The organism is Mesorhizobium sp. WSM3860, assembly GCF_002294995.1.
Classification (GTDB): Bacteria; Pseudomonadota; Alphaproteobacteria; order Rhizobiales; family Rhizobiaceae; genus Mesorhizobium.
On record NZ_NSGF01000009.1, the window covers coordinates 1 to 57671 of the forward strand.

A 57671-nucleotide genomic window follows, 5' to 3' on the forward strand; every position below is an offset into this window, starting at 1 on the left:
CCGGTCCTCCCGGCTGGCGAGAAAACTGTCACCCATCTAATCGGTCCATTCTGTTACCTATCTATCCGGTTCGGACACGGGCATTTCTCCCCGTATAGAGACGGGGAGAAAGGGGCCTGCGCAGAGGCTTTCGCCAATTTCCAACGCTGCAGAAAAGGCGCCGACGATCGCGATAGTCCCCTTCTCCCCGTCTCTAGACGGGGAGAAGGTGCCGGCAGGCGGATGAGGGGCAGCGCTATCGCCATTTTTGTGATCGCCAGCGTCGGAATACTTACTCCGCCTTGACCTCCATCATGCCGGAGGCGGTGCGGGCCGAATATTGCGGGCGATACATGTCCTCCACCGTCGCCGCCGGATGGGCATAGGTGCCCGGCGTCACGGCGCGCACGACATAGGCCAGCGCGATGTTGCGGTCGCCGTCGCCTTCATTCGGATTGAAGGCGGCGACGAAGCGGTCGTCGCGGAACTCCAGATGCGCGGCGTCGGTCTGCGCCAACCAGGAGAAGTTCGACAGCTGAGCGCTGGACACCAGGCTCGGATTGTCGATCTCGAAGCCGGCCGGCAACAGATCCGTGATCAGCAGGCGCGAGGGCCATTTGTTCTGCTCATAGACCTTGAGCACGACCACATAGCGTTCGTTCTGCCTGGCCTCGGTGATGTTGGCCTCGGTGCCGTCGAGCCTGTAGTAGGTGCGATCGATGGTGAAGCCGTCGCCGCCGGCCGGCAGCGGCTCGACGGGTGCGGCCACCGCCGTGACCACCGCCTGCAGCGGCGTCGTGCCGGTGTTGGCGATGGTGAGCGGGCTATCGACAAGGTCGCTGCCGGCGACCCGATCGGAATAGCCGCCGGCATGCGGCGCGCCGTTGACGGAAAGCGCGATTGAATTATTGCCTTCCTTCAACGCCCTTGCCGCAAGAAGCATCCAGGATTCATCCTGCGTGCTCGTCCAGCGGGCGTCGGCGCGTTCCCGCGCCACCAGCCTGATCAGTTGCGGCACGATGCTCGGTACTGGCTTCGATTCCGCGGCCAGCGCCAGCATCGCGGCGCCATCACGCAGCGGCGAGCCGTAGTCGGAGCGATAATAGTCGTACTCGGTGCTTGCCTGCGCCAGCCGCAAGGCCGTCTGGAAAGTGGCTTCGGAACGCTGCGTATCGCCGTAAAGTGCGAGGCTTGCCGCCAGTTGCGCGACTGCCATCGGGCTCGAGAAGGACTCGAGCTGCGTATCTGCATAGTAGCGCAGATCGCCGATCGAGGCCTTCTTGTTGCGGGCGAGCACATAGAGCGCGTAGGCGATCTCGCTGCCGCGATCCTGGACGTCCTGGTCATAACCCAGCGAGTTCTGCAGGTTGTTCAGCGCCTGGTTCATCGCCTGCGCCGGCACGTCGTATTTCTGCTCGCGCGCCCGGGTCAGGAACTCCGTGACATAGGCATCGAGCCAGAGGTCGCCGGATCCCGGACCCCAGAGGCCGAAGCTGCCGCTTGATGCCTGGTAGCTCAGCACCTTGTAGACGGCATCTTGGATGCGACCATGCAGGTCCGGATCGCTCTCCATGCCGATGCTTTTGGCCATGTCGTTGACATAGAGCAGCGGCAAGGCGCGGCTGGTTGTCTGCTCGGCGCAGCCATAGGGGTAGCGATCGAGCGTCATCAAGAGGGAAGGCACGTCGAAGGCGGCTGCCTGCGAGACGCCGACGCTGACCGAAGCACCGTCGAGCACGCTTGCGGCGAGCAGCTGCTTGTCGACGCGCAAGGCGCCGCCATTGGGTTTCAGGTCGACCACCATGCGGTTGGTGACCGGGAGCTGCGCCGGGCGCACCGGCAGGTAGAGCGTCTGCTCGACCTCGGTTCCGCTGTCATGCGCGAGCTTGACGGTGATCGAAGCGTCGCCCGCCGTCTGCGCGATCAGCGGGAACGAGAGCGATTGCCGATTGCCCTGGCTAAGCGTCAGCTTCTCGGGCAGGGGCTTGTCGCCGGTCGAGAGATCGCCGGTCGTGGTGACCGACAGCTTGTAGTCGCCGGCAGGGCCGTCGGTGTCAGCGATGTCGAGACGCATGGTCGCGGCATCGCCAGGCGCCAGGAAGCGCGGCAAGCCGGCGGTGATCACCACCGGATCGCGCACGATGACGTCGGTTTGAGCATGGCCGACGGCCTCTTTGGTCCAGGCGACGGCCATGACGCGCACGGTGCCGTTGAACTGCGGGATATCGAAATCCACCCGCGCCTTGCCATTGGCATCGAGCTCGACCGGGCCGGAGAAGAAGGCGACCAGCTTCTCGGTCGGCGGACTGCCTTGCGACTGCATGTTGGCGCCGTCGCCGCCGGTCCGCAATTTGCCGGTGGTGCCGAGCGAACCGTCGATCAGGCGGCCATAAAGGTCGCGGATTTCAAGACCCAGCATGCGCTGGCCGAAGAACCAGTCCTCCGGATCGGGCGCCTTGTAGTTGGTGAGGTTGAGGATGCCGACATCGACGGCCGCGACCACCACATAGGCGTTGCTGCCGGCTTGCGCGCCGTTGACGGCGACCGGGATCGACAGCTGCTGGCGCGGGGCCGTCTTTTCAGGCGGCGTAAGCGCAACAGTTAGCTTCTTCGAACCCGGATCCACGGTCAGCCATTTGACGCCGATGGCGCGGGCCGGCATGCGCGATTCTTGCGCATCGCCCGGCCGGAACAAAGTCGCCGTGACGTAGGCGCCGGCGCCCCAGTCGTCGCCGACGGGGATGTCGACGGTGTTGCCGCCGGCCGGCACCGAAGCGGTGACGGTCTTCAAGAGCTTCTCGGCGCCGATGGTGACCAGAAGCTCGCCGGCAAAATGCGGTGAGACCTTGAGCTTGGCCACCTCGCCGGCGGCGTAAGTGTCCTTGTCGAGCGCGATCTCCAGGCCGTCCGGTGTTTCGGTGGTTGTCGAGGCGACGTACCAGCCGGCGTCGAACTCATAGCTGGTCGCCGGGCCATCGGGGTCGGCACTCTCGACCTCAAGCCGGTAGCGGCCCCAGTCGACAGGAAGCGACACGGTCGCCTCGCCGTCGGGGTTCAGGTCGATCTGGCCGTTGGCGACGGCCTTGGTGAGGTTCACCGCTTCATAGTTCCAGGAATTGTTCGAACGGTACCATTGGTAGTTGCGCTCGACCTTGAACAGCGACCACTGCGCGCCTTTCAGCTCCTCGCGTTTGCCGTTCGGATCGACGGCGATGATGCTGAATTTCGCTGTTCCGCCTTGCGGCACCTCACCGCCTTCGAAATCCGGGCGGATGCCGATCATCTCCTTTTCCGGATGGATGGCGATGTCGAGCGAGCGCTCGACGGCACGGCCGCCGGCTTCACGCATGCGGACTGTGACCTTGGCGTTGATCAGCTTGGTGGTGGAGGGCAGCTGGTCGATCGAGACCGGGAAGGTCGCCTTGCCGTCATCGCCGACGACAGGAAGGTTGGCCAAAGGCGTCACCGAAGGCTCGGCCGACTGCTCGTCGGCGAGGCCGAAGGTGAAGTCCTTGAACCGATCCCAGCTGTCCGTGGTCGAGAGCGTCATCTCGCCTTCGAGCGCGAGGCCGGCGGCTGGCGCGCCATAGAGGAAGCGGCCGTCAACGCTGACATTGGCTGTCTCACCCTGTGCGATCTCCTTCTTGTCGGCGGTCAGATCGAACTCGATGCGATCCGGCACGAAGTCTTCAACGAGGAACATCTGGCTGGCGACCGGCGCCTGCTTGGGATCGGTGTAGATCGACACCGACCAGGTGCCGCGCATGGCGTTAGGCTCGAGCGGCAGATCGACGGCATGGCCGCCAGCGGAAGCACCGTCGCTGACGATGCGGCGGTTCTCGACGCCGTCGGGCCGGGTGAAGATGAAGGTCAGCGGCAGGTTCTCGACCGCCTTGGCGGCGCCGTCGCGCGCAAGGGCGGCGACATGGACGTCTTCGCCGGCGCGGTAGATGCCGCGCTCGGTCCAGGCATAGACATCGAGCGCGCCGGGCGCGGCGCGCCCGGCAACGCCGCGGTCCGACAGATCGAAGCCGGCGCGGCCCATGTCGAGGAAGACGAAGTCGTTGTCGCCCTGCTTGGCCATCAGCACCGCCGGCACCATGCCGCCTTCGCCGCGCGTCAGGCCAGGGTTGAACACGGCATGGCCCTCGGCGTCGGATGTCGCCATGCCGAGGATTTCATTGTTCTTGGCAAGCAGCGTCAGTTCAGCGCCCGCAATCGGCTTGGCAGAGCCCAGCGAACGGGCAAAGACGTTGAGACCGTCCTGGCCGGTATAGGTGGAGAGGCCGATGTCGGAAACGACGAACCATTGGGTGGCGCGCGAACCATACTCGTCGCTCTTGTCGTCGACCGGCTGCGCGGTCAACACATAGACCCCGGGCTTGCGCTGCGGGATCGCCTCGTCGACCGGAAAGGAGGTGGTGACCTCCTTGTTGAGGTCGTTGGCGATGTCGAGCGTGCCTTCCCAGACCGGCGCGCCCATCTGGTCGGAAATGGTGGAAATGTCGTAGCCGTCGAGCTGATGCAGAAACTGGTAGCCGGACAGAAGCTGCGCCAGCGAACGGTCGCCGATGCGGTAGAGCTTCATCTTGGCGGCGCTCATGTTGACGGTGACGACCGGAATGCCGCGGCGGGCGCCGGCCGGCAGCACGAAGCTGTCGCCGGTGAAGCGGGCCGATGGGGCGCGATCCTGGACATAGATCGACAGCACGACCGGAGCGGCAATCGTCTCGCCGATCGCGGCCGGCAGGCCGGCGCGGAAGGTCACGTCATAGTGTTGGCCATGTTCAAGCCCTTCGACGCAGATCTGCTTGTCCTTGGCTTCGACAGCCTTGGGAGCGGCATTGTCGACGGTGACGAACTGCGAATAGTCGACGCCGGTCTTCACCAAGTCCTCGGAAAACTGGGCGCAGATGCGCGGCGAAGAGGAATCGGCATCGACGGAATGGTCGATGACCCGGAAACCCTTGCGTGCCTTGAGGTCGGCGTAATCGGCCTGTACGGCGGGCGAGTTCACCAGCGCAAGGCTCGCCTCATAGGCCTGAATGGCCGGCCGGAAAAGGTCGCGCTTGTCGAGGCCGGCGGCAAGCAGCGCCAGAGCCTCGGCGCGGGTCTTTGCCGTCCGCACCAGCTTATAAGCGTTGAAGGCCGCCGAGGTGACGTTTGCCGGCAGGGTCGAGGGTTCGGAGGTGTTGGAGGCCGGCTGCACGCCGAGCGTCTCGCGCGCCAGCGCCAGCCAGAGCGCGCCGTCGTCGGGCAGGACGGATAGCGCCGCCTGGTATTTCTGCATGGCCAGGCGATGGTCGCCGGTCAGCGCTGCCTGCTCGGCCGTGGCCTGAATTGCTGCCAGTCCCTCGGTCGGCTTGTCATAGGCCGGATCGGTCAGCTTGTTGCGGAACTGCTGGGCCTGATCGGCCATCCAGTTGGGGAAGAAGGCAAGTGGAGGCGGCGCGCCGATATCGGGGTCGCCATCGACGTTTGCGACTTTGCCGGCGACGGCGCCGCTGAAGGGTTTCAGCTGATTGTAGTCGGATTTGAGAAAGCACCATTTGGCCTTCGTGTTGTAGGTGAAGGCGCGGCAGGCGGCGTCGCCGAGGCATGTGGTCTTGCATTGCTCGATGCTGACATTCTGGTCGGACCTGAGGTCGAAACCGAAATAGTCGGAATTGTCAGTCGTCACGATTCGCCGGGCTTCGGCCGCCTGCGCGGCTCCGCTCAAGGCAAAGAACAGAAGAACGAGGAAAGAGAGACCACGAGCCGCGCGCATTGCCATATCACCCTCCCGACATTGCAGCGTCCGGGCATGATCAAGCATCAAGCAGGCTTGTCAACGCCGAACGCGGCAGGTTTTCAACCCGCCAACGGTTTCCATGCCGGCCATAGGCCGGTATTTCGACAGAACCTCCACGGGACAAGGGTTCACGCTTTCTTGCGAAGGCGCAAAAGGTGTGAATTCCAAGCCCGGTCTATTTCAGACAATTGGATTGTGGCCCCTTTACGAGCGTTTCAGAACTTCATTCCAATTTTAGTTTTGTCGTCTAGGTTAGCGTAATGTCGGCGTATGAAACGCAGATGTCGGGAGGGATCGCGCCAGGGCGCGGGCTTCCGCGCGCCCTATTTTTGGCGCTTGTCTGCGCGGCCATGCTCGCCGGCGAAGCGCGGCCGGCGGCCGCTTTCGAGATTTTCGGCATCAAGCTTTGGGGCTCGTCCAAGGACGAGGATGCCGACATCGTCGATCCGCTGCGCTATTCCGTGACCATCGACGCGCCGGATGCCGACAAGGATCTGGTCAAGAAGCTGGAAGATGCCTCGGCGCTCAAAAATGACGAGGAGCATCCGGTATCGGGGTCGCTCGGCCTGATGGCCAAGGCGCGCAGCGATCGCGAGCAACTCGTTGCCGCTCTTTATGCCGACGCCCGCTACGAAGGCGTGGTCACCATCACCATAGAGGGCGAGTCCCTTGACGAACTGCCGCCGGACGCCGAATTCAAGGGGCCACAGCCCATTCCGGTGGTCGTCAGCATTGCCGCCGGGCCGAAATTCACCCTCGGCGACATCAGGCTGAAAGGCGACGCGGCGGGCCTGTCGAGCGCCGATTTCGGCCTGATCGCGGGCGGCGACGCCAGTTCGGGTGCCGTGCTCAAGGCCGAAGCGGCGATCGTGCGAGCGCTCAAGGAAGAGGGTAGGCCGCTTGCCAAGGTGACGGATCGCTCGATCGTCGCAGACCATGACACTTCGACGCTCGACGTGACACTGACGGTCGCGGCCGGCCCGGTCGCCGGCTATGGCGACACCACCGTCGAGGGTACCGAAAAGGTTGATCGCGACTTCACCGAATACATGACGGGCTTAAAGCGGGGCCAGCAATTTTCGCCGCAAGAGATTGACGATGCCCGCGATCGCTTGCTCGGGCTCGAAGTCTTCAACAGCGTGACCCTCAAGGAGGGCGAGAGCCTCGACGCCCAAGGCAACATTCCGATCGACGTCCAGGTGAGCGAGCGCAAGCCGCGCTTTTTCGGCGTCGGCGGCACGTTTTCGAACACGGAAGGACTGGGGCTCGAAGGTTATTGGGGCCACCGCAATCTGTTCGGCCAGGCAGAGAAGCTGCGCATCGACGGCTCCATCAGCGGCATCGGCAGCAACAGCATTTCCGCGCTCAACTACAATGCCGGCATTATGTTCGAGAAGCCGGGCGTGCTCGGGCCGACATCGAAGTTCTTCACCGGCATCAAGACCGTGTTGGAGCACCCCGACGCCTACGACCATTTCTCGGTCAAGGGCGACGTGGGAGTCTCCTACGACCTCGACAAGAGGCAGCGGGTCTCGGCCGAATTCGACCTCGATTACTCGAAGATCACCGACGCCTTCGGCAAGCACACCTATCTGATCGCCAGCGTCCCGCTGCAATATGTCTATGACAGCCGCGACAACAAGCTCAACCCGACCAGGGGTTTCCGGGCGCTTGCTTATGCCGAGCCGAGCTACGACATTCTGAACGGCGCGACTTTCCTCAAGCTGAAGGGCGAAGGCTCCGCCTATCAGTCGCTCGATACGGCGAGCAAATTCGTCCTCGCCGAACGCGCCACGCTCGGCTCGATCGTTGGCACCGGGCTGCAGAATGTTCCGGCCGATCGGCGCTTCTATTCCGGCGGCGGCGGCTCGGTGCGCGGCTATGCCTACCAGGGTATCGGCCCGAAGGATATCGACGGCCAGCCGATCGGCGGCCTGTCCCTGTTCGAGACGTCGATCGAGATGCGCATTGCCGTCACCGACACGATCGGCATCGTGCCTTTCGTGGATGCCGGCACGGTCTCGACCAAATCCTTCCCCGATTTCTCCGACGTCAAGGTCGGCGCCGGCGTCGGTCTGCGCTATCTTACGCCATTCGGGCCGCTGCGAGTCGACGCCGCCGTGCCGCTCAACCGCGATCCGGGCGATCCGCATTTCGGCCTCTATGCCGGCATCGGTCAGGCGTTCTGATGATGAGGATATTCTGGCGCATCCTTCGTATCTGCCTTTACACGCTGCTCCTGCTGCTGGTGGTGGCGATCGGCGCGCTCGCCGTGCTGACCGGCACCGAAGGCGGCCGCCAGAATCTCGCCGGCCTGATCTCGAAGCTGGCCTCGACCGAGGACCGCAAGGTCACCGTCAGCGGTATCGAAGGCATCTGGTCCGGTCAGCTCAGGCTCGATCATGTCGTGCTGGAGGATCGCACCGGACCCTGGCTGGTGGCGCGCAAGGTGGCGCTCGACTGGTCGCCGACGGCGCTCTTGTCGCGCAATTTCAACGCCGACCGCATCGGAGCCGAGCGCATCGAGCTGGCGCGGCTGCCACAAGCGGGCCAACAGCCGTCGCAAGGCGCATCGACCAGCCTGCCAGTTTCGATCGACGTCAAAGAGATCGAGCTGCCGGAGATCGCGCTCGGGCAAGAGCTCGCCGGCAGCGGCATTGCCGAACTTGCCGCCAAGGGTTCGCTCAAGGCTGATCCATCGCCGCTGGCGATCGACACGGTGCTCAAAGTCGCCCGCCACGACGGCAAGCAAGGCAATGTCGACGCCAAGGTCCATTTCGCGCCGGCCGACAACAAGCTCGACCTCGATCTCAAGGCATCGGAGCCGGCCGGCGGCATCATCGCCAATTTGCTCAAGCTCCCCGATGCGCCGCCCGTCGATATAGTCGTCTCCGGCACGGGGCCGCTCGCCAACTGGAACGGCATCGGCACCTTCGTCGTCGACCGTCAGATCGTCGCTCAGCTCACCGGCCGCCATCAGTTGAGCGACAGGGGCCACTATATCGAGGCCAAAGGCGACGGCGAATTCGAGCGCTTCCTGCCGGAGAAGTTCAAGTCGCTGTTTGCCGGCAAGACGGATTTCGACGTGGCCGGGACGGCGACCACGACAGGCGGGATCGATATCGAGCGCGCGATCGTAGAGAGCGGTGCCGTGCATGGCACGGCCACCGGCAATGTCGACCCGAAGGGCGCCAGCGACCTTGCCGTCGAGCTCTCCGCCAAGGACAAGCCCGTGACCATCGACGTCGGCACCAGCGCGGTGCCAATCCTGGTCGCGGTTGAGAAGGCGACCGCACGCGCCTTTGGCGACGGCAAGGCGCCAATAGTCGACATCGGCACCTCGTTGGCCTCGATCGCTGTCGGCGGCACGCAGCTCAACAATGTGACGGGACAGGTCCATTCCGACGGCTTCGACGTCGCGACCCGCACCGGGCCCGTCAATGTCAAGCTCGCCGCCGCCGGCCTGAAGACCGACGTGGCGACCCTGGCGCCGCTGGTGACGGGCAAGCTCGCCGCCGATCTCGCCGGTTCGATCAGCCGTGACGCCGTCACGGTCGACCAGGGCACTCTGCGCAGCGATGCGCTCAACGCCGCGCTGACCGCCGGCGTCTCGCTCGCCGATCTGTCGATGACGCTGAAGATGAACGCCGACGCCGTATCGAAGGCGCTGCCGCCGCAGATCAGCTCGCTGCTTGGCGAACGGGTGAAATTCTCGGCTACCGCGACCCGCGATCCGGAAGGCGCTTTCGCGGCCAACGAGCTGGAGCTCACCTCCGGCTCGCTCAGCGCCAGCGGCACCGCCAGCGCGCAAGGCTCGGACATCCAGGCCAACGTCAAGGGAACGCTGGGCGATGTATCGGCGCTGTCGTCGCTGGCGGGCACGCCGCTTGCCGGCGGGGTCAATTTCGCGCTAACCGCCAGCGGTCCGCGCTGGGCGCCGGATTTCTCGGTGTCGGCCGACAGCGCCAGCCTGACGGCGGCCGGCCGCACGGTGAAGGACATCAAGCTCTCGGCGAAGGGCAAGGCCGACATCGCCAACCCCTCGGCCGATATTTCGCTGACCGGCAACGTCGAGAAGCAGCCGCTCGACATCGAGGCGTCGCTGGTGACCGCGGCCGGCAAGCGGGCGATCAGGGGGCTCAGCCTTGCACTCGGCGACAACAAGGTTTCGGGCGACCTCGCGCTCGACGATCAGTTCCTGCCGCTCGGCACGCTGACGCTGGCCGTTCCCGATGTCGGGCCGCTGGCGGCGCTTGGCGGCCAGACGGCGAGCGGCGATATCAACGGCACGATCGCCTTCGCCAAGGATGGCGCGACTCCCAACGTCACCATCAATGCGGCCAGCACATCGATCGCGCGCGGCGAACTGGCGGCGAAGGCGATTACCGTCGATGCGCTGATCGCCAACTATCTCAAGGGACCGGCCATCTCGGGCACGATCAAGGCCGACAGCGTCACTTCCGGCAAGACGGTGGTCAGCGGTATCGGCATCGACCTGAAGCGCGACGGCGACTGGACCAATTTTTCCGGCGGCGCGACGGCATCCGGCATTCCGGCCACCGCGACCGGGCGCGTGAAGATCGCCGACGGCAAGACCAGCGTCGAGATCGCGTCCGGCGAAGCAACCCTGCGCGGCATCAAGGCGGCGATCGCCGAGCCGTCGCGCCTCGCAATCGCGAACGGTGTCGCCAGCGTCGAGAAGCTTGCGCTCAATCTCGGCGGCGGCTCGGCGACCGTTTCCGGCAGCGCCGGCCAGAGCCTCGATCTGACGGCCGATTTCGCCGGCCTGCCTGCGGCGCTCGCCAATGATTTCGTGCCGGGCCTCGACGCTGCCGGAACGCTGGAAGGCACGGCACATCTCACGGGTCCGTCGGCCAGTCCCGATATTCAGTTCGACGCCAAGCTCGCCGGCGCCGAGACCAGCCAGACCCGCCAGGCGGGACTTGGGCCGCTCAATCTAGATGCCGCCGGCAGCTATGGTCTGGCGAGCGGCCTGGCCCTCGACCATGCAACGCTTTCGGGCGACAGGATTTCCGGCAACGCCGCCGGCACATTAAACCCGAACGGCGACAGCGATTTTTCGCTCGATCTCACATCATCCGGACCCAGCCTGCCGTTGACGATCGGCAGCGCCGCGAGCCCGGTCAAGATCGAGGTCCAGTCGTTGTCGGCAAAGATAGCCGGCGAAAGCACGCAAGCCCGTCTCGAGGCTTCCGCGATCCTGCCCTCGGTTGCCGCCAGCCAGGTGAATGTGGACGGTCTTGCCGTTGCGCTGCATTCGGATGCGTTCGATCTCAAGGGGCGGGCAGGCCCGGTCTCCGGGACGGTGTCGATCGACAGGATCGGCCTGGACAATCCCATGATCGCGCCGTTGGTTGCCGGCAAGGTCACGGCCGAGGTCAATGGCCGTTTGACGAGCGAGGCCGTTGCCGTCAACAGCGGCTCGCTCAAGAGCGATGCGCTCAACAGCCAGGTCGCCGGCCGCATATCGCTGCGCGACGGCGCCGTCGACCTCAATGTGAACGCCAATGTCGCTTCTTCCGCCTTGCCGGCGGCGGTGCGCGGCATGCTGGGCGAGAGCGCGCAATTGAGCGCCGCCCTGAAACGCGACGCCAACGGCAACGTCAATGTCGCCGGCTTGAAGCTCAACTCGGGCGCGCTGAGCGCCGACGGGCAGGCGAGCCTTGCCGACAACAAGCTTGCCGCCGACATCAGGGGGGCGTTGAGCGACGTTTCGCTGCTCTCGAAAGACGCCAAGGGCGCCATCGCTTTTGGCCTGAATGCGCAAGGTCCGATTATGGGCCCCGACCTCTCGCTGACGGTGAACAGCGACAGGCTGTCCGTGGCGGCGCGCGAGATCACCGGACTGAAGCTCACCGCGACAGGCAAGGCCGATGCCGCCAATCCGGCGGCCGATGTGCAACTGACCGGCAATGTCGCCAGACAGGCGCTGCAAGGCAGCGCCGTGCTGGCCACCGCCAACGGCAAGCGCGCGATCAACGGGCTTCTGCTGTCGCTGGGTCCGAACAAGATCTCCGGCGACCTCGCGCTCGACGAAGCCTTCGTGCCGGTGGGCACCGTGTCGCTCGATCTGCCTGACATCGGTCCGCTGGCGGCGCTTGCACTGGAAAAGGCGGAAGGCGATGTTCGCGGCACTATCGCCTTCTCGAAGGCCGGCAACGGGCCGAACGTCGCCGTCAAGGCGACCACGGCGGCGATCAGGCGCGGCGACATCTCGGCCAAAAAAGTCGCCATCGACGCACAGATCGCCAACTACCTTGCAGCACCTGTCATCTCCGGCAAGATCCGCGCCGACAGCGTGACCTCCAGCGGCACTGCCGTTACCGGCATCGATGTCGACCTGAAGCGCGACGGCGACTGGACCGGCTTTTCCGGCGGCGCCACGGTCAAGAACATTCCGGCGAAGGCGGCCGGCCGGGTGAAAGTGGCCAACGGCACGACGACCGTCGAGCTCGCGTCAGGCCAGGCGACGGTGCAAGGCATCAAGGCGGCGATCGCGCAGGCCTCGACCGTGACCATCGCCAACGGCGCGACGACGCTCGACCGGCTGGTGCTCAATCTCGGCGGCGGTACGGCGACGGTGACGGGCAAGGTCGCGCAGACGCTCGACATCAACGCCAATCTGGCCAGGGTGCCGGTCTCGCTCGCAAACAGTTTCTCGCCCGGCCTCGATGCGGCAGGCTCGATCTCGGGCACGGTCAAGGTCTCCGGCGCGCCGGCCACTCCGACGGTCGCCTTCAATGTAGCTGCTTCCGGCGTGCAGACTTCGCAGACGCGGGGCGCAGGGCTCGGCGGCATGAACGTATCCTCGTCGGGAACCTTTGCCGGCAACAAGCTTGCCTTCGACGCCGACATCAGCGACGGCGCCGGCCTTGGTCTCAAGGGCGGCGGCACGGTGACGACGGCAGGCGGGCCGACCTTGGCGCTCGATTTCAAAGGCAAGGTGCCGTTTTCCTTCCTTGCCTCGAAACTCGCCGCGCAAGGCCTGGCGCTCAACGGAAGCGCCGATGTCGACTTGCAGGTGCGCGGTCCGGTGTCCGCGCCGGTGATCAGCGGCAAAGTCACGACGTCGGGCGCGCGTCTCATCGACGCGCGGTCCGGGCTGGCGGTCAACGACATCGGGGCCGACGTCTCGATCGGCGGCGGCGTCGCCAGGATCAATCGCCTGACGGGCACGTTGTCGACGCGCGGCAGCCTTTCGGCGAGCGGCACCGTCGGCATCACGCCGGCGCAAGGTTTTCCGGCCGACCTGTCGATAAAACTCACCGACGGCCGCTACACCGACGGCAGGGTGGTGACCGCCAATCTCGGCGGCGACCTGACCATCAAGGGGCCGCTCGTGTCGGCGCCGGTGATCGCCGGCACCATAAACCTGGCGCGGACGGTCATCACCGTGCCGGACAAGCTGCCGGGTTCGCTCTCGGAGTTGGATGTGAAGCATAAGAACCCGCCGCGCGCAGTGCGCGCGCAGGACAGGGCGCTGAACCCGCCGACATCGAGCAGCGGAGGCAGCAGCGGCAGCGGCCTTGTCCTCGACGTGACGGTCAACGCACCGAATCAGATCTTCATCCAGGGCAGGGGCGTCGACGCCGAGCTCGGCGGCTCGCTGAAGCTGACCGGCCCGGCATCCTCGCCGCAGGCCGTCGGAACCTTCACCTTGCAGCGCGGCCGGCTGACGATCCTCGCCAAGCGGCTGACCTTCACCGAGGGCACGGTCGGGTTCCAGGGTTCGCTTGTGCCTTACCTCAACCTGACCGCGACCACCACGACCAGCAGCGCCACCGTCACCATCGTCGTTTCGGGCGAGGCGACCAACCCGAAGTTCAACTTCTCCTCCGCACCGGCGCTGCCTGAGGACGAGGTGCTGGCGCAACTGATCTTCGGCCGCTCGATGTCCAATCTCTCGCCGCTGCAGATCGCCCAGCTTGCCGACGCGGCCGCGCAATTGGCCGGCGCCGGCGGCACGACCTCGCTGCTCGACAATCTACGCAGCGCGATCGGCATCGACGATCTCGATGTGACGACCGACGAGAAGGGCGGCACCGCGGTTTCGGCCGGCAAGTACCTCAACGACCGTACCTACGTGACAATCCAGAAGGGCGACAAACCGGGCTCCGGCAAGGCGACGATCGATCTCAATGTCGGGAGGGGCGTGAAGCTGCGCGGCGAGGCCAACGACGCGGGCGAAGCCAAGGGCGGCGTCTTTTACGAACGCGAATATTGACGGTGTTGCTCGCCCCGACGGGCTGACGAGGACTTTTAGCGCGCACGAGGCCCTGTCCGCCGACAATGTCTTGATTTGATTGCCGTGTTAATTTTTCGGGAAATGTGCGGTGGACTAACAAATTTGCGTCAAGGCTGTCGCTATCACGCCAACCGGCCCCATTCCAAAGTTGCACATTCCCCACCATGTTCCAATTCCACACCGGCTTTTGACATCACGGTCTGGATGCGGAATGTTAAAAGGCAGAAAGCCAAACAATGGGAGTCAGTCATGGCAATCTACAAAAGTAACGGTGACCGCGTTCCGGACCACATCCTGGCAATGGCCGAAGCGGCCAAGTCGGGCACGGTGGACCGCCGTGAATTCCTGGCTTTGGCCAGCGTTTTCGGTGCATCGACGGCAATGGCTTACGGCATGCTCGGCCTGGCCGCGCCGACGCCAGCCAGGGCCGAGGACGTGCAGGGCAAGAAGGGCGGCGTGCTGAAGGTCGCCATGTCGATCAAGGATCCCAAGGATCCACGCACCGCCGACTGGTCGGAGATTGCCAACGCCGAGCGCCAGGCGCTCGAGCCGATGGTGAAGTACACGAAGGAGTACACCTTCTCGCCTTACCTGCTGGCAAGCTGGGACATCAACGACGACGCTACCGAATACACGCTGCATGTGCGGCCGGGCGTCGAATGGAATAACGGCGACAAGTTCACCGCCGACGACGTGATCTACAATTTCACCCGCTGGGCCGACAAGGCAGCGGAAGGCAACTCGATGCCTGGCCGCCTCGGCAGCCTGGTCGACGACAGCACCAAGAAGCTGCGCGAAGGCTCCGTCGTCAAGGTCGACGACATGACGGTCAAGCTCAAGCTCAGCAAGCCCGACATCGCAATCATCCCGAACCTGTGCGATTATCCGGCGCTCGTCGTGCACAAGACCTTCGACGAGAAGGGCGCCAACTTCAAGAACTGCCCGATCGGCACCGGACCGTTCGAGCTTGTCTCCTACGATGTCGGCCAGAAGGTGGTCTACAAGCGCCGCGAGACCGGCAAGTGGTGGCAGGGCGAAGCTTTCCTCGACGGTGTCGAGTTCATCGATTACGGCACCGATCCGGCGGCGACGGTTTCGGCTTTCGAATCCGGCGAAGTCCAGACCAACCACGAAACGACCGCCGACTACATCAAGATCATCGCTGATGTCGGCGCTCCGGTTTCGGAGGTCGTCACGGCCGCCACCGTGGTGTCGCGCTTCAACATCACCCACAAGCCCTATGACAACCAGAAGGTTCGTCAGGCGATGTTGCTTGCCGTCGACAACGCTACCGTGCTGCAGCTCGGCTACGGCAACGCCGGCACCCCGGCTGAAAACCACCATGTTGCGCCGATCCATCCGGAATATGTCAAGCTGCCGGAGGTCAAGCGCGACATGGCCAAGGCCAAGCAGATGCTGACGGAAGCCGGCGTGATGGATTTCGAGCACGAACTGATCAGCAACGACGAGGACTATCACAAGAACACCACGGACGCGATCGCGGCCCAGCTGCGCGAAGCAGGCATCAAGGTGAAGCGCACCGTGCTGCCGAGCTCGACTTTCTGGAACGACTGGACGAAGTATCCGTTCTCGCAAACCAACTGGAACATGCGCCCTCTGGGCATCCAGGTCATCGCCATCGCCTATCGCTCCGGCGAAGCGTGGAACGAGACGGCCTACGCCAATCCCGACTTCGACAAGAAGGTCAACGAGGCGCTCGGCATCGCCGATGCGGAGAAGCGCAAGGTTGTGATGAAGGACATCGAGCAGACCCTGCAGGATTCCGGCATCATCATCCAGCCTTACTGGCGCAAGCTCTACATCAACATCAAGCCCGAGGTGAAGAACCACTCGATGCACCCGACCTATGAGCACGACTTCGGCAAGGTCTGGCTCGATCAGGCGTGATCCTTTTGCGATAAATACGAGGGGCGTCAGCCCCTCCTATTTGCAGCTTCGTCGCCGTTGCGTATTGTGCAGCGGTGGCGGAGCCTCACAAGGTATCCGACACAGGGTTGAACGTATCTGACCCCAACCCGGCCGGCAGGGGAGCGCGCATGTTCTCATTCATTGCCAGACGCATCGGCACGATTCTGCTCACGATGCTATGCCTGACGCTGGTCGTCTTCTTTCTCGTCAATCTCGAGCCCAACCTGAAGAAGCTGGCGATCAGCCAGACCGAGATGCACACGTCGGCCGAGCAGCTCGAAAGCTGGCTGGTCAATCACGGCTACCGGCAGAATTTCTTTGCGCGCTACGGCCAGTGGCTGGGCGTGCTGCCCAAGCAGCCGATCACCGATCCGGCCACCGGCAAGGTGACGCAGCGCTTCTCCTTCTGCAACGACCCGGTCGAGCCGAAATTCTCCGGCGTGCTGCAGGGCGATTTCGGCTGTTCGACCAAGTTCAAGACGACGGTCGCGGCCAAGCTGTTTCCGGCGCTCGGCGCCACCGGCATATTGATGTTCTGGGTGCTGGCGGTCATGGTGCCGATCTCGCTGCTCGTCGGCATCCTTGCCGGCATGCGCGAAGGCTCGCGAACGGACCGGACCCTGTCGGTGGCCTCGATCGCCTCGACGGCGACGCCCGAATATGTGTCGGGCGTCATCTTCACCGTCATCTTCGCCTCGTGGCTCGGCTGGCTGAACGGCTCGGCGGCATCCGCCAGCCAGGGCATCACCTTCTACAATTTCACCCTGCCGGTGATCACGCTGGCGATCTACGGCACCGGCTATATCGCGCGCATGACACGCGCCTCGATGGTCGAGGTGATGACGCAGCAATATATCCGCACCGCCCGCCTCAAGGGCCTCTCCTTCAGCAGTGTGGTGATCAAGCATGCGCTGCGCAACGCGCTGATCGCGCCTTTCACCGTCATCATGCTGCAGTTCCCGTGGCTGCTCACCGGCGTCGTCATCGTCGAGGTGATGTTCCGCTACCAGGGCTTCGGCTACACGCTGGTCGAGGCCGCCGGCAACAACGACATCGACCTTCTGCTCGGCTGCTCGCTGGTCTCGGTGTTCATCGTGCTGATCACCCAGCTCATCTCGGATGTCGGCTACGCGTTTCTCAATCCGCGCATCAGAGTTCAATAGGGGGCAGGGCGGATGCAGATCGAATATATCGGTGCCTTCGATGTCGTGGTCGGCGTGCTTTGGCGCTTCTGGCCGGTATGGGTCGCGCTTGTCCTGGTGATGGGCCTTAGCTTTGCCTACAAGAAGAAGCTCGGGCTCTACGGCCAGCTCTTTGACAGCGGCGTCGGCATTGCCGGCGTCGGCATCTGCCTGTTCTGGCTGTTCACGGCGATCTTCGCCTCGACCATCTCGCCTTTCGATCCGCTGGCGCAGGTGTCGATCATGAAGGATACGCTGCCCGGCGCGATCGAGCCGACATCGAAGCTCGTCTACTATTTCGGCGGCGACAAGCTCGCCCGCGACGTGTTCTCGCGCATGGTCTATGGCAGCCAGATCGTGCTGATCATCGCTCCGGCGGCGACCGGTTTTGCGCTGATGGTCGGCATCACGCTCGGCCTGCCGGCCGGTTACTACGGCGGCAAGATCGACACGGTGCTGTCCTTCCTCGCCAATCTGGTGCTGGCCTTCCCGGTGATCCTTTTGTTCTACCTGCTGGTGACGCCAGGCATCATGGATACGCCTATCCCGTACGCCCTGGCGGGGCTGTTCTTCCTGTTCCCGATCATCTTCTTCTGCGTGCTGTTCTGGACCCGCTACAAGAACCGGCCGGACCGGCTCTATATCCTGCTCGGCCTGACGCTCGTCATCGGCGGCTGGATCTATACGGGCCTCGTCTTCGACAAGGATCCGCTGAGGATCGTCCACATCGATCCCAACCAGCTCAACATCTTCGTGGCGGTGGTGTTCGCTTCCAGCCCCGGCGTGTTCCGCATCGTGCGCGGGCTGACCATGGATATCAAGACGCGCGACTACGTGGCGGCGGCGCAGACACGCGGTGAATCGCCCTGGTACATCATGCTGTGGGAAATCCTGCCCAATGCACGCGGACCGCTGATCGTCGACGCCTGCCTCCGCATCGGCTATACGACGATCCTGCTCGGCACGCTCGGCTATTTCGGCCTGGGGCTGGCGCCGGAAAGTCCGGACTGGGGCACCGCGATCAAGGATGCCAGCCGGCTCTTGCGCTCCTTCATCCACCCGGCGCTGCCGCCGACGATCGCGCTGATGTCGTTCGTGCTGGGCCTGAACCTTTTGGCGGATTCGCTGCGCGAACAGTCGATGAAGGATTGATGGCGGGCTTCGGGCCCCATGTTCCAGGAATCAAGGATTGGAGCGACCCATGAACGAGGCAGTTCGAGATCCAGCCAAGGCGAGCAATGGGCCGATCATCGAGATCGAGAACCTCTCGATCTCCTTCTTCACGCGCAAGGGCGAGATCCCGGCGGTGATGGACTTTTCCTGCACGGTCATGCCCGGCGAGGCGATGGGCATCGTCGGCGAATCCGGCTGCGGCAAGTCGACCGTGTCGCTCGGCATCATGCGCGACCTCTCAAACATCGGAAAGATCGTCGGCGGCCGCATCAAGTTCCAGGGAAGGGACATGGGCGAGATGTCCGAGGAGGAGCTTCGGGCGATCCGCGGCAACAAGATCGCCATGATCTACCAGGAGCCGATGGCGAGCCTCAATCCGGCGATGAAGGTCGGCCAGCAATTGATGGAAGTGCCGCTGATCCACGACAAGGTCTCCAAGGAAGAGGCCCATAACCGTGCACTGGAGATGGTGCGCGCGGTCAAGCTGCCCGATCCGGAGCGCATGATGCGCTCCTATCCGCACCAGCTTTCCGGCGGCCAGCAGCAGCGCATCGTCATCGCCATGGCGCTGCTGTCGAAACCGGCGCTGCTGCTCCTCGACGAGCCGACGACGGCGCTCGACGTCACCGTCGAGGCCGGCATCGTCGAACTGGTCAAGGGGCTGGGCCAGAAGTTCGGCACCTCGATGATCTTCGTGTCGCACAATCTCGGCCTCATTCTGGAGACCTGCGACAAGATCACGGTGATGTATTCCGGCGAGGCGGTCGAGACCGGCAAGATCGAGGACGTGTTCGACCGGATGCGGCACCCCTACACGCAAGGGCTGTTCCGCTCGATTCCGCTGCCCGGCGCCGACAAGAATTCGCGGCCGTTGATCTCCATTCCCGGCCAATTGCCGCTGCCGCATGAGCGGCCGAAGGGATGCAATTTCGGACCCCGCTGTCACCATTTCGTCGAGGGCGTCTGCAATGCCGCCGAAATTCCGATGGTTGCCGTCGAGGGGCACGAGGGCCATTTCTCGCGCTGCGTACGCTTCAACGAGATCGACTGGGAAGCGCTGCCCCCCGGTGCCAAGAAGGTCAACGAAAAGGTCGAGCCCGGCGCGCCGGTGCTCAAGATCGACAATCTCAAGAAGTACTACAAGGTCGGCGGCAGCGAGGTGTTCGGCTCCAGCGAGGGCCGCGTGGTCAAGGCCAATGAGACGATTTCGTTCACCGCGCGCGAGTCCGAAACGGTGGCGATCGTCGGCGAGTCCGGCTGCGGGAAATCGACGCTCGCCAAGGTGCTTCTGGGGCTTGAGACCGCAAGCTCGGGGACCGTCACGCTGGGCAACAAGGAGATCCAGTCGACCGGCATCGAAAGCCGCAATGTCGAGACGGTGTCGTCGATCCAGATGGTGTTCCAGAACCCGTTCGACACGCTGAACCCCAGCCATTCGGTCGGCTCGCAGATCATCCGGACGCTGGAGAAGTTCAATGTCGGCAAGACGGTCGCCGAGCGGCGCAAGCGCATGCTGGAGCTGCTCGACCTGGTTAAGCTGCCGCGGGCCTTCGAAGCCCGCAAGCCGCGCCAGCTCTCAGGCGGCCAGAAGCAGCGCATCGGCGTGGCGCGCGCCTTTGCCGGCGACGCCAAGGTGGTGGTGGCCGACGAGCCGGTCTCGGCGCTCGACGTCTCGGTGCAGGCGGCGGTGACCGAGCTCTTGATGGACATCCAGCGCAAGAACAAGACGACCATGCTGTTCATCAGCCACGATCTGTCGGTGGTGCGCTACATCGCCGACCGCGTCGTCGTCATGTATCTCGGCTATATCGTCGAGCAGGGCACGACGGACCAGATCTTTTCGCCGCCTTACCATCCCTACACCGAGGCGCTGCTCTCGGCGATCCCGATCGCCGACACCAGCGTGGTCAAGAAGCACATCGTGCTCGAAGGCGACATCCCGTCGGCAATGAACCCGCCGACCGGCTGTCCCTTCCAGACGCGCTGCGGCTACAAGAGGCTGGTGCCGGACAATCTGTGCGAGACGACGGTGCCGCCGGTGAAGAATCTCGGCAACGGCCATATGAGCCTGTGCTGGCTGTCGGACGAGGTGCTGGCCAAGATGGAGCCGGTCATCAAGTTCGACAAGGAGCATGCGGCACATGAAGGCGTGCCGGACGACGCGCCGCACGGCACGGGGCCGGGCTTTGCCGGCACCCCGCCCAAGCGCCCGAGGGGCAAGAGGCCGAAGCCGAACTAAGGATCCGCGCGTTCCCGGCGTCAGCTACCACATTGCTGCAGCTGGGCGGCGTAGTCGCGGGCCATCTGATCGGTGGCGCGGGCGTAGTTCTGGACGCCGGCATCACCGCGATTGCCGCGGCCGTAGGCCGACCAGCCGAGATAGTAGGCGAGATAGAGATTGTAGGTGTCGTTGCGGGCGACGCCCAAGGTGTCGACGGTCTTGGAATGATACCAGCCGACGAAGTCGATGGCGTCGGCGAAACGGCTGCGGCGCGCCGCCCAGTTGCCGGTCTCCATCTGATATTGCGACCAGGTGCCGTCTAACGCCTGCGAATAGCCCGCGGCAGTCGAGACATGTTTCCAGGGAATGAAGCCGAGCAGCTTGGTGCGCGGTGGCCGGGCGTTGCTCTTGAAGCCGGATTCCTTGCGCACCGTCGCCATCAGCACCGGAACGGGAATGCCGTATTTTTGTTCGGTGCGCTCGGCGGCGGACTGCCAGTTGTCGAACCAGCCGTCATTCTGGTCGAAGACGGCGCAGACATTGTTGATGTGGCTGGGCGCCGTCGCGCAGGCCGCAAGCGCCAGCAGCAGAGAGACAGCGACAATTTTACTAAAACTCGACCTACGCATCGGAAGACGAATAGGCCGAAATCATAAAAGGAATCTTTCGAGCTTCCTTAACGTCGGCCGAGGCGCGTCGACCTTGACTCTATCGATATTTCGACTTCGCTCGTCGTATTTGTCTTCATCAGAATGAAAAAATGCCGCCTTGGCTAAAATCACGCCGGCAAATGGCGTATTCCTGACAGCTCGCGCCTCAGGTCGGCGCTCTGATAAGCGCATGACCGAACCAAGACGAAAACGCGGCGCCGAACGGACCAGCAATCGCGGGCCCGCCGCCATTCCCCAGCTGCCGCCGCGGCGCGTGGCAAACCCTTACCCGCCGATGGCGGTGCTTTCGGCCGACCAGATCGAGGCCATTCATCAGGCCTCGATGCATATTCTCGAAAATTTTGGCATCGAGGTGATGAGCCCGCGAGCGCTCGCGCTGTTCGAGGGCGCCGGCGCCAAGGTCGATCACGGCTCGATGAATGTGCGCCTCGATCGCGGCATGGTCGACGAAGCGCTGAAGACGACACAGGCCAGCTACACACTCACGCCGCGCAACCCGGCTCGCGCCATTCATCTCGGCGGCAATACGATCAACTTCACGCTGGTGGCTGGGCCGCCCAACGTGCACGACATGGAGCGCGGCCGCCGCGCCGGCAATCTCGCCGACTATTGGGATCTTGTCCGGCTGGCGCAGCATTTCAACTGCATCCACATGCTGGGCAACCAGGTCTGCGCGCCGATCGAGCTGCCGGCGAATTCGCGGCACCTCGACACCTACTTCGCCAATCTGACGCTGACCGACAAATGCTTCCATGTCTCGGCGATCGGCCGGGGCAGGGCGCTGGACGGCATCGAGATGATGGCGATTGCGCGTGGTCTGACTCTCGACCAGATCGTCCAGGATCCCGGCGTCAGCACCATCATTTCCGTCAATTCGCCGCGCCGCTTCGACGAGATGATGGCCGAAGGGCTGATGACCATGGCCGAGTTCGGACAGTCGGTGGCGGTGACGCCGTTCACGCTGATGGGCGCGATGAGCCCGGTGACGCTTGCCGGCGCGCTGGCGCAGCAGAATGCCGAGGCACTGTTCGGCATCGTGCTGACCCAATTGGTGCGGCCCGGGGCGCCGGTGATGTATGGCGCCTTCACCTCCAATGTCGACATGAAGTCCGGCGCGCCGGCCTTCGGCACGCCGGAAAACACCAAGGCCAACATCGCCTCCGGGCAATTGGCGCGGCGCTACAATCTGCCGTACCGCACGACGCCGGGCTCGGCGTCCAATGCCGCCGATGCGCAAGGCGCCTACGAGACGCTGATGGCGCTGTGGGGCGCCGTGCTTGGCCACGGCAACCTCGTCTATCATGCCGCCGGCTGGCAGGAGGGCGGACTGACGGCGTCATTCGAAAAACTCATCATCGATGTCGAGATGATGCAGCACATGATGGAATTCCTGCGGCCGATCGTGGTCGACGAGGGCGAATTGGCGGTGGAGGCATTGGGAGCCGTGCCGACCGGCGGCCATTTCTTCGGCGAGCCGCATACGCTTGAGCGCTATGCCACCGCCTTCTATCAGCCGATGCTCTCCAACTGGCAGAATTACGAGGCCTGGCAGGAGGCCGGCGCGCTCGACACGACGGCGCGCGCGACGCGTCTGTGGAAAAAGGCGCTGGAGGAGTACATTCAGCCGGCAATGGACCCAGCCGTGCGCGAGGCGCTTGAAGCCTATATGGCGCGCCGCAAGGAAGCGATCGGGCAGGGCGAGCCGTGATTTCCTTGGCGTCGGCGTGTGGCACCTCGCTCTGTCCTGCCGGACATCGTCCCCTCAAGGCGGGAGATTGGCTGTCATCTCTTTCGCCGGTCGCCAACGCTGAAAGATGGGCGGCAAGGCCGCCGTTGCTGATCTCCCCCAGCGGGAGATGGCCGGCAGGCCAGAGGAGGGCTGGCTTGGCACTTCCTTTTCCGATTCATCCTACGGCCCCAACTCACCGGAAGAACCCATGAAGTCGCATGCAAAGGTCGTGGTCATCGGCGGCGGTGTCGTCGGATGCTCCGTGCTGTTCCATCTTGCCCGCCACGGCTGGACCGACGTCGTGCTTCTGGAGCGCGATGAGCTGACCTCGGGCTCGACCTGGCATGCGGCCGGCGGCATGCACACCATCAACGGCGATCCCAACGTCGCCAAGCTGCAGAAATACACGATCTCGCTCTACAAGGAGATCGAGGAGCTTTCCGGTCAGGCGACGGGCGTGCATCTGACCGGCGGCGTTCTTCTGGCGGCGACCGAGGCGCGGCTCGACTGGCTGCGTGGCGTCGTCTCCAAGGGCCGCTATCTCGGCATCGACCTCGAAGAGATCTCGCCGAAGGAGGCGGCAGAGTTGATGCCGCTGCTCGACCCGAAGCAATTCGTCGGCGCGGTGCGCAACAAGGAGGACGGCCATCTCGATCCCTCCGGCGTCACCCATGCCTATGCCAAGGCCGCGCGGAAGCTGGGCGCGGAAGTGGAGCGCTTCACCAAGGTCGAGGACATCGTGCGCCGCCCCGACGGCCTGTGGCGCGTCATCACCAACAAGGGCGATGTGATCACCGAGCATGTCGTCAACGCCGGCGGGCTCTGGGCGCGCGAGGTCGGCCGCATGGTCGGGCTGGAGCTGCCGGTCCTCGCCATGGAGCACATGTACCTGATCACCGAGGACATGCCGGAGGTCGCCGACTGGAACAAGAAGACCGGCACGGAAATCATCCATGCGGTCGACTTCGACGGCGAGCTCTATCTGCGCCAGGAGCGCGGCGGCATGCTGATGGGCACCTACGAGAAAGCCAACAAGGTCTGGTCCGAATTCTCCACACCGTGGAATTTCGGCCACGAGCTCTTGGAGCCGGATATCGATCGCATCGCGCCCTCGCTCGAAGTCGGCTTCCGTCACTTCCCCGCCTTCCAGAACACCGGCATCAAGCAGATCATCAACGGCCCCTTCACCTTCGCGCCGGACGGCAACCCGCTGGTCGGTCCGGTGCGCGGCCTGCCGGGCTTCTGGGTCGCCTGCGGTGTCATGGCGGGTTTTTCTCAAGGCGGCGGTGTTGGCCTCGCGCTCTCAAACTGGATGATCGAGGGCGACCCCGGCGCCGACATCTGGGCGATGGACGTCGCGCGCTACGGCGACTGGGCGACGATGGCCTACACCAATGCCAAGGTGCGCGAGAACTATTCGCGCCGCTTCTCGATCCGCTTCCCGAACGAGGAACTGCCGGCCGGGCGTCCGCTGAAGACAACGCCGGTCTACGACATGTTGTCGGCCAAGGGTGCGCAATGGGGCGTCGCCTTTGGGCTGGAAGTGCCGCTCTGGTATGCGCCCGAAGGCGTCAAGGACGAGTTCTCCTGGCGGCGCTCGACTGATTTCGACCATGTCGCAAATGAAGTGGCCGCCGTTCGCAACGGCGTCGGCCTCTCGGAGATCTCGAGCTTCGCCAAGTACAAGGCGACGGGCGAGGGGGCGGCAGCCTGGCTCGACCGTCTGCTTGCCTGCAGGCTGCCGAAACCCGGCCGCATGACGCTGGCGCCGATGCTGAAGGAAGACGGCAAGCTGATAGGCGATTTCACACTCGCCAATATTGACGACAGCGAATGGTTCATCGCCGGCTCCGGCGTCGCCGAGCAGTACCATATGCGCTGGTTCGAGGCGCATCTTCCGGAGGACGGCACGGTGCGTATCGAGGCGCTGGGGCAGAGGCTCACCGGACTTGCCATCGCCGGGCCGAAGGCGAGGGAGGTGCTCGCCAAGGTCACCCACGCCGACGTCTCCAACGCGGCGTTCCCGTTCATGGCCGTCGCCAGGATGGATATCGGCATGGCGCCTTGCCTCGTCGGCCGCGTGAGCTACACCGGCGATCTCGGCTACGAGATCTGGGTGGCGCCGGAATATCAGCGCGCCGCATACCAGGCGCTGGTCAAGGCCGGCGAGGAATTCGGCATTGGCCTGTTCGGCTCGCGCGCACTCAATGCGCTCAGACTCGAAAAGAATTACGGCTCATGGGCGCGGGAATACCGGCCGATCTATGGGCCGCTCGAGGCCGGGCTCGACCGGTTCGTCGCCTACGGCAAGGACGCCGATTTCATCGGCAAGGAAGCAGCACTAGCCGAGCGTAAGCAAGGCGGGAAGCTCCGGCTGCGCGCCTTCATCGTCGAGGCCACCGACGCCGACGTCATCGGCGACGAGGCAATCTGGCATGAGGGCGCCGTGCGCGGCTGGGTCACGTCCGGCGGCTATGCGCACAATTCGAGGAAATCGGTTGCCATGGGTTATGTGCCGAAGGAGATCGCCGACAGGGCGGACGGTTTCGAGATCGAGATCCTCGGCAAGCGCCACGCCGCGCGCATTCAGTCAACGCCGCTGTTCGACGCCAATTTCGAGCGGATGCGTGCTTGAAAAACAGGCGCGCATCCGCACAGGGCATCAGGCGCTGCGGCGATTGTCCAGCGCGAAAGCGCCGGGACCGGCGAAGACCAGATAGAGGAAGATGAAGCAGAACGAGATCGCTGCGTCGCCGCCATTGTTGACGGGGAAGAAGTCGCGCGGGAAATGCGCCATGAAATAGGCGATGGCCATCTCGCCGCAGAGTAGAAAGGCCACGGGACGCGTCAGCAGTCCGAGGGCCAACAGGATACCGCCGGCGAATTCGAGGATTGCGGACGTCAGCGCGAGCCCTGTCAGCGCTCCGGCATGGGCGCCGGGAGGAAAATTGAACAACTTCTGCGTGCCGTGCTCGGTGAACTGCAAGGCGGTCATGATGCGAAGCACGCCCAGCGCCTGCGGCTGATAGCGGGAGAGACCTTCAAAAAGCTTCATCTAAACTCCATCTTGCCCTTCCGGACCCGCCATAAATTATCGCCCGGAAATGGACCATTCACTTCCTACGGCCAGCCGTCAACAATCGGTGATTGGGCATGGTTTCATCTCTTCCGGTCCCCTTCTCGCCTTAGTTGCATTTATCTCTCAAAAGTTGTATTGAGCGCGGATGCACCAACCTTTCCGGGAATCCCTTCGGCATGAAAAAAGTCGCCATCAGCCTCTTCGCAATCCTTGCAGGCACGAGCTTCGCCATAGCTGCCGATGCCGGTTGTGATGCCTTCAAATGGCCGGTGACACGCGAGCAGGCCCTGTTTCCGTCAGCGTCAGCCGCCCAGTCCGGCGCCGCCCTGACAGTCGGGCAAGCGGCGGATTTCGCACTTGCAGCGGTCGACACGATCGGTTTTGAAGTTCCGCCGGGACGTGCACCGGCAGCCGGCACGTTCGGCGCGATGGCAAGCGTCACCGTACCGGCTGAAGGCGAGCTCCAGTTCAGCCTGTCCGACGAGGTCTGGATCGATGTCGTCCAAGACGGCCACGCCGTGAAGTCGGCGGGCTTCAGCCGCGCAAAGACCTGCCCGGGCATTCGCAAGAGCGTGCGCTTCAAGCTGTCCGCTGGCCCGGCCACCGTGCAGCTCAGCGGCGCCAAGAAGGCCGATCTCAAAGTGGCGGTGCTGACCCCGGAGTGACGGCCAAGAGGGCGACGCTGGCGCCGGGCCAGCGCCCCCTTTGTCCGGCCCGACCTCCGCAGCACCTGCGCTGCGGCTGCGCAGGGTAGCCGGAGATCTGCCCCACAAGGGGCGGCAGTTTCTACCGCCCAGGCGCCAGCAGCGCGAAATGCGCGCCTTGCGGGTCCTGGCATTGGATGATCCACTGCGCGCTCGGCACCTCCATCGGCCCCATCAATACCTTGCCGCCATTGTCGGTGACGCGCTTGGCGGCGGCGTCGATCGCATCGACGTTGAAATAGAACTGCCAGACCGGCACCGGGATCTGCGGCGGTTTGTTCATCATACCGCCGCCGGATTCGGGGCCGGCGCCGAAGGTCTGGTAGATGCCCATTTCGCCCATGTCGAACTGACCGGCGCTCTCCCAGCCGAACTGGTTGGAATAGAAGTCGAAAGCGGCTTTCCAGTCCGAGGTGTAGAGCTCGTGCCAGCCGACATGGCCGGCCGTGGTCGCGGCTACCGGCGGCTGCTCGGGCTGGTTGGGCTGCAGGAACATGAAGGTCGCGCCCTGCGGGTCGGCGACGACGGCGAAGCGACCGACGCCGGGAATATCATCCGGCGCGCGATGAACGGCACCGCCAGCGTCCTTGAGAGCCTTCGTCGAGGCATCGACGTCTTTGGTGTAGATGTAGCCGAGCCAGGCCGGCGGCATGCCCATCTTGGCGGCATCCTCCGGGATCGTCATCAATCCGCCGACGCCGCGTACGCTGGAATTCATCACGATGTAGCGCGGCATGCCCGGCGCCTTGTCGAAGGGCTCGGCCCGCCAGCCGACGACGGCAGTGTAAAAGGCCTCGGCGGCGTCGAGGTCGGTGGTCATCAGTTCATACCAGAAGAAGGGTTTTGCGGCATTCGGCATGGTCGGTCTCCTCACCGGTTCGGGCAGCGATCGCGGTTACGATCCATCCTAGGACGATCTCGGCGACAGAAATCCGACATCTGGACCAGAAATCGAGAACGGCAAGGCGCTCATGCATGTCACCCAAAAATGCGCCGAGGTTTTAGGGGAACGGCACGCATCAAAACAAAGCTTAAAAGCGCGTCGCCCGAATCCGTTTCTGCGCAACGCGTCTTAGGACCCGCGATCTTGCGCGCTCCGCGGTTTTCGACTTTGCTGGCGTCAAAGAGGGGCTGTCTTTCATGCGTCGAATGTCGCTTACGCCCGAGCTTGTCGCTTTGTGCCATCGCGAGGAGCTCGACCCTGGTCCGAGCGGGGACTGGACGCAACTCAACGACGACGATTTCGGCGCGCTCGCCTTGCGCCTGTCAGACGAGGCCGACGAGGGGCCGCTCTGGGTGTTCGCGTATGGCTCGCTGATCTGGAAGCCGGCGTTTGAATCCGTCGAGCAACGCCGCGCCTCCGCCTATGGCTGGCATCGCTCCTTCTGCCTCGACATGGTGCGCTGGCGAGGCAGCGCCGCGCAGCCGGGCCTGATGATGGCGCTCGAGCGCGGCGGCCGTTGCGACGGCGTCATCTATCGCCTGCCGGATGGCGAGAAGCTCGGCCAGATCGAGAGATTGCTGCGGCGAGAAATCGACGACCATGAAAGCGTCAGCTCGGTCCGCTGGGTTCCGGTACGCACGGCGCAAGGATCGCTGCGGGCGCTGGGTTTCTGGGTCGGTGTGACGGGCAGGGGCACGTCGCTCAGGCAGCCGCTCGAAAGGGTGGCAAAGATACTGGCGCGCGCGTGCGGCCATATCGGTTCCGGCGCCGAATATCTTTACAACACCGTCAGCCACCTCGAGACATTCGGCATCCATGACCGCAATCTGTGGCGCCTGCAGGAGCTCGTTGCCGACGAGATCAGGTCGATCCATCATTCCAGGATTGAAAGCCCTGAACCGGCGAACAACGCCGTGATGGCGATAACATGACTACCACTATCATGTTTTGTGCAAGCAATACAGCAGCTTGGCCGAAAATTGACCAATTGATAAAAAAATAAAACGTGCTAGCCTTCCTCGAAACAAAACAAGGGGAACTGGAATGGCGACTGGTCATTTCATCGAAGGCATAGCCGGCGGTCGGCTGTCTGCCGAGCAATACGCCGACAATTTTTCCGACCTGCATCCGGCGCTGGACCATCATGAGGCGCTGGTCGAAGCCGACCGCTGCTATTTCTGCTACGACGCGCCGTGCATGAATGCGTGTCCGACCTCGATCGACATCCCGCTGTTCATCCGGCAGATCGCGACCGGCAATCCGCTCGGTTCGGCCAAGACCATCTTCGACCAGAACATCCTTGGCGGCATGTGCGCCCGCGTCTGCCCGACCGAGACGCTGTGCGAAGAGGTGTGCGTGCGCGAGGTGGCGGAAGGCAAGCCGGTGCAGATCGGCCGGCTCCAGCGCTACGCGACCGACGTGGCGATGGATGAGGGCAAGCAGTTCTATAAGCGCGCCGAAGCCAGCGGAAAGACGGTCGCCGTGGTCGGCGCCGGGCCGGCGGGGCTGGCGGCGGCGCATCGCCTTGCCCGCCACGGCCATGACGTGACGATCCTCGAAGCGCGGCCGAAGGCCGGCGGCCTCAACGAATACGGCATCGCGGCCTATAAGAGCGTCGACGATTTCGCTCAGGCCGAAGTCGACTACGTCACTGCGATCGGCGGCATCGACATCCAGAACGGCAAGGCGCTCGGCCGCGATTTCCATCTGGCCGACCTTATCCGCAACTATGATGCGGTTTTCCTTGCCCTCGGGCTTGGCGGCGTCAATGCGCTGCGCGCCGAAGGCGAGGATACGGATGGCGTCGCCAACGCGGTCGAGTTCATCGCCGAACTCAGGCAGGCAAGCGACCTTTCCAGCCTGCCGGTCGGCCGCCGCGTCGTCGTCGTCGGCGGCGGCATGACGGCGATCGACGCCGCGGTGCAGTCGAAGCTGCTCGGCGCCGAGGAGGTGACGATCTGCTACCGGCGCGGCCAGGAGCATATGAATGCCTCCGGCTTCGAGCAGGATCTGGCCGCCGCGAACGGCGTCACAATCCGCCACTGGCTGCAGCCGAAGCGCGTCATTGCCGAAAACGGCAATGTGTCGGCCATCGAGCTCGAATACACCGCGATGAATGGCGACGAGCTCGCCGGTACCGGCGAGACGCTGACGCTCAGCGCCGACCAGGTGTTCAAGGCGATCGGCCAGAGCTTTGTGCCGGCTCATCTCAACGGCAGCGTTGCCTCCATCGAGCTCGAAGGCGGCCGCATCAAGGTCGATGCCGAAGGCCGCACCTCGCTGGCGAAAGTCTGGGCCGGCGGCGACTGCATCTTCGGCGGCGACGACCTGACGGTCTCGGCCGTGGCGCAGGGCCGCGACGCCGCCGAATCCATCCACCGGGCACTGACCTCTAACGGGAGGGCATGAGCATGGCAGACATCCGCAACACTTTCGTCGGCATCAAGTCGCCAAATCCGTTCTGGCTGGCTTCGGCGCCGCCGACCGACAAGGCCTACAATGTCGAGCGCGCCTTCAAAGCCGGGTGGGGCGGCGTGGTCTGGAAGACGCTTGGCGAAGAGGGCCCGCCGGTCGTCAACGTCAACGGCCCGCGCTACGGCGCGATCTGGGGCGCCGACCGCCGGCTGCTCGGCCTGAACAATATCGAGTTGATCACCGACCGCGACCTGCAGACCAATCTGCGCGAGATGAAGCAGGTAAAGATGAACTGGCCGGATCGGGCGCTCGTCGCCTCGATCATGGTGCCGTGCGAAGAGGAAAGCTGGAAGGCGATCCTGCCCTTGGTCGAAGAGACCGGCGCCGACGGCATCGAGCTCAACTTCGGCTGCCCGCACGGCATGAGCGAACGCGGCATGGGCTCGGCGGTGGGCCAAGTGCCGGAATATATCGAGATGGTGGTGCGCTGGTGCAAGCAGTACACACGCATGCCGGTCATCACCAAGCTGACGCCGAACATCACCGACATCCGCAAGCCGGCGCGGGCTGCCAAAGCCGGCGGCACCGACGCGGTGTCGCTGATCAACACGATCAACTCGATCACCGGGGTCGACCTCGACAGTTTCGCGCCGCAGCCGACCATCGACGGCAAGGGCTCGCATGGCGGCTATTGCGGCCCCGCAGTGAAGCCGATCGCGATGAACATGGTGGCTGAGATCGCGCGCGATCCGGAAACGCACGGCCTGCCGATCTCGGGCATCGGCGGCATCACCACCTGGCGGGATGCTGCCGAATTCATGGCGCTCGGCGCCGGCAACGTGCAGGTCTGCACGGCGGCAATGACTTATGGCTTCAAGATCGTGCAGGAGATGATCGCGGGGCTGGAGAACTGGATGGACGAGAAGGGCCACGCCTCGCTCTCCGACATCATCGGCCGCGCCACGCCCAACGTGACCGACTGGCAGTATCTCAACCTCAACTTTGTCGCGAAGGCGCATATCGACCAGGACGCCTGCATCAAATGCGGGCGCTGCCACATCGCCTGCGAGGACACCTCGCACCAGGCGATCACCAGCATGGTCGACGGTGTCAGGCATTTCGAGGTGATCGAGGCCGAATGCGTGGGGTGCAATCTTTGCGTCAATGTCTGCCCGGTCGAGGGCTGCATCACCATGGAGCCGCTGGCGGCCGGCGTGCTGGACCAGCGCACGGGCATGCCGGTGTCGCCGGTCTACGCGAACTGGACGACGCATCCGAACAATCCGATGGCCAAGGTGGCCGCGGAGTAGGGAACAGGCGTTTGAACGAATGCGGCGCCTTCGGGCGCCGTTTTCGTTCCCTCTATTGCAGATAAAAATTATCCATGATAAGTATTATCCATGAATTGGAGCGAAGGACCGTGAAGCTGGGAGAGGGCGTCGAAGCGGCGATCCACTGCGCCGCCATGCTTGCCGGCGTCGAGGGCAACAGCACCATGTCGGGCGCGGCCATGGCCGAGGCGTTCGGCCTATCGCCCAGCTATCTGCTGAAACACCTCAATCAGCTGACAACGGCGGGTATCCTGGAATCGGTGTCGGGGCCGGCCGGCGGCTACAGGCTTGCGCGGCCGGCCGAGCGGATCACGCTGCTCGACATCGTGCTTGCGGTCGAGGGCAGGGAGCCTGCCTTTCGCTGCGGCGAGATCCGCCAGCGCGGCCCGGTCAAGCTCGACGCCAAGGCCTATGTGAAACCGTGCGGCATCAATGCCGCGATGCTGAAGGCCGAGCGCGCCTATCGCGCCGCGCTTGCCGAGGCAAAGCTCTCCGACATCGTCGCCGATTTCATGAACCACGCCGATCCCCGCACGGTCGCCGCAAGCTGCGCCTTCGTCGAGCGCCATCAGCGGCCGCAGAAAGTTCAACAACCAAGCAAACGTGAAAGGTAAAGAGAATGAAACAGAGGCTGCAGTTCTTCGCCAAGGCGCCGGAGATCATGAAGGCGGTGATGGCGCTCAACAAAGCTGTCGAGGAGTGCGGGCTGGAAGAAAGCCTGATGCACCTGGTCAAGCTCAGGGCCTCGCAGATCAATGGCTGTTCCTATTGTGTCGAGATGCACAGCCGCGAGGCAAGGCGCGATGGCGAAACAGAGCAGCGGCTTTATCTGGTCGCCGCCTGGAAAGAGTCGCCGCTGTTTTCCGAGCGCGAGCGCGCCGCGCTTGCCTGGACCGAGAAGGTGACGAACATCTCCGACAACGGCGTTCCCGACGATCTCTACGCCAGGACGCTGGAGCAGTTCTCCGAGGAGGAGCTGGTCAAGCTGACAGTCGTGATCGGCATGATCAACACCTGGAACCGGCTCTGCGTATCCTTCCACGCCATTCATCCGATGCCGGCCGCCAAGGCTGCCTGACGATCCAAAGCCGCGCGGATCCGCAAAACGTTCCGCGCGGCTTTCATTTGCGAGATCAATGACATCACTGACAATCTTCAGAACGAGATTCTGTTTGCCGTGTGCCTGCCGCATTCCGCGCAATCGATGGCGCGGCGTTAATCGCTTCGTCGCGATTGTCCTGTATTAGCAAATACAGGTTCGTCCGTCGGAGCGTTCATGGAGCAGAGCTGGACTGCATTCTGGGCACGCGTTTCGGATGGCTTCCACCAGGCGCTGTTTCCGTTCCGTGCAGTCGCCGAAGCCCTTGGCGGGCATCCGAGCGATATTCAGATATGGTGTTTTCTGTGCGGCGTCTTCTTCCTGGCGCTCGTCGGCGTGCAGAGCTACGGCGACATCATGCTCAAGCGACGCGGCGTCCTTGCCACCGGCAAGGTGGTCGGCATCGACAAGTCGGGTGACGGTCCGGATACGCCGGTCATCGAATTCGCCGACCGGCTGGGCACAACCTGGCGTTTCGAGTCGCATTTGCCGGTCAACGGAACGACCAGGAATGTCGGCGCACCGGTCGACGTGATGTACGATCCGCTTCACCCGAAGCGGGCACGCGAAGTGGGTCGCCCGCTGATGAAGGCGATCCACCTGGTTGTCTGGTATGCGGTCGTCGCCGGGCTGATGGCGCTCGCCTTCTGGCCCGGATTTATTTCCGACTGACCGGCCGACGGATCACGCGGCAAAGCGCAGGCCGCCGTCGCAAGTCAGCACCTGGCCGGTCATGAAGCCGTTGGAAACCAGGAAGGCGATCGCGTCGGCGACGTCTTCTGCGCGGCCGATGCGACCGACCGGCGTCTTGCCGGCGTACTCGGCAAAGACCGCCTGCCGCTGCTCGCCAGGCAGAAAATCCCACCAGGGCGTATCGATCACGCCGGGCGCCACGACGTTGACGCGCAGCGGCTTCAGTTCGACGGCCAGGATCGGGACCACGGTCAAAAGCATGCCGTTGATGGCGCCGATGCCGGCAATGCCGGGTGCTGCGATCTGCGCCGAGACGGCCGAAATGAAAGTGACCGATCCGGCTTTGTTCAAGGTTGGCAGGGCAGCTTGCAAGCAGGCTAGCTGCGGCTTGATCTTCTCGTCGACGCCGCTGCCGATGTCGGCAAGGTCGAGGGTCGCGAACGGCCCAAGGCCCTTGCCGCCGCTTGCGGCGAGAACGAGATGATCGAATGGGCCGAGACCATCGAAGAAGTGCTGGACCTCGTCGGGCTTGGTCGCGTCGAAAGCGGCCTTGCCGACGGCGCCGCGGAGGCTCTTCGAGGCGTTCTTCAGCTTGTCCTCGTGGCGGCCGGTGATCGTCACCTTCATCGGGGGGCTGAGCAGCCGTTTGGCTGTGGCAAGGCCAATGCCGGAGGAGCCGCCGATGATGACGCAATGTTCGATGCTCATGGATGCTGTTCCCTGGATGTGGAGGATGGATGGCGGGTCAGTTCGAGACTGAGCGCCCGCAACCGGCTGCGGGCTTTCTCGTCATAGGCCTGGGCATCGGCGCGCGATTCCCGCTGGCCATCGAAATAGAGGCCGCTGCGCCCTTCGAGCGCCGGAGAGATTGCCAGGTTGAGGATCGCGTCGGCGCCGGTCTCGACCGAGCTCCACGGTGTGATGCCGGCCTGCCGGACCATGGTGGTATCCATGTAGCTTGCCGGATGGAGCGCATTGACGGTGACGCCGCTGCCGTCGAGCTGCTCCGCCAGATCGATGGTGAACAAGAGCTGCGCCAGCTTGCTCTGGCAATAGGCGCGCACGCCGCTGTAGCCGCGGGCCAGATTGACATCGTCGAAATCGATCGCCTGCTGGCCGGCCGAGGCGACATTGACGATGCGCGCCGGCGCGCTTGCCTTCAGCAGGGGCAAAAGCTCCGACGACAGCAGGAAGCCTGCGAGATAGTTGACGGCGAAGCGCATTTCGTAGCCGTCGGCGCTTACTTGCCGTTTTGCGCCTTCGCCGCCCGTGCCGACGCCGGCATTGCTGATCAATATGTCGAGCCGGTCGGTCCCTGCCCGCACGGCGTCGGCAAGGCGGCGCACTTCGGCGAGCGACGAAAGATCCGCAAGGAGAAATTCGGCGTTGCCGCCCTCGGCCTCGATGGCGGCGACTGTCGCCTTGGCGCGAGTTTGGTCGCGGCCATGCACCAGCACGCGGGCGCCGGCAGCGCCGAGCCTTTCGGCGACCACGCGGCCAACCCCGTTGGTCGAGCCGGTGACGAGAACGGTCTTGCTCTTAAGATCCATGTTCAGAGCCTCCTTATGCTGCTCTGAACGCAAGATGGGGCGCGGCGCGCAGGCCAAACAGTTCAAACTTTATCCTGGTATCGATACTGCTATAATAGCTGCATGGATGCCGTGCCCCATTCCCCTGAGGACAGCCGCCGCCGCGAGCTCGGCGCTTTCCTGCGCTCGCGCCGGGAGCGGCTCTCGCCTGCCGACATTGGGATTGCGAGCGGCGCCAGACGGCGCACGCCTGGGCTGAGGCGCGAGGAAGTGGCGATGATCGCCGGCGTCGGCACCACCTGGTATACCTGGCTGGAGCAGGGGCGGGACGTGCGGCCTTCGCTCGAGGTGCTGAGCGCGCTCTGCGAGGCGCTGCGCCTGGACGCCGTCGAGAAGCGGCATCTGTTCATCCTTGCCGGCCGCCAGCAGCCGGAGCGGCGCGCGGCGACGTCTGAAAAGGTCGACGCCACACTGCTCCACATGCTGGAGAGCCTCGTCCTGCAGCCGGCTTATGTGGTTGGCCGGCGTTGGGACGTGCTCGCCTGGAATCCGGCGGCGGTCGCCGTGTTCGGCGACTATGGCCTGCTGGAGGGCGATGCCCGCAACATCGTCCATCTGGTGTTCACCAGCCCGCATCACCGCCGGCTGCTGGTCGACTGGGAAGAGCTTGCCCGCGTGGTGCTCGCTTCGTTTCGCGCGGAGAGCGCCAAATATGTCGGCGATCCGGATTTCGAGCGGCTGATCGCGCTGATGACGCGCACAAGCCCGGAGTTCCGTGATTGGTGGCCGCGGCGGGACGTGGCGAGAAGGCTGACGGGAGTGAAACATGTCCGCCATCCCATTGTCGGCCCGATGGCTTTCGAGCATATGAGCCTGTCGATCGACGACGGCTCGGACATGCGGCTGATCGTCTACACGCCGTTGGCCGAGCAGAATACGATCGCCAAGCTCAAGATGCTGCTCGACGCCCAGCCCGTTCAGAAGCGTAGCGCGTAAGGTTAGGTGGCAGCAGCCCCTCAACTTCGTCATCCACGGGCGGAGCGGGAGCGAAGCGGACGCCACGGTCAGCAACAATCGAACGGCTGGCCAGTTGTGCCAGCCCGTTGAGCTGTTATGACGACGCTAAGCTTTCGGCTTCAGGCCGTCGAGGAACAGTTGCTCGAGGAACCGGGCGGCATCCTCGAAGCGGCCGTCGCCGCCGCGGTCGGGACCGAGCACGGCGCGCACCTGGACGTCGAAATCGGCGTAATGCTGCGTCGTCGCCCAGATCGAGAAGATCAGATGCCAGGGGTCGGTGCGGGCGATCTTGCCGGCGCGCATCCAGCCCTTGATGACGGCGGCCTTCTCCTCGACCAGCGTTTTCAGCTCGCCTTCCAGCATCGGCATGATGCGCGGCGCGCCCTGCAGGATCTCGTTGGCGAAGAGCCGGCTTTCGCGCGGAAAATCGCGCGCCATTTCGAGCTTGCGGCGGATGTAGCTTCTGAGCTCGGTCATCGGATCCCCGATATCGTCGAGCTCGCGGAGCGGCGCCAGCCAGGTGTCCAGGAGCCGCTGCATCAACGTCTCGTGAATGTCCTCCTTGCGGCGGAAGTAATAGAGGAGGTTCGGCTTCGACATGCCGGCGGCTTCGGCGATCTGGTCGATGGTCGAGCCGCGAAAACCGTTGGCGGAGAAGACTTCCAGCGCGGCTTCCAGGATGAGCTCGCGCTTTTCCTGCTGGATGCGGGTGCGGCGTGGAGCTGAGCCTTCCATCGTGTCCGTCATCCTTGCCGGCTGGCGCCGTGCGGGCTCCCTGGACCAATTCTCTGGACCAGTTTTTCTCCGAGCCGTGGAGCGCGCTTTCGATGCCGCATTTCCGTTAGTAGTCCCCTTGACCGCCGACAGGGCGGTGCTAACGTTTGTCCAACCGGTCAAAATTTTGCGTAGCACGAAAACGCAACGAAGACCAAGCCTTGGGAAGACCAAGCGTTAGCGCACCGAAACAGGTTACAAGGGGAAATCTTGGTCATGTCCAACCGGCTGAAAGTCACGCCGAACGATCTCAGCGCATTCTGGATGCCGTTTACGGCAAACCGGCAGTTCAAGCAGGCGCCGCGCATGTTCGTGTCCGCCAAGGACATGCACTACACGACGAGCGATGGCCGCAAGGTGCTCGACGGCACTGCAGGCCTCTGGTGCGTCAACGCCGGCCACTGCCGGCCGAAGATCACCGAGGCCATTCAGCAGCAGGCCGCCGAACTCGACTATGCGCCGGCCTTCCAGATGGGCCACCCGATCGTCTTCGAGCTGGCGAACCGCCTTGTCGATATCGCGCCGAAGGGCATGGACCATGTGTTCTTCACCAATTCGGGTTCGGAATCGGTCGAGACCGCGTTGAAGATGGCGATCGCCTATCACCGTATCCGCGGCGAGGGCTCGCGCACCCGGCTGATCGGCCGCGAGCGCGGCTATCACGGCGTCAATTTCGGCGGCATTTCGGTCGGCGGCATCGTCGCCAACCGCAAGATGTTCGGCACGCTGCTCGGCGGCGTCGACCATCTGCCGCACACGCATCTGCCGGAGAAGAACGCCTTCTCGAAGGGCGTGCCTGAGCACGGCGCCGAACTGGCGAACGAGCTGGAGCGTCTCGTCACCCTGCATGACGCCTCGACCATCGCGGCGGTCATCGTCGAGCCGGTCGCAGGCTCGACGGGCGTCATCCTGCCGCCGAAAGGCTACCTGCAGAAGCTTCGAGAAATCTGCACCAAGCATGGCATATTGTTGATTTTCGATGAAGTGATCACTGGCTTCGGCCGTCTCGGCGCACCGTTCGCGGCGGATTATTTCGGCGTCACGCCGGATATCATGACAACGGCCAAGGGCGTCTCCAACGGCGTCATCCCGATGGGCGCAGTTTTCGTGAAGAAGGAAATCCACGACGCCTTCATGAACGGCCCTGAGCACATGATCGAGTTCTTCCACGGCTACACCTATTCGGGCAATCCGATCGCCTGCGCCGCGGCCCTAGGGACGCTGGATACCTACAAGGAAGAAGGCTTGCTCACGCGCGGCGAGGAACTGGCACCTTACTGGGAAGACGCGCTGCACTCGCTGAAGGACGAGCCGCATGTCATCGACATCCGCAATATCGGCCTGATCGGCGCGATCGAGCTGGCGCCGATCGCCGGTAGCCCGACCAAGCGGGCCTTCTCGGCCTTCGTCAAGGCGTTCGAACGCGGCGCACTGATCCGAACAACCGGCGACATTATCGCGCTGTCGCCGCCGCTGATCATCACCAAGGGCCAGATCAACGAACTGATCGACCATGTCAGGGACGTTCTGCGCTCGATAGACTAAACTGCTCAAACCGGTCGGGCGGCGACGGGAACCGCCGCCCGACCGGAGACCTGAAATGAGAGGACTTGGAATGGCCGCCCCCGGCGAGAATCTGCGAATCAATTCAGACCGTTTGTGGGATTCCATCATGGAGATGGCGAAGATCGGCCCCGGCATTGCCGGGGGCAACAATCGCCAAACGCTGACCGATTCCGACAAGCAGGGCCGCGAACTGTTCAAGTCCTGGTGCGACGAGGCCGGGCTCACGATGGGCGTGGACCAGATGGGCACCATGTTCATGACGCGGCCCGGCACCGATCCGGACGCGCTGCCGGTCTATGTCGGCTCCCACCTCGATACCCAGCCGACCGGCGGCAAATATGACGGCGTGCTCGGCGTGCTCTCTGGCCTGGAGGTCGTTCGCTCGCTCAACGATCTCGGCATCAAGACCAAACATCCGATCGTCGTCACCAACTGGACGAATGAGGAGGGCGCCCGTTTCGCGCCGGCCATGCTCGCCTCCGGCGTGTTCGCGGGCGTTCACACTCAGGAATACGCCTATGCCCGCAAGGATCTCGACGGCGTGACCTTCGGCGACGAGCTGAAGCGGATCGGCTGGGTCGGCGACGAGAAGGTCGGCGCGCGCAAGATGCACGCCTATTTCGAGTACCATATCGAGCAGGGGCCCATCCTCGAGGCCGAGAACAAGCAGATCGGCGTGGTGACCCACTGCCAGGGTCTGTGGTGGCTCGAATTCACGCTGACAGGCAGGGAGGCGCATACCGGCTCGACGCCGATGAACATGCGCGTCAATGCCGGTCTTGCAATGGCGCGCATCCTGGAGATGGTGCAGACGGTCGCCATGGAGAACCAGCCCGGCGCCGTCGGCGGCGTCGGCCAGGTGAAGTTCTCGCCGAATTCCCGCAATGTGCTGCCGGGTACCGTGATCTTCACCGTCGACATCCGCTCGCCGGACCAGGCGAAGCTCGACAGCATGCGCGCCCGCATCGAGAAGGAAGCGCCGAAGATCTGCGAGCCGCTCGGCGTGAAATGCTCCGTCGAGGCGGTCGGCCATTTCGATCCGGTGACCTTCGATCCCACTCTGGTCGGGCGCGTGCGCACGGCCGCCGAGAAGCTGGGCTACAGCCACATGAACCTCATTTCCGGCGCCGGCCACGACGCCTGTTGGGCGGCCAAGGTCGCGCCGGCGACCATGGTCATGTGTCCCTGCGTCGGCGGGCTCAGCCACAACGAGGCCGAGGACATCTCCAAGGAATGGGCGGCGGCGGGCGCCGACGTGCTGTTCCACGCGGTGGTCGAGACGGCGGGAATCGTCGAATGACCGGATAGATAGACGTCACCTCGAAAAGCCGCTCGCAAAGAAGCGCGAAAAGATCAGGGGAACAGATATGACCAAAGTCATCAAGAACGGCACCATCGTCACCGCCGACCGCACCTGGAAAGCCGACGTGCTGATGCAGCACGGCAAGATCATCGCCATCGGCTCGAACCTGCATGGCGATCACGAGTTCGATGCCACCGGCTGCTATGTCATGCCGGGCGGCATCGATCCGCACACCCATCTCGAAATGCCCTTCATGGGCACCTATTCGGCCGACGATTTCGAATCCGGCACGCGCGCGGCGCTCTCCGGCGGCACGACAATGGTGGTCGATTTCTGCCTGCCGGCACCGCAGCAGTCGCTGCTCGAAGCGCTGCAGATGTGGGACAACAAGACCTCGAAGGCTGCCTGCGACTATTCCTTCCACATGGCGATCACCTGGTGGGGCAAGCAGGTGTTCGACGAGATGGCGACCGTCGTCGACAGGGGCATCACCTCGTTCAAGCACTTCATGGCCTATAAGGGCGCGCTGATGGTCGACGACGACGAGATGTATTCCTCGTTCCAGCGCTGCGCCGATCTCGGCGCGCTGCCGCTGGTCCATGCCGAGAACGGTGACGTGGTTGCCGCCCTTTCGCAAAAACTGCTTGCCGCCGGCAACAACGGCCCCGAGGGGCATGCCTATTCGCGTCCGCCGGAGGTGGAAGGCGAGGCGACGAACCGCGCCATCATGATCGCCGACATGGCCGGCGTGCCGCTCTATGTCGTGCATGTCTCCTGCGAGCAGAGCCATGAAGCCATCCGCCGGGCACGCCAGAAGGGCATGCGGGTCTATGGCGAGCCGCTGATCCAGCATCTGACGCTCGACGAGAGCGAATATTTCAACAAGGATTGGGACCATGCGGCGCGGCGCGTAATGAGCCCGCCTTTCCGCAGCAAGTGGCACCAGGATTCGCTATGGGCGGGCCTGCAGGCCGGATCGCTGCAGGTGGTGGCGACCGACCACTGCTCCTTCACCACCAAGCAGAAGCGCAACGGCGTCGGCGACTTCACCAAGATCCCGAACGGCACCGGCGGCCTCGAGGATCGTTTGCCCGTCCTTTGGACTACGGGCGTCAACACCGGTCGGCTGACGATGAATGAGTTCGTCGCGGTGACCTCGACCAATATCGCCAAGATCCTCAACATGTATCCGAAGAAGGGCGCGATCGTCGAAGGTGCCGATGCCGACATCGTGGTCTGGGACCCGAAACGCAAGAAGACGATCACGGCCAAGAACCAGCAGTCGGTGATCGACTACAATGTCTTCGAGGGCTTCGAGGTGACGGGGCTGCCGCGCTTCGTCTTTTCGCGCGGCGAACTGTCGATCGAAGAAGCGGACGTCAAGGCCAAGGTCGGGCACGGCGAGTTCGTGGCGCGCGAACCGAACGCCGCTGTCAACCGCGCGCTGTCGACCTGGAAGGAGATTAGCGCGCCGCGCAAGGTGGAGCGCACGGGCATTCCGGCGACCGGAGTTTGAGCGTGGGCGCAACTCACCTTCTCATCGGGGCAGCCGTGCTGCTGGCCGCCGGCCAGGCTTTCGCCGCCGGCATCGATCTTTCCAAGCCTTACGGCAACAAATCCGGCTGCATCAACAAGAATGGCCAGGAGGTATATGCCGAGGACATGCTGCTGTTGACCAGCGAGGCGTTCGTCACGGTCGCCAGCGCCTGCACCTTCACCGACAAGAAACCCCAGGCGGATGGCTCCCTCATGGTGACGGCGCAGTGCGAGGCGGAAGGCGAGGAGGGGCAGACGCCGGCCCAGTTCATCATCAAGCGCAGCGCCAAGAACGCCAAGAGACTGGTGATCGCCGACAAGGACGGCAATGCGATGGGAGAAGTCTCCCGGTGCAAATGACGGCAGTCCCGTCGATCTCAGGCAACAAACGCATCCAGTTCCGGCAGCAGCACCACGCTTTCCTGCTCGTTGGGATCGGTGCGGGCAATGACCGCGGAAGAGGGCGCGCCGCTCAAATTGGCGGGCAGATGCGGCACCCCGGCCGGAATGTAGAACAGGTCGCCGGCCTTGACGACGATGTGATGCTCGAGCCGGTCGCCATACCAGGTGTGGACCTCGCCGGAGAGCACATAGATCGCGGTCTCGTGATTCTCATGCATATGCGCCTTGGCGCGGGCGCCGGGCGGCATGGTGAGAAGATGCATACAAATACCGGAGGAGCCGACGGTTTCGGCGGCAATACCGGCGAAATAGCTCAAGCCTTGCTTGCCTTCATAGGTGCTTTCAGGGCGAATAAGATGACATGTGGGTTTAGGCGACATCGGCAGGGCTCCGGGCGTCGATCAAGTGGGACTGGACGAGTGGAAAGCAAGGCAATCGCAAAATCAATCGGATTCCGGCCGGTGCGGCAGCGGCTGCGAAAGACGGGTTTCTGCCGATGAGCGGACAATCGCCAGCCGTCGTTTCGGCAAGCAAGCTCGGCCTCACCTTCCAGACCAATGACGGTCCGGTGCAGGCGCTGTCCAATGTCGATCTCACCATCGGCAAGGGTGAGTTCGTCTCCTTCATCGGCCCCTCCGGCTGCGGCAAGACAACCTTGCTGCGCGTCATCGCCGATCTGGAGAAGCCGACCTCGGGAACGATCTCGGTCAATGGGATTTCGCCGGAGCAGGCGCGCGAGAAGCGCGCTTACGGCTATGTCTTCCAGGCGGCGGCGCTGTTTCCTTGGCGCACGATCGAGCGCAATGTGGCGCTGCCGCTGGAAGTCATTGGCCTCAGTCAGGCCGAGCAGGCGGAACGCATCAAGCGCACGCTCGAACTCGTCAACCTCTCCGGCTTCGAGAAGAAGTTTCCTTGGCAGCTGTCCGGCGGCATGCAGCAGCGCGCCTCGATCGCGCGCGCGCTCGCCTTCGACGCCGACCTGCTTCTGATGGACGAGCCGTTCGGCGCGCTCGACGAGATCGTGCGCGACCATCTGAACGAACAGCTCCTTGACCTTTGGGACCGGACCAACAAGACGATCTGCTTCGTCACCCACTCGATCCCCGAGGCAGTCTATCTGTCGACACGCATCGTCGTCATGTCGCCGCGGCCGGGCCGCGTCACCGACATCATCGAATCGACGCTGCCCCGCAAGCGGCCGCTCGACATCCGCGAGACGCCGGAATTCCTGGCGATCGCCGCGCGCGTGCGCGACGGCTTGAGGGCGGGGCACAGCTATGATGATTGAGGGGGTCACGAACGAGCGCGGGGGTAACCGTGCCTTCGTCATCCTAGGGCGGAGCGACGCGAAGCGGAGCGCAGACCCTAGGATCCATGCCGTGCCGTTGGCCGAATGGTTAGAACGGCGCAGAATATTCGATCGGGGCTCGGTACTGGAAGGTGTGTTCTGCACCGCTGCGGAGCGGAGAGGTAACGGCATGGATCCTAGGGTCTGCGCCGCGTCGCTTCGCTCCTTGCTTCGCCCTAGGATGACGAAGGAGGCGCACGGCCTTCGCTTCGATCCGGCCACCCTCTCCCCGGTGGGGAGAGGAGGGAGTCGGCGCTGATGGACCCCCTCCGTTCCAAGATCATCCCGGTCACCTCCATCCTCGCTGGCGTGGTAGTCCTCTGGTATGTCTTCGCCGTCATCCTCAACGCGCCGTTCCAGCGCGACCTCGACCAGCGGGCCAACGAGACCCCCGGCACGGTCGAATTCATCGGCAAGACATTGTCGCAGCCGAAGCCGACGCTGCCGGCGCCGCACCAGGTGGCGGTGAACTTCTTCGAGAACACCTTTTTGCGCAGCATCACCTCGAATCGCAGCCTGGTCTACAATGCCTGGGTGACGCTGTCCTCGACGCTGCTCGGCTTTGCCTTCGGCACGGCGCTCGGCATCGTCATCGCGGTCGGCATCGTGCATGTGACGACGCTCGACCGAAGCCTGATGCCGTGGATCATCGCCTCGCAGACGATTCCGATCCTGGCGGTGGCGCCGATGATCATCGTGGTGCTGGCGGCGGTCGGCATCACCGGGCTGATCCCGAAGGCGCTGATCTCGACCTATCTGTCGTTCTTTCCGGTCGCGGTCGGCATGGTGAAGGGATTGCGCTCGCCCGAGCTCATGCATCTCGACCTGATGCACACCTATAACGCCAGCGCCTCGCAGACCTTTTGGAAGCTGAGGGTACCCGCATCGGTGCCGTTCCTGTTCACCTCGATGAAGGTGGCGGTGGCGGCAAGCCTCGTCGGCGCCATCGTCGGCGAATTGCCGACGGGTGCTGTCGCCGGCATCGGCGCCAAGCTGCTCTCCGGCGCCTATTACAGCCAGACCATCGATATCTGGTCGGCTTTGGTCGCAGGCTCCATCGTCGCGGCGCTGCTAGTGATGGTGGTGGGTATCGCCGGCCGCCTGGCCGACCGCGCCATGGGCGGGAGGCCGGCATGACCTGGCCGAAATCGTCCTGGCAAGCGGTGCTGGCGATCCTTTTTTGCATCGTCGCCTTCGCGCTCGGCGCGATGTCGACACCGGAAGCGGCTGCGCTCGCCGAGCCTGCCGCGACGGTTGCCTTCCCGTACATGGGCACCAAAGGTCTCATCCTCGGATTGCTGCTGATCGCGGCGCTGGTTTCGACGCTGAGACTCGCGCCACTTGTCGAAGCGGTTGTCCTGTTCGTCGGCGCCCATGTCGCCGCGTGGCTTTTGGTCAAGGGCATCGGCGGCTTCGAGGGCACGGCACTGGCGCCGTACTTTCTGGTTCTCGCTGCCGCCTGGCTGCTTGCCTGGCGCTGCGTCGCGCTGTTGTCCTCGCTACGGCCTGCTTCCAGCGGCGCCAAGACGGCGCTGCGCCTGATCATTCCGGCGATCTTCGGCGCCTGGATCCTGATCATCTGGGAAGCGGTGACGCGCGGCGCCGGCATCCCGTTCATCCTTTTGCCGCCGCCGAGCGCCATCGGCGCGCGCATCGCCAACTCGCTGCCGATCCTGGGGTCGGATGTGCGGCAGACGATCTTCAAGGCGGTGCTGATCGGCTACATCGTCGGCAATCTCGCCGGCTTCGTCGTCGCCATCCTTGCCGACCGTGTGCCGTTCCTCAGGCGCGGGCTGCTGCCGATCGGCAACATGGTGTCGGCGCTGCCGATCATCGGCGTCGCACCGATCATGGTCATGTGGTTCGGCTTCGACTGGCCGTCCAAGGCGGCGGTGGTCATCATCATGACCTTCTTCCCGATGCTGGTGAACACCGTCGCCGGACTTGCGGCCTCCGGCCACATGCAGCGCGATTTGATGCGCACTTATGCGTCGGGCTACTGGCCGACCTTGCTGAAGCTGAGGCTGCCGGCGGCAATGCCGTTCATCTTCAATGCGCTGAAGATCAATTCGACGCTGGCGCTGATCGGCGCCATCGTCGCGGAGTTCTTCGGCACGCCCGTGGTCGGCATGGGATTCCGCATTTCGACGGAAGTCGGGCGGATGAACATCGACATGGTCTGGGCCGAAATCGCAGTTGCAGCACTGGCGGGTTCGGTCTTTTATGGCGTGGTCGCTCTTGTCGAGAGAGCCGTCACGTTTTGGCATCCCTCTGTCCGTGGTGGATAGGGGCGGTGGGTTTGGGTGCTAACTTCAGAGGGTAAAAACATGAAAAGACTGGTAATTTCTGCTCTGGCCGGAGCGATGTCGCTGGCCGCTTTCCAAGCGATGGCGGCCGACAAGGTGACCCTGCAGCTGAAATGGGTCACGCAGGCCCAGTTCGCCGGCTACTACGTCGCCAAGGCCAAGGGCTTCTACGAGGCCGAAGGGCTCGACGTCGACATCAAGCCGGGCGGGCCGGATATCGCGCCCGAGCAGGTGATCGCCGGCGGCGGCGCCGATGTGATCGTCGACTGGATGGGCGGCGCGCTGGCCGCCCGTGAAAAAGGCGTGCCGCTGGTCAATATCGCCCAGCCGTTCAAGAAGGCCGGCATGGAGCTGGTCTGCCCGAAGGACGGCCCGATCAAGACCGAAGCCGACTTCAAGGGCCACACCCTCGGCGTCTGGTTCTTCGGCAACGAGTACCCGTTCTATGCCTGGATGAACAAGCTCGGCCTCAAGACCGATGGCGGCAAGGACGGCGTCACCGTGCTGAAGCAAAGCTTTGACGTGCAGCCGCTTATCCAGAAGCAGGCCGACTGCATCTCGGTCATGACCTATAACGAATATTGGCAGCTGATCGACGCCGGCTACAAGCCGGAGCAGCTCACCGTCTTCAACTATTCGGCCATGGGCAACGACCTGCTCGAGGACGGGCTCTACGCGCTGGAGAACAAACTCAAGGATCCGGCCTTCGAGGACAAGATGGTGCGCTTCGTGCGCGCCTCGATGAAGGGCTGGAAATACGCCGTCGACAATTCGGATGAGGCGGCCGAGATCGTCATGGACAATGGCGGCCAGGACGAGAACCATCAGAAGCGCATGATGGGCGAAGTCGCCAAGCTGATCGACAATGCCGACGGCAAGCTTGATCCCGCCACCTATGAGCGCACCGCCAAGGCGCTGCTCGACCAGAAGATCATCGCCAAGGAGCCATCGGGCGCCTACACGACCGCGATCACCGACAAGGCGATCAAGTAAGGTTTGACCTCGCCAGTCGAGACTTAAGGGGGGCGGGTTACCGCCCCTTTTGCTTGGCTGCGGTAAAATATCCGTGTGCGGGGATACAAGCGGCCTGCCAACCGTTGCAGTGGGGCATCCGCGCGCCCGGGGAGTCGCGGCGGGGCGGATGCGCGCCAGCCAAGGAGGTTCTCCAATGCGCATCCAATCATGGCCGATGCTTTCGGCCCTTGCTGTCTCGACCGCTTTCCTGCTCGCATCTCCGGCCTTGGCCGAAACTGTGAAGTACAATGCGACGCTCGACGGTAGCCAGCAGAGCCCGCCCGTCACCACCAAAGGCAAGGGAACCGCCACATTCACCTTCGACACCGCCAAGAAGAAGCTCAGCTGGAACGTCAAATATTCCGGCCTCAGCGGAACTGCGACGGCTGCTCACATTCACGGGCCGGCCGCATCGGGTGAGAACGCACCTCCGGTGATCCCATTCAAGAAGCTCAAGAGCCCGATCAAGGGATCGGCGACGCTGACCGACGCGCAGGCGGCCGACCTCGAGGCCGGCAAGTACTACGTCAACGTCCACACCAAGGCGAATCCGGACGGCGAGATCCGCGGCCAGATCGAGAAGGCCGGCGGATCGATGTAGCGGAGTTTCCTCAGGCAGGAACGAGGGGGGCGACCACCTCGTTTCTTCTGCCCGATCAGGACTTGTCGCGTATCTGTGTCAGCGTGCGGGTCGGCGTGATCGCTTCGGGATCGAGCCTGATCTCGACGATCGCCGGCTTGCCGCTGGCGCGTGCGCGCTCGAAGGCTGGAGCGAAATCTTCGGTTTTCTCGACGGTCTCGCCATGGCCGCCATAGGCGCGGGCGAGGGTGGCGAAATCCGGGTTTTTGAGGTCGGTCGCCACGACGCGGCTCGGATATTCCCGCTCCTGATGCATGCGGATCGTGCCGTAAATGCCGTTGTTGACGACGACCACGATGATCGGCAGGTCGTATTGCACGGCGGTCGCGAACTCCTGCCCGTTCATCAGAAAACAGCCGTCGCCGGCAAAAGCGATGACCTCGCGATCCGGGTACAGGGCTTTGGCCGCGACCGCGGCCGGCGTGCCGTAGCCCATCGAGCCGGAAGTCGGCGCCGCCTGCGTGGCGAAGCGGCGGAAGCGGTGGAAGCGATGCACCCAGGTGGCGTAGTTGCCGGCGCCGTTGGTGAGGATGGCGTCTTCCGGCAGCGCCTTTTCCAGATAGGTCATGATCAGCCCCATCTGGACGGCGCCGGGGCCGGTCTGAGGCGGCGTCGACCATTCGAGATAGGCGGCATGCAGCTTTGCCGTCTCCACCGCCCAACCTGGCGCGGCCGGACCTCTGCGTCTGGCGAAAGCCCGCACAAAGGCGGCCGGGGAGGCGTTGATCGCCAGGGTCGGCCGATAGACGCGGCCAAGTTCGCCGGCGTCGGCGTGGACATGCACCAGCGTCTGGTCCGGGTAAGGGCTTTTCAACAGCGTGTAGTCCGAGGACGGCATCTCGCCCATGCGGCCGCCGATGAGCAGCACCAGGTCTGCCTGCTTGATCGCTGCAGCGAGCTTCGGATTGATGCCGATGCCGACATCGCCGGCATAGTTCGGATGCAAGTGGTCGAACAGCATCTGGCGGCGGAAGGAGCAACCGATAGGCAGTGACCACGCCTCTGCGATACGGGTGACGTCTTGAACCGCTTGAAAATCCCAGCGCGTGCCGCCCAGGATGGCAATTGGCCGTTTGGCGGCATTGAGCAGGGCCTCAAGCCGGTCGAGTTCGGCTTCACCAGGGCTTGTTTCGACCGGCGTATGAGCCAGCGCCGTTGGGGCCTCGACCTCGCTGGTCAGCATGTCCTCGGGCAGCGAGATGACGACCGGGCCAGGGCGGCCTGACGTCGCCACCGCGAAGGCGCGGGTGACGAATTCCGGGATCCGCGAGGCATCGTCGATCTCGACCACCCATTTGGCGATGTCGCCGAAGAAGCGCTTGTAGTCGACCTCCTGAAAAGCCTCGCGTTCCTTGGCGTGACTGGCGACCTGACCGATGAACAGGATCAGCGGCACCGAATCCTGCATGGCGATATGAATGCCGGCCGAAGCGTTGGTGGCGCCGGGGCCGCGGGTGACAAAGCAGATGCCGGGCTTGCCGGTCAGGCGCCCCTGGCAGTCGGCCATCATCGCCGCGCCGCCTTCCTGACGGCAGACGATGGTGCGGATCGGCGAGTCATGCAGCGCGTCGAGCACCGCCAGATAGGATTCGCCGGGAACGCAGAAGATGCGGTCGGTGTCGTTCGCTTCGAGCGCCTCGACGATCAATTGTCCGCCGGTCTTCATTTTCCTGATCTCTCCAGTTCGGCAAGGATTTCCTCAGTGTGCTCGCCGAGACGCGGCGAGGGGCGCTCATAGACCAGCGGCGTGCCCGACATCACCATCGGAGCGCGTACCGAAGGCAGCAAATTGCCATGACCGTCGTCGAGGTCGAGCTTCATGCCGCGCGCGATCGTCTGCGGGTCGGCGAACATCTGGCCGATCGTGTTGATCGGGCTTGCCGGCACGCCGGCCGCCTCGAGCTTCGCCAGCAGCGGATCGCGATCCCACGTGGTCAGCGTCTCGATGATCCGCTCACGCAGCCTGGCGCGATTGGCGACGCGGGCGGGGTTGGTGACGAAATCGGAATCGGCGGGCAACTCGGTCAGCCCGACCACTGAGCAGAACTTGGTGAACTGTCCGTCATTGCCGATCGCGAGGATGATATGACCGTCCTTGACCGGCAGCACCTCGTAAGGCGCGATGTTCATATGCGCGTTGCCCATCTGCACCGGCGACTTGCCCGAAACCAGATAGTTGAGGTTCTGGTTGCCGAGCGCCGAGATCTGGCTGTCGAAGAGCGCCATGTCGATATGCTGGCCTTCGCCGGTCTTTTCGGCATGGCGAAGCGCCGCCTGGATGGCGATCACCGAATAAAGGCCGGTGAACAGGTCGGAGATGGCGACGCCCGCCTTTTGCGGCTCGCGGCCGGCCTCCCCGGTGATCGACATCATGCCGGCCATCGCCTGGATGATGAAATCGTAACCGGCGCGGGGCGCGTAGGGCCCGTCCTGGCCAAAGCCGGTGATCGAGCAATAGACCAGGCGCGGGTTGATCTTCTTCAGGCTGTCATAGTCGAGCCCGTATTTCTTGAGACCGCCGAGCTTGAAGTTCTCGATCAGCACGTCGGCCGTGGCGACGAGGCGGCGGAGCGTTTCGGCGCCCTCGGGCTTGGAGAAATCGATGGCGATCGAGCGCTTGCCGCGATTGCAGGAGTGATAATAAGCCGCCGAAAGGTTCTCGCCGTCATGGCTCATGACGAAGGGCGGGCCCCATTTGCGGGTGTCGTCGCCGCCGTCCGGGCTCTCGACCTTGATGACATCGGCGCCGAGATCGGCGAGCAGCTGCCCGGCCCAGGGGCCTGCCAGGATGCGGGCGAGTTCGATAACGCGGATGCCTTTCAGCGGGGGTTCAGCCATGGATCACCGTGAGTGGTCGAAAGCGCAGCGTCTACCAACAGAGGTCGCCCCTGTCACGACCCATGCAATGGGCCAATGCCGCTAGAGCCGGATGATTTCAGGTCAAGTCGACCTGAAATCTGAATCCGGCTCTAAGTCAAATACATAGAGCATGATGTCGTCCGAAAACCGCTCCACACTTTTCGGCAGCATGCTCTAGCGTTTCAGCGTATGATCCGCCCAGGCGGCGAAATCATTCATGATGATGTCGCGGTTGACCTCGTTCAGGCTTTCGTGGCGGGTGTCGGCGCAAACCTTTGAGACCAGATTCGAAAAGCCCATTTTGTCCATACGCCGGGCAAGGTGGTGAACCGCTTTGCCATAGTTCGATGCTGGATCCTTCTCGCCGCCGATCAGATTGACGAAGAGGTCGCGGCGCACGCCGGCGAAGCTCGAATCCCTGCCGGCGTAGAGCGCCATCTTGACCACATCGCGCCACATGGAGATGGAGGCGTCCCAGCCGCAGAGCGGGTCGGCGATGTATTTGTCGACCTCGACCGGATCGCGCGACAGCCAGTCGAACAAGGTCCGGTGATTGGGCACGGCCTTGCCCCAGGCCTGGAAGGTCAGCTTGGCCAGCAAGCGCGAGGGTACATCGGAGCCCAGCCGCATCCTTTCCCAGCCGAGAATGCCCAGGGCCAGCTGGCCGAGCAGGCCTTGCGAGAAATTGCCGTTCCAGATCGCTGCGGCATGGACGCGTTTGGAATACCGCAAGACGAAATTCAGCGCGATCGAGGCACCGAGCGAATGTCCAAAGATGATGACGGGCAATCCCGGATGTTCGACGGCGATCAGGTCGTGGACCGCGCCGACATCGGCGATCACCTTGGCGATGCCGTCGGTATCGGCGAACCGGCCGAGCGGCGCATCGGACGCCTTTGTCGCGCCATGGCCGCGATGGTCGTGGGCGTAGACATGGAAACCGCGCGCGCCGAGGAAGTCGGCAAAGCGGGCGTAACGCGCCGCGTGTTCGGCCAGCCCGTGATTGATCTGAATGACGGCGCGCGGGGATGCCTGCGCATGTCTCACATAGAGGTTGAGGTCGGCCCCGGTCGGTGAGGCCAGCCTGGTCTGCTGGTCGAATGCCATGTGTCCTCCCTTGGCGACTGATGGGCGAGGGCTTCGGCTGCGTCAAGAGAGCGCGATCCTTTCGCGCCTATCGAGTGCGCTTATCGCTCTCCTGGGGATTATTTTCGCGCGGCGAAAAAGATCGCAATTCTGACACCTCGCCTGTTCTAATGTGGCGAATCCAATACGGTTCGATGATCGCCGGGAGAGCGGGAATGCGGGTTTGGACAGTATGGGGTTCGGTTGTTCTGGCCCTGGTTGGCGCCGGCACGGCGAAGGCCGATATGAAGATGAGCGGCACCTTCGTGGCCGACAGCGCCTGTCCGGCAACGCAAGCCATCAAGAGCGGCAAGAACCCCGGCAACGTGTCTACCGAAGCGGGACAAAGCTATCAGCTTCTGGCCGGCAACAAGGACGAGCCCACCCATTATCTCATCCAGGTTCCGGGCGCCGATCCGGAGCGACGCTGGGTGAAGATCAACTGCGGTCATGTCACCGGCGGCAGCGCGTCCGCCACGCCCTCGCCGGCCGATCCGATGAAGCCGGCGCAACCTGGTTCCGGCAAGCCTGAATATGTGTTGGCGCTGAGCTGGCAGCCCGCCTTCTGCGAGACCAAGGCCAGCAAGCCCGAATGCAAGGCGCAGAATCCCAACGAATTCGACGCCTCCCACTTCACGCTGCATGGGCTGTGGCCGCAGCCGAACGGCAATTTCTATTGCCAGGTGTCGGCGGGCGACAAGGCCAACGACAATCCCGCGCATTGGGGGGACTTGCCGCCGGTCGAACTCGACGCCAACACGCGCGCCGAGCTCGACCAGGTGATGCCGGGCACGGCGTCCAAGCTGGAGCGCCATGAATGGATCAAGCACGGCACCTGCTACGGCAAGAGCCAGCAAGAGTATTTCTCCGACGCGCTCAATCTGATGCGCGCGGTGAACGCTTCGCCGGTGCGCGATCTCTTCATCAAGAACATCGGCAAGCAGCTGACATCGGAGCAGATCCGCAATGCCTTCGACCAGGCCTTGGGCAAGGGTGCCGGCGACCGCGTGCGCGTCTCCTGCCTTGTCGATCCGTCGAGCGGAAGGCGGCTGATCGGCGAGCTGACGCTCGGTCTTTCCGGTCCGATCCGCCCCGACAGCAAGCTCGCCAACCTGCTGATCGCCTCGGCGCCGACCAGCAAGGCGGGTTGCCCGAAGGGCACGGTCGACGCAATAGGGTTCCAATAGGGCGTGCCACGCCCAGATTTTGCCGCCGAACCGAGCATGATCCCCGGCTGGTGAAGATCGCGACGTGCCGAAAGCGATTGCCGTTCGGCGCTTCATCGCCTACATAGCGCGCAACTCCACCCAATTCGACAGTTCAGTTTCAGGGAAAGCGCGCGTGGCTCGCCAGTTCATCTATCACATGTCCGGCCTGTCGAAGGCCTACGGCACCAAGAAGGTGCTCGACAACATCCACCTGTCCTTCTATCCGGACGCCAAGATCGGCATTCTCGGCCCCAACGGTTCGGGCAAATCGACCATCCTGCGCATCATGGCTGGGCTCGACAAGGAGTTTCAGGGCGAGGCGTGGCTGGCCGAGGGCGCGACCGTGGGCTACCTCGCGCAGGAGCCGCAGCTCGACAACAGCAAGACCGTGCTTGAAAACGTCATGGACGGCGTCGCCAGGAAGACGGCCATCATCGAGCGCTATAACGAGCTGATGATGAACTATTCCGACGAGACGGCGGACGAGTCGGCCAAGCTGCAGGACGAGATGGACCGGCTGAACCTGTGGGATCTCGAGCAGCAGGTCGAGATGGCCATGGACGCGCTGCAGTGCCCGCCGGCCGATTCCGAAGTGACCAACCTGTCGGGCGGCGAGCGGCGCCGCGTGGCGCTCTGCCGGCTGCTGCTCGAGCAGCCCGACCTGTTGCTGCTCGACGAGCCGACCAACCATCTCGACGCCGAGACCACGCAGTGGCTGGAAAAGCACCTGCGCGACTATCCGGGCTCGGTGCTGATCATCACCCACGACCGCTACTTCCTCGACAACGTCACCGGCTGGATCCTCGAGCTCGACCGCGGCCGCGGCATTCCGTACGAGGGCAACTACACCAAATATCTCGACGCCAAGGCCAAGCGCCTGATCCAGGAAGGCCGCGAGGACGACGCCCGCCAGAAGGCGATCTGGCGCGAGCGCGAATGGATCCAGTCCTCGCCGAAGGCGCGCCAGACCAAGTCCAAGGCGCGCATCAAGGCCTATGAGGAATTGGTCGAGCAGTCGCAGAACCGCAAGCCGACGGACACGCAGATCGTCATCCCGTCGAGCGAGCGCCTCGGCAACGTCGTCATCGAGGTCGAGGGCCTCAACAAGGGTTTCGCCGACGAGCTTTTGATCGAGGACCTGTCCTTCAAGCTGCCGCCGGGCGGCATCGTCGGCGTCATCGGCCCGAACGGCGCCGGCAAGACGACGCTGTTCAAGATGATCACCGGCCAGGAAACACCGGATGCCGGCTCGATCCGCAAGGGCGAGACTGTGAAGCTCGGCTATGTCGACCAGAGCCGCGACGCGCTCGACCCGAACAAGACCGTTTGGGAAGAGATCTCGGGCGGCGCCGAGGTCATCAAGCTCGGCAAGCACGAGGTCAACAGCCGCGCTTACTGCTCGTCCTTCAACTTCCGGGGCGGCGACCAGCAGCAGAAGGTCGGCAATCTTTCGGGCGGCCAGCGCAACCGCGTGCATCTGGCCAAGATGCTGAAGGGCGGCGGCAATGTGCTGCTGCTCGACGAACCGACCAACGATCTCGACACCGAAACGCTTGGCGCGCTGGAAGATGCGCTCGAAGCCTATGCCGGCTGCGCGGTGATCATCAGCCACGATCGCATGTTCCTCGACCGCATGGCGACCCACATGCTCGCCTTCGAGGGCGATGCGCATGTCGAATGGTTCGAAGGCAACTTCGAGGAATATGAGAAGGACAAGCTGCGCCGCCTGGGTGCGGAAGCGGCAACCCCGCACCGTATGACGCACAAGCGGCTGACGCGGTAACAAAGTCCACGGGCGGCGAACAGATATGAGGCTCTGAAATGGCTGACTGGTCCGCCGCCCAATATCTGAAGTTCGAGGACGAGCGCACGCGGCCCGCGCGGGACTTGGCGACACAGGTTCCGGTCGATTTCCCGCGCCGCGTCGTCGATATCGGCTGCGGTCCGGGCAATTCGACGGAGCTGCTGGTCGAGCGCTGGCCGGATGCCGAGGTCAGCGGCTTCGACACCTCACCCGACATGATCGAGAAGGCGAAGGCGCGGCTGCCCAACGTGAATTTCGCGCTAGACGATGCTGCGGCATGGCAGCCGGAACAGCCGGTCGACGTGATCTTCGCAAACGCTGTCTTTCAATGGCTGCCGGAGCATCCGGCGGTGTTCCAGCGGCTGATGGGGCTGCTCGCACCGGGCGGCGCCTTGGCTGTCCAGATGCCCGATAATCTTGGCGAACCCTCGCATCGGTTGATGCGCGACACCGCGGCCGAGATGCCGTTCTTGGCCAAGCTCAAGAGCGCCGCCCGCGCGCCGCTGCCCCCGGTTTCCTTCTACTACGATCTTCTGTCGCCGCTCGCCGATCGCGTGGATATCTGGCACACGATCTATAACCATCCCCTGGCCGATGCCGAAGCGATTGTCGAATGGGTCAAGGCGACGGGGCTCAAACCCTTCCTCGATCCGCTCGACGCGGACGAGAGGAAGACATTCCTCGAAAGCTACACCGCAAAGATCGCAATGGCCTATCCGAAGACGGCGAACGGCAAGGTGCTGCTGCGCTTCCCGCGCATCTTCATCATCGCCAAGCGGGCCTGACTGTCTCTGGTCAACTCATTGGGAACGCCGCGCGCAACAGAGATTTAAGCTGGCATAAACCGGCCAAATGCTCCAAGGGTAGCGCGCTCCGGCACAAGGCCGTGCCTCGGACGGATTGGACATGCATCGCGTCATCATCAGCGGCATCGGCGCCGAAATCCCCGAGCCTGTCATCACCAATGAAGAGCTGGTCGAAAGCTTCAACAGCTGGGTCGACACCGAGAATGCGCGCCGCGCCGTCACCGGCGAGACGCTGCTGCAGAAGTCGGACAGCGACTTCATCGTCCATGCGTCGGGCGTGCAGACCCGCCATGTGATCGAACGCGAAGGCATCCTCGATCCGACCCGCATGGCGCCGCGGATTCAGGCTCGGCCGGACGACGTGCTGTCGCTGCAGGCGGAGTTCGGCATCGCTTCGGCCAAAAAGGCGATCGCCCATGCCGGCGTGGAGGCGTGCGATATCGACCTGGTGATCTGCTCGGCCTCGCATCATCAGCGGCCTTATCCGGCGATCGCCATCGAGATGCAGCAGGCGCTGGGCACCAAGGGCGCGGGCTTCGACATGGGGCTCGGCTGCTCTTCCGCCGCGGCGGCGCTGCACATCGCGGTCAATCTGGTCAGGGCAGGGGCGCACAAGCGCATCCTGGTGTCGACGCCCGAAATCATCACCGGCCATCTCAACTTCCGCGACCGCCAGACGCATTTCATCTTCGGCGACGCCTCGGTCGCCATGATCGTCGAAGGGCTCGACCAGGGCGAGAAGCGGCCGGGACGCTTCGAGGTGCTCGACACGCGCACCTGGACGCAAATGTCGAACAATATCCGCACCAATCTCGGCTACCACACCCGCACTGCCCAGGACGATCCCTACCAGATCAAACTCGAGGGCAACCTGATCAAGCAGGTCGGCAACAAGGTGTTCAAGGAAGTCACGGTCGCAGGCCACAAATTCATCGTCGAGTTCCTGGCCGAGCATGGGCTGACGCCGCAAGGCATCCGCCGCTTCTGGCTGCATCAGGCCAATGCGCGCATGAATGCGATGATCCTGAAACTGGCCTTCGGCCATGATGTCGACCATGACCGCGCGCCGATGGTGCTGGAGCGGCTCGGCAACACGGCGGGCGCCGGCGCGATCGTGGCGCTGTCGGAAAACCATGCCGACATGAAGGCCGGCGATTTCGGTCTGCTCTGCGCCTTCGGCGCCGGCTATTCGATCGGTGGCGCGCTGCTGAGGATGTTGTAACCGGCTCAGGCGGGGACGAACGGCACCAACATCGGCACGCGCCTGGCATAGTCGTCATAGGCGGGGCCGAGCTCGCCGCGCAGGAAGCTCTCTTCCAGCCTGGCCTTGACGACGATGCCGACAAGCAGCAGGGCAGCGCCGGCAACACCCCCGACGGTGCCCTTGGCCGCCGTGGTGGCGATGATCGACACCAGCAGGCCGGTGTAGATCGGGTGGCGGACCAGCCGATAGGGACCGGTGTCGACCACGCGGTGATCGGCTTTGGCAGTGACGGTGCCCGACCACAGCCGGCCGAGATGCAGGCGCGCCCACCAGGCGAAAGCGATGCCGATGGCGATCAGCGCGACGCAGATCCAGGCCTCGGCAAGAGTCGGCGTCCACAGCCGCAGCCGGCCGACATAACCGTGCGCCGGCACGAACAGCAGCACTGTGCCGGCAAGCCACAGCACCCGGTAACGGGCCTCAGCCTTGAAGTCCGCGCGCTTTTGCGCTGGATCGGCCCACGCAGCGGCCAACACCCAGGACACCACCCAGGTCAGCCAGAGCGCGGCGATCGCATGTTGAACCTGCATCATCTGAACCCTCCCAAATTCGCGCGATCGTTATGTCGCCGGCGCGGCGGCAATGCGGCCAAACGTGAAAGCGAGCGGCATTCTCAGGTAAGAAAGTCGTGATCACCATCAAGCGTCGTGATCGGATCATCAGCGCTTTCGACTGGACCGAGTAGCCGAGCGTCTCTAGACCAGCGCTATGCAGGAAACGAACCTAGAGCTTTTCTCATCGGCGGAGCCGACGGTCGACATCGTCCCCGGCCGCAAGCTGACAGCACGGGCAGCGGCACTCTATCTCGCGCCGTTCGATCATTTCGAGACAAGGCCCGTGGAGGAATTGCGGCTAGGCTTCGACGGGATCGAGGGCGATTTCCACGCCGGCGCAACGCGGCGCTCCGGCGGGCGCGAGCCCTGGTATCCGCGCGGCACCGAGATGCGCAACGAGCGGCAATTGTCCCTGGTCGCCGCGGATGAGCTCGCCATCGTCGCCCACCGCATGGGCCTCGAGGAGATCAAGCCGGAATGGATCGGCGCCAACCTGCTGATCGAAGGCCTGCCGCATCTTTCGATGCTGCCGGCGGGGTCGCTGGTGTTCTTCAAGGGCGGCGTGACGATCAAAATCGACGGCCAGAACAAGCCCTGCCGGGTCGCCGGGCAATCGATCGCCGAACATGTCGACGCGGCGGATCGCGACGCAACCGCCTTGCTGTTTCCGAAGGCGGCAAAGAGGCTGCGCGGCGTGGTCGCCTGGCTCGAAAAACCCGGCATCATCAGGACCGGCGAAGAGATTTCGGTGCGGGTGCCGGAGCAGTGGATCTATCGCGCCTGATCCGGCTTCGGCTTTCATATCACCGGTTCAAGTCTCGCTCTGAGTGAACTGTTGGAGGCGTTTGGTCGTCATCCGTAGCTCACTGCGCTCGACCAGGCCGGATCCTCGTGCTTTTGCCAGTAGAGGCGCATCAGACGCTCAGTGATCGCGCCGACCTTGCCGTCGGCAACCGGAGCACCGTCGATCATCGTGACGGGCATGATGCCGCCGGCCGTCGAGGTGATGAAGACCTCGTCGGCTGTCCTGAGCGCGGCCATGCTGACATCCGCTGCAACCGCGGAAAGTCCCGCCTCGGCGCACAGGTCAAACACGGTGCGGCGCGTTATGCCGGGCAGCACGCCGACGGCGGGCGTAGTCAATTTGCCTGCCTTGACACGAAACACGTTGAAGCCCGGACCTTCGGCGACGTTGCCATTGAAGTCGAGGATCAGCGCGGTGTCGGCGCCACGGTCATAGGCATCGTAGAGCCCGCGCACCAAGTCCAGCCAATGGTAGTTCTTGATCGAGGGATCGATCGAGGCAGGTGGGATGCGGACCTTGTCGCTGATCGAGACATGCAGGCCGCTTCGCAACTGTTCGGCATCGGCGACCGAGCCGAACGGGACGGCGAAAGCCATGAACCGGTTGA

General features: G+C 63.8%; 43 protein-coding genes (1 of these 43 running past the window's edge). 30 read left to right on the top strand and 13 right to left on the bottom strand.

Annotated features, from left to right (window positions below):
* Positions 1 to 271: 271 nt before the first annotated feature.
* A complete protein-coding gene (locus CK220_RS15925; RefSeq protein WP_095812455.1) occupies positions 272 to 5752 on the bottom strand; it encodes an alpha-2-macroglobulin family protein in 5481 nt (1826 codons plus the stop codon).
* A gap of 278 nt (positions 5753 to 6030) precedes the next feature.
* Here CK220_RS15925 and CK220_RS15930 point away from each other — a divergent pair, with 278 nt between their 5' ends.
* The 6 genes from CK220_RS15930 to CK220_RS15955 all read left to right on the top strand — a co-directional run bounded on the left by CK220_RS15930 (position 6031) and on the right by CK220_RS15955 (position 20558).
* Positions 6031 to 7959 (top strand): autotransporter assembly complex family protein, encoded by a 1929-nt coding sequence (locus CK220_RS15930; protein ID WP_095812456.1) that lies wholly within the window; start codon positions 6031 to 6033, stop codon positions 7957 to 7959.
* A gap of 2 nt (positions 7960 to 7961) precedes the next feature.
* Positions 7962 to 14015, top strand: coding sequence for a translocation/assembly module TamB domain-containing protein (locus tag CK220_RS15935; RefSeq protein WP_095812643.1), 6054 nt, complete (start codon positions 7962 to 7964; stop codon positions 14013 to 14015).
* A gap of 270 nt (positions 14016 to 14285) precedes the next feature.
* Positions 14286 to 15944 carry an ABC transporter substrate-binding protein gene (locus tag CK220_RS15940; RefSeq protein WP_095812457.1) on the top strand — a complete coding sequence of 553 codons (1659 nt, stop codon included), beginning with the start codon at positions 14286 to 14288 and terminating at the stop codon, positions 15942 to 15944.
* Between the two features lie 149 nt (positions 15945 to 16093).
* Entirely contained in the window at positions 16094 to 17128 is a 1035-nt protein-coding gene (locus CK220_RS15945; RefSeq protein ID WP_095812458.1) for an ABC transporter permease, read from the top strand.
* 12 nt (positions 17129 to 17140) lie between these two features.
* Positions 17141 to 18298, top strand: coding sequence for an ABC transporter permease (locus tag CK220_RS15950; RefSeq protein WP_095812459.1), 1158 nt, complete (start codon positions 17141 to 17143; stop codon positions 18296 to 18298).
* 49 nt (positions 18299 to 18347) lie between these two features.
* Positions 18348 to 20558: an ABC transporter ATP-binding protein gene (locus tag CK220_RS15955; RefSeq protein ID WP_095812460.1), complete on the top strand. Its 2211-nt coding sequence runs from the start codon at positions 18348 to 18350 to the stop codon at positions 20556 to 20558.
* 20 nt (positions 20559 to 20578) lie between these two features.
* Here the strand turns inward: CK220_RS15955 and CK220_RS15960 are convergent, their stop codons facing one another.
* The gene (locus CK220_RS15960) at positions 20579 to 21169 is read right to left on the bottom strand and encodes a transglycosylase SLT domain-containing protein (RefSeq protein WP_095812461.1); all 591 of its coding nucleotides are present in this window, start codon (positions 21167 to 21169) and stop codon (positions 20579 to 20581) included.
* Positions 21170 to 21380: 211 nt separating this feature from the next.
* Between CK220_RS15960 and CK220_RS15965 the strand changes: the two genes are divergently transcribed.
* Both CK220_RS15965 and CK220_RS15970 read left to right on the top strand, forming a co-directional pair.
* On the top strand, positions 21381 to 22919 hold the full coding sequence (locus CK220_RS15965) for a trimethylamine methyltransferase family protein (RefSeq protein WP_095812462.1): 1539 nt from the start codon (positions 21381 to 21383) through the stop codon (positions 22917 to 22919).
* Positions 22920 to 23148: 229 nt separating this feature from the next.
* Positions 23149 to 25575 (top strand): FAD-dependent oxidoreductase, encoded by a 2427-nt coding sequence (locus CK220_RS15970; RefSeq protein ID WP_095812644.1) that lies wholly within the window; start codon positions 23149 to 23151, stop codon positions 25573 to 25575.
* A 27-nt stretch (positions 25576 to 25602) separates the two neighbouring features.
* Here CK220_RS15970 and CK220_RS15975 read toward each other — a convergent pair whose 3' ends face one another.
* Positions 25603 to 25995 carry a DoxX family protein gene (locus CK220_RS15975; RefSeq protein WP_095812463.1) on the bottom strand — a complete coding sequence of 131 codons (393 nt, stop codon included), beginning with the start codon at positions 25993 to 25995 and terminating at the stop codon, positions 25603 to 25605.
* Between the two features lie 200 nt (positions 25996 to 26195).
* Between CK220_RS15975 and CK220_RS15980 the strand changes: the two genes are divergently transcribed.
* On the top strand, positions 26196 to 26684 hold the full coding sequence (locus tag CK220_RS15980; protein WP_095812464.1) for a hypothetical protein: 489 nt from the start codon (positions 26196 to 26198) through the stop codon (positions 26682 to 26684).
* 121 nt (positions 26685 to 26805) lie between these two features.
* On the opposite strand, the gene CK220_RS15985 is transcribed toward CK220_RS15980, so the two are convergent.
* A complete protein-coding gene (locus tag CK220_RS15985; protein ID WP_095812465.1) occupies positions 26806 to 27582 on the bottom strand; it encodes a VOC family protein in 777 nt (258 codons plus the stop codon).
* 281 nt (positions 27583 to 27863) lie between these two features.
* Between CK220_RS15985 and CK220_RS15990 the strand changes: the two genes are divergently transcribed.
* The 6 genes from CK220_RS15990 (at position 27864) to CK220_RS16015 (ending at position 33183) form a co-directional block, all read left to right on the top strand.
* Positions 27864 to 28598, top strand: a complete 735-nt coding sequence (locus tag CK220_RS15990) for a gamma-glutamylcyclotransferase (protein WP_095812466.1) — start codon at positions 27864 to 27866, stop codon at positions 28596 to 28598.
* A gap of 112 nt (positions 28599 to 28710) precedes the next feature.
* Positions 28711 to 30075: an NAD(P)-dependent oxidoreductase gene (locus tag CK220_RS15995; protein ID WP_095812467.1), complete on the top strand. Its 1365-nt coding sequence runs from the start codon at positions 28711 to 28713 to the stop codon at positions 30073 to 30075.
* A gap of 2 nt (positions 30076 to 30077) precedes the next feature.
* Positions 30078 to 31391, top strand: a complete 1314-nt coding sequence (preA, locus tag CK220_RS16000) for an NAD-dependent dihydropyrimidine dehydrogenase subunit PreA (protein ID WP_095812468.1) — start codon at positions 30078 to 30080, stop codon at positions 31389 to 31391.
* Positions 31392 to 31501: 110 nt separating this feature from the next.
* Positions 31502 to 32026 carry an Rrf2 family transcriptional regulator gene (locus CK220_RS16005; protein ID WP_095812469.1) on the top strand — a complete coding sequence of 175 codons (525 nt, stop codon included), beginning with the start codon at positions 31502 to 31504 and terminating at the stop codon, positions 32024 to 32026.
* Between the two features lie 5 nt (positions 32027 to 32031).
* Positions 32032 to 32490, top strand: a complete 459-nt coding sequence (locus CK220_RS16010; protein ID WP_067328952.1) for a carboxymuconolactone decarboxylase family protein — start codon at positions 32032 to 32034, stop codon at positions 32488 to 32490.
* Positions 32491 to 32688: 198 nt separating this feature from the next.
* Positions 32689 to 33183 carry a DUF3592 domain-containing protein gene (locus CK220_RS16015; protein ID WP_095812470.1) on the top strand — a complete coding sequence of 165 codons (495 nt, stop codon included), beginning with the start codon at positions 32689 to 32691 and terminating at the stop codon, positions 33181 to 33183.
* Positions 33184 to 33195: 12 nt separating this feature from the next.
* On the opposite strand, the gene CK220_RS16020 is transcribed toward CK220_RS16015, so the two are convergent.
* On the bottom strand, positions 33196 to 33912 hold the full coding sequence (locus tag CK220_RS16020) for an SDR family oxidoreductase (RefSeq protein ID WP_095812471.1): 717 nt from the start codon (positions 33910 to 33912) through the stop codon (positions 33196 to 33198).
* Positions 33909 to 34754: an SDR family NAD(P)-dependent oxidoreductase gene (locus CK220_RS16025; RefSeq protein WP_095812472.1), complete on the bottom strand. Its 846-nt coding sequence runs from the start codon at positions 34752 to 34754 to the stop codon at positions 33909 to 33911. The genes CK220_RS16020 and CK220_RS16025 overlap by 4 nt, the downstream gene beginning before the upstream one ends.
* A 102-nt stretch (positions 34755 to 34856) precedes the next feature.
* Between CK220_RS16025 and CK220_RS16030 the strand changes: the two genes are divergently transcribed.
* The gene (locus CK220_RS16030; RefSeq protein ID WP_095812473.1) at positions 34857 to 35729 is read left to right on the top strand and encodes a helix-turn-helix transcriptional regulator; all 873 of its coding nucleotides are present in this window, start codon (positions 34857 to 34859) and stop codon (positions 35727 to 35729) included.
* A 126-nt stretch (positions 35730 to 35855) separates the two neighbouring features.
* On the opposite strand, the gene CK220_RS16035 is transcribed toward CK220_RS16030, so the two are convergent.
* A complete protein-coding gene (locus CK220_RS16035; protein ID WP_095812645.1) occupies positions 35856 to 36485 on the bottom strand; it encodes a TetR family transcriptional regulator C-terminal domain-containing protein in 630 nt (209 codons plus the stop codon).
* Between the two features lie 255 nt (positions 36486 to 36740).
* Here CK220_RS16035 and CK220_RS16040 point away from each other — a divergent pair, with 255 nt between their 5' ends.
* From CK220_RS16040 to CK220_RS16055, 4 genes are all read left to right on the top strand, one after another.
* A complete protein-coding gene (locus tag CK220_RS16040) occupies positions 36741 to 38069 on the top strand; it encodes an aspartate aminotransferase family protein (RefSeq protein WP_095812474.1) in 1329 nt (442 codons plus the stop codon).
* 70 nt (positions 38070 to 38139) lie between these two features.
* Positions 38140 to 39390 carry a Zn-dependent hydrolase gene (locus tag CK220_RS16045; RefSeq protein WP_095812475.1) on the top strand — a complete coding sequence of 417 codons (1251 nt, stop codon included), beginning with the start codon at positions 38140 to 38142 and terminating at the stop codon, positions 39388 to 39390.
* A 67-nt stretch (positions 39391 to 39457) separates the two neighbouring features.
* Positions 39458 to 40909, top strand: coding sequence for a dihydropyrimidinase (gene hydA, locus CK220_RS16050; RefSeq protein WP_067328963.1), 1452 nt, complete (start codon positions 39458 to 39460; stop codon positions 40907 to 40909).
* Between the two features lie 2 nt (positions 40910 to 40911).
* On the top strand, positions 40912 to 41289 hold the full coding sequence (locus CK220_RS16055; RefSeq protein ID WP_176479107.1) for a hypothetical protein: 378 nt from the start codon (positions 40912 to 40914) through the stop codon (positions 41287 to 41289).
* A gap of 17 nt (positions 41290 to 41306) precedes the next feature.
* Here CK220_RS16055 and CK220_RS16060 read toward each other — a convergent pair whose 3' ends face one another.
* Complete coding sequence (locus CK220_RS16060; protein WP_176479110.1) at positions 41307 to 41717, bottom strand: cupin domain-containing protein; 411 nt, start codon at positions 41715 to 41717, stop codon at positions 41307 to 41309.
* A 110-nt stretch (positions 41718 to 41827) separates the two neighbouring features.
* Between CK220_RS16060 and CK220_RS16065 the strand changes: the two genes are divergently transcribed.
* The 5 genes from CK220_RS16065 (at position 41828) to CK220_RS16090 (ending at position 46600) form a co-directional block, all read left to right on the top strand.
* Positions 41828 to 42619, top strand: a complete 792-nt coding sequence (locus CK220_RS16065; RefSeq protein WP_095812477.1) for an ABC transporter ATP-binding protein — start codon at positions 41828 to 41830, stop codon at positions 42617 to 42619.
* A 318-nt stretch (positions 42620 to 42937) separates the two neighbouring features.
* Positions 42938 to 43816 carry an ABC transporter permease gene (locus CK220_RS16075; protein ID WP_095812478.1) on the top strand — a complete coding sequence of 293 codons (879 nt, stop codon included), beginning with the start codon at positions 42938 to 42940 and terminating at the stop codon, positions 43814 to 43816.
* Entirely contained in the window at positions 43813 to 44967 is a 1155-nt protein-coding gene (locus CK220_RS16080; RefSeq protein WP_095812479.1) for an ABC transporter permease, read from the top strand. Before CK220_RS16075 ends, CK220_RS16080 begins: the two co-directional genes overlap by 4 nt.
* Before the next feature lie 39 nt (positions 44968 to 45006).
* Positions 45007 to 45978, top strand: a complete 972-nt coding sequence (locus CK220_RS16085) for an ABC transporter substrate-binding protein (protein ID WP_066990642.1) — start codon at positions 45007 to 45009, stop codon at positions 45976 to 45978.
* A gap of 175 nt (positions 45979 to 46153) precedes the next feature.
* The gene (locus CK220_RS16090; RefSeq protein WP_095812480.1) at positions 46154 to 46600 is read left to right on the top strand and encodes a CHRD domain-containing protein; all 447 of its coding nucleotides are present in this window, start codon (positions 46154 to 46156) and stop codon (positions 46598 to 46600) included.
* Between the two features lie 55 nt (positions 46601 to 46655).
* Here CK220_RS16090 and CK220_RS16095 read toward each other — a convergent pair whose 3' ends face one another.
* From CK220_RS16095 to CK220_RS16105, 3 genes are all read right to left on the bottom strand, one after another.
* Positions 46656 to 48305, bottom strand: a complete 1650-nt coding sequence (locus CK220_RS16095) for a thiamine pyrophosphate-binding protein (protein ID WP_095812481.1) — start codon at positions 48303 to 48305, stop codon at positions 46656 to 46658.
* The gene (locus tag CK220_RS16100; RefSeq protein WP_095812482.1) at positions 48302 to 49477 is read right to left on the bottom strand and encodes a CaiB/BaiF CoA-transferase family protein; all 1176 of its coding nucleotides are present in this window, start codon (positions 49475 to 49477) and stop codon (positions 48302 to 48304) included. Before CK220_RS16100 ends, CK220_RS16095 begins: the two co-directional genes overlap by 4 nt.
* Positions 49478 to 49672: 195 nt before the next feature.
* A complete protein-coding gene (locus CK220_RS16105; RefSeq protein WP_095812483.1) occupies positions 49673 to 50605 on the bottom strand; it encodes an alpha/beta hydrolase in 933 nt (310 codons plus the stop codon).
* A 194-nt stretch (positions 50606 to 50799) separates the two neighbouring features.
* On the opposite strand from CK220_RS16105, the gene CK220_RS16110 reads away from it, so the two are divergent.
* The 4 genes from CK220_RS16110 to CK220_RS16125 all read left to right on the top strand — a co-directional run bounded on the left by CK220_RS16110 (position 50800) and on the right by CK220_RS16125 (position 55663).
* Entirely contained in the window at positions 50800 to 51810 is a 1011-nt protein-coding gene (locus CK220_RS16110) for a ribonuclease (RefSeq protein WP_095812484.1), read from the top strand.
* Between the two features lie 154 nt (positions 51811 to 51964).
* A complete protein-coding gene (ettA, locus tag CK220_RS16115; protein ID WP_095812647.1) occupies positions 51965 to 53614 on the top strand; it encodes an energy-dependent translational throttle protein EttA in 1650 nt (549 codons plus the stop codon).
* 38 nt (positions 53615 to 53652) lie between these two features.
* On the top strand, positions 53653 to 54420 hold the full coding sequence (gene tam / locus CK220_RS16120; protein WP_095812485.1) for a trans-aconitate 2-methyltransferase: 768 nt from the start codon (positions 53653 to 53655) through the stop codon (positions 54418 to 54420).
* 121 nt (positions 54421 to 54541) lie between these two features.
* On the top strand, positions 54542 to 55663 hold the full coding sequence (locus CK220_RS16125; RefSeq protein WP_095812486.1) for a beta-ketoacyl-ACP synthase III: 1122 nt from the start codon (positions 54542 to 54544) through the stop codon (positions 55661 to 55663).
* Positions 55664 to 55668: 5 nt separating this feature from the next.
* Here CK220_RS16125 and CK220_RS16130 read toward each other — a convergent pair whose 3' ends face one another.
* On the bottom strand, positions 55669 to 56238 hold the full coding sequence (locus tag CK220_RS16130; RefSeq protein WP_245429231.1) for an isoprenylcysteine carboxylmethyltransferase family protein: 570 nt from the start codon (positions 56236 to 56238) through the stop codon (positions 55669 to 55671).
* A gap of 175 nt (positions 56239 to 56413) precedes the next feature.
* Between CK220_RS16130 and CK220_RS16135 the strand changes: the two genes are divergently transcribed.
* Positions 56414 to 57043 (top strand): MOSC domain-containing protein, encoded by a 630-nt coding sequence (locus CK220_RS16135; RefSeq protein ID WP_095812487.1) that lies wholly within the window; start codon positions 56414 to 56416, stop codon positions 57041 to 57043.
* Between the two features lie 68 nt (positions 57044 to 57111).
* On the opposite strand, the gene CK220_RS16140 is transcribed toward CK220_RS16135, so the two are convergent.
* On the bottom strand, positions 57112 to 57671 hold the 3' portion of the coding sequence (locus CK220_RS16140; protein WP_095812488.1) for a D-amino acid aminotransferase. It continues 400 nt past the right edge of the window; 560 of the gene's 960 nt are visible here — the last part of the coding sequence; the start codon falls outside the window, past its right edge — the gene reads right to left on this strand; the stop codon is at positions 57112 to 57114.

Coding starts and splice junctions, on each gene's coding strand:
- CK220_RS15925 (WP_095812455.1), bottom strand. CDS start 5,752: ATGGCAATGCGCGCGGCTCGTGGTCTCTCTTTCCTCGTTCTTCTGTTC.
- CK220_RS15930 (WP_095812456.1), top strand. CDS start 6,031: ATGTCGGCGTATGAAACGCAGATGTCGGGAGGGATCGCGCCAGGGCGC.
- CK220_RS15935 (WP_095812643.1), top strand. CDS start 7,962: ATGAGGATATTCTGGCGCATCCTTCGTATCTGCCTTTACACGCTGCTC.
- CK220_RS15940 (WP_095812457.1), top strand. CDS start 14,286: ATGGCAATCTACAAAAGTAACGGTGACCGCGTTCCGGACCACATCCTG.
- CK220_RS15945 (WP_095812458.1), top strand. CDS start 16,094: ATGTTCTCATTCATTGCCAGACGCATCGGCACGATTCTGCTCACGATG.
- CK220_RS15950 (WP_095812459.1), top strand. CDS start 17,141: ATGCAGATCGAATATATCGGTGCCTTCGATGTCGTGGTCGGCGTGCTT.
- CK220_RS15955 (WP_095812460.1), top strand. CDS start 18,348: ATGAACGAGGCAGTTCGAGATCCAGCCAAGGCGAGCAATGGGCCGATC.
- CK220_RS15960 (WP_095812461.1), bottom strand. CDS start 21,169: ATGCGTAGGTCGAGTTTTAGTAAAATTGTCGCTGTCTCTCTGCTGCTG.
- CK220_RS15965 (WP_095812462.1), top strand. CDS start 21,381: ATGACCGAACCAAGACGAAAACGCGGCGCCGAACGGACCAGCAATCGC.
- CK220_RS15970 (WP_095812644.1), top strand. CDS start 23,149: ATGAAGTCGCATGCAAAGGTCGTGGTCATCGGCGGCGGTGTCGTCGGA.
- CK220_RS15975 (WP_095812463.1), bottom strand. CDS start 25,995: ATGAAGCTTTTTGAAGGTCTCTCCCGCTATCAGCCGCAGGCGCTGGGC.
- CK220_RS15980 (WP_095812464.1), top strand. CDS start 26,196: ATGAAAAAAGTCGCCATCAGCCTCTTCGCAATCCTTGCAGGCACGAGC.
- CK220_RS15985 (WP_095812465.1), bottom strand. CDS start 27,582: ATGCCGAATGCCGCAAAACCCTTCTTCTGGTATGAACTGATGACCACC.
- CK220_RS15990 (WP_095812466.1), top strand. CDS start 27,864: ATGCGTCGAATGTCGCTTACGCCCGAGCTTGTCGCTTTGTGCCATCGC.
- CK220_RS15995 (WP_095812467.1), top strand. CDS start 28,711: ATGGCGACTGGTCATTTCATCGAAGGCATAGCCGGCGGTCGGCTGTCT.
- preA (WP_095812468.1), top strand. CDS start 30,078: ATGGCAGACATCCGCAACACTTTCGTCGGCATCAAGTCGCCAAATCCG.
- CK220_RS16010 (WP_067328952.1), top strand. CDS start 32,032: ATGAAACAGAGGCTGCAGTTCTTCGCCAAGGCGCCGGAGATCATGAAG.
- CK220_RS16015 (WP_095812470.1), top strand. CDS start 32,689: ATGGAGCAGAGCTGGACTGCATTCTGGGCACGCGTTTCGGATGGCTTC.
- CK220_RS16020 (WP_095812471.1), bottom strand. CDS start 33,912: ATGAGCATCGAACATTGCGTCATCATCGGCGGCTCCTCCGGCATTGGC.
- CK220_RS16025 (WP_095812472.1), bottom strand. CDS start 34,754: ATGGATCTTAAGAGCAAGACCGTTCTCGTCACCGGCTCGACCAACGGG.
- CK220_RS16030 (WP_095812473.1), top strand. CDS start 34,857: ATGGATGCCGTGCCCCATTCCCCTGAGGACAGCCGCCGCCGCGAGCTC.
- CK220_RS16035 (WP_095812645.1), bottom strand. CDS start 36,485: ATGGAAGGCTCAGCTCCACGCCGCACCCGCATCCAGCAGGAAAAGCGC.
- CK220_RS16040 (WP_095812474.1), top strand. CDS start 36,741: ATGTCCAACCGGCTGAAAGTCACGCCGAACGATCTCAGCGCATTCTGG.
- CK220_RS16045 (WP_095812475.1), top strand. CDS start 38,140: ATGGCCGCCCCCGGCGAGAATCTGCGAATCAATTCAGACCGTTTGTGG.
- hydA (WP_067328963.1), top strand. CDS start 39,458: ATGACCAAAGTCATCAAGAACGGCACCATCGTCACCGCCGACCGCACC.
- CK220_RS16065 (WP_095812477.1), top strand. CDS start 41,828: ATGAGCGGACAATCGCCAGCCGTCGTTTCGGCAAGCAAGCTCGGCCTC.
- CK220_RS16075 (WP_095812478.1), top strand. CDS start 42,938: ATGGACCCCCTCCGTTCCAAGATCATCCCGGTCACCTCCATCCTCGCT.
- CK220_RS16080 (WP_095812479.1), top strand. CDS start 43,813: ATGACCTGGCCGAAATCGTCCTGGCAAGCGGTGCTGGCGATCCTTTTT.
- CK220_RS16085 (WP_066990642.1), top strand. CDS start 45,007: ATGAAAAGACTGGTAATTTCTGCTCTGGCCGGAGCGATGTCGCTGGCC.
- CK220_RS16090 (WP_095812480.1), top strand. CDS start 46,154: ATGCGCATCCAATCATGGCCGATGCTTTCGGCCCTTGCTGTCTCGACC.
- CK220_RS16095 (WP_095812481.1), bottom strand. CDS start 48,305: ATGAAGACCGGCGGACAATTGATCGTCGAGGCGCTCGAAGCGAACGAC.
- CK220_RS16100 (WP_095812482.1), bottom strand. CDS start 49,477: ATGGCTGAACCCCCGCTGAAAGGCATCCGCGTTATCGAACTCGCCCGC.
- CK220_RS16105 (WP_095812483.1), bottom strand. CDS start 50,605: ATGGCATTCGACCAGCAGACCAGGCTGGCCTCACCGACCGGGGCCGAC.
- CK220_RS16110 (WP_095812484.1), top strand. CDS start 50,800: ATGCGGGTTTGGACAGTATGGGGTTCGGTTGTTCTGGCCCTGGTTGGC.
- tam (WP_095812485.1), top strand. CDS start 53,653: ATGGCTGACTGGTCCGCCGCCCAATATCTGAAGTTCGAGGACGAGCGC.
- CK220_RS16125 (WP_095812486.1), top strand. CDS start 54,542: ATGCATCGCGTCATCATCAGCGGCATCGGCGCCGAAATCCCCGAGCCT.
- CK220_RS16130 (WP_245429231.1), bottom strand. CDS start 56,238: ATGATGCAGGTTCAACATGCGATCGCCGCGCTCTGGCTGACCTGGGTG.
- CK220_RS16135 (WP_095812487.1), top strand. CDS start 56,414: ATGCAGGAAACGAACCTAGAGCTTTTCTCATCGGCGGAGCCGACGGTC.